This is a genomic window from Ensifer sp. (assembly GCF_035999185.1).
In the GTDB taxonomy this organism is placed as follows: Bacteria; Pseudomonadota; Alphaproteobacteria; order Rhizobiales; family Rhizobiaceae; genus Ensifer.
The window spans coordinates 1-54,968 of the sequence record NZ_DASYHB010000056.1; the positions used below are offsets into that span (position 1 = coordinate 1).

General features: G+C 63.0%; 44 protein-coding genes. 15 read left to right on the top strand and 29 right to left on the bottom strand.

Annotated features, from left to right (window positions below; genetic code table 11):
* Nucleotides 1–66: 66 nt before the first annotated feature.
* The 12 genes from VGO04_RS05730 to VGO04_RS05785 all read right to left on the bottom strand — a co-directional run bounded on the left by VGO04_RS05730 (nucleotide 67) and on the right by VGO04_RS05785 (nucleotide 14,408).
* Nucleotides 67–942: a sugar ABC transporter permease gene (locus tag VGO04_RS05730; RefSeq protein WP_327494998.1), complete on the bottom strand. Its 876-nt coding sequence runs from the start codon at nucleotides 940–942 to the stop codon at nucleotides 67–69.
* Nucleotides 939–1,871 carry a ribokinase gene (gene rbsK / locus VGO04_RS05735; RefSeq protein WP_327494999.1) on the bottom strand — a complete coding sequence of 311 codons (933 nt, stop codon included), beginning with the start codon at nucleotides 1,869–1,871 and terminating at the stop codon, nucleotides 939–941. The genes VGO04_RS05730 and rbsK overlap by 4 nt, the downstream gene beginning before the upstream one ends.
* Nucleotides 1,872–1,978: 107 nt before the next feature.
* A complete protein-coding gene (locus VGO04_RS05740; RefSeq protein WP_327495000.1) occupies nucleotides 1,979–2,431 on the bottom strand; it encodes an RbsD/FucU family protein in 453 nt (150 codons plus the stop codon).
* A gap of 135 nt (nucleotides 2,432–2,566) precedes the next feature.
* Nucleotides 2,567–4,951 (bottom strand): aldehyde dehydrogenase family protein, encoded by a 2,385-nt coding sequence (locus VGO04_RS05745; RefSeq protein WP_327495001.1) that lies wholly within the window; start codon nucleotides 4,949–4,951, stop codon nucleotides 2,567–2,569.
* A 5-nt stretch (nucleotides 4,952–4,956) separates the two neighbouring features.
* The gene (gene deoC / locus VGO04_RS05750; RefSeq protein WP_327495002.1) at nucleotides 4,957–5,970 is read right to left on the bottom strand and encodes a deoxyribose-phosphate aldolase; all 1,014 of its coding nucleotides are present in this window, start codon (nucleotides 5,968–5,970) and stop codon (nucleotides 4,957–4,959) included.
* A 178-nt stretch (nucleotides 5,971–6,148) separates the two neighbouring features.
* Nucleotides 6,149–6,880: a DeoR family transcriptional regulator gene (locus VGO04_RS05755; RefSeq protein ID WP_327495003.1), complete on the bottom strand. Its 732-nt coding sequence runs from the start codon at nucleotides 6,878–6,880 to the stop codon at nucleotides 6,149–6,151.
* Between the two features lie 223 nt (nucleotides 6,881–7,103).
* Complete coding sequence (locus VGO04_RS05760; RefSeq protein WP_327495004.1) at nucleotides 7,104–8,906, bottom strand: aminopeptidase P family protein; 1,803 nt, start codon at nucleotides 8,904–8,906, stop codon at nucleotides 7,104–7,106.
* Between the two features lie 25 nt (nucleotides 8,907–8,931).
* Entirely contained in the window at nucleotides 8,932–9,939 is a 1,008-nt protein-coding gene (locus VGO04_RS05765) for an ABC transporter ATP-binding protein (protein WP_414650515.1), read from the bottom strand.
* Between the two features lie 2 nt (nucleotides 9,940–9,941).
* Nucleotides 9,942–10,955 (bottom strand): ABC transporter ATP-binding protein, encoded by a 1,014-nt coding sequence (locus VGO04_RS05770; protein ID WP_327495006.1) that lies wholly within the window; start codon nucleotides 10,953–10,955, stop codon nucleotides 9,942–9,944.
* A gap of 1 nt (nucleotide 10,956) precedes the next feature.
* A complete protein-coding gene (locus VGO04_RS05775; RefSeq protein WP_327495007.1) occupies nucleotides 10,957–11,826 on the bottom strand; it encodes an ABC transporter permease in 870 nt (289 codons plus the stop codon).
* Nucleotides 11,823–12,764 carry an ABC transporter permease gene (locus VGO04_RS05780; protein WP_327495008.1) on the bottom strand — a complete coding sequence of 314 codons (942 nt, stop codon included), beginning with the start codon at nucleotides 12,762–12,764 and terminating at the stop codon, nucleotides 11,823–11,825. The genes VGO04_RS05775 and VGO04_RS05780 overlap by 4 nt, the downstream gene beginning before the upstream one ends.
* Nucleotides 12,765–12,827: 63 nt before the next feature.
* The gene (locus tag VGO04_RS05785; protein WP_327495009.1) at nucleotides 12,828–14,408 is read right to left on the bottom strand and encodes an ABC transporter substrate-binding protein; all 1,581 of its coding nucleotides are present in this window, start codon (nucleotides 14,406–14,408) and stop codon (nucleotides 12,828–12,830) included.
* Between the two features lie 228 nt (nucleotides 14,409–14,636).
* Here VGO04_RS05785 and VGO04_RS05790 point away from each other — a divergent pair, with 228 nt between their 5' ends.
* Complete coding sequence (locus VGO04_RS05790) at nucleotides 14,637–15,257, top strand: helix-turn-helix domain-containing protein (protein WP_327495010.1); 621 nt, start codon at nucleotides 14,637–14,639, stop codon at nucleotides 15,255–15,257.
* A gap of 57 nt (nucleotides 15,258–15,314) precedes the next feature.
* Here the strand turns inward: VGO04_RS05790 and VGO04_RS05795 are convergent, their stop codons facing one another.
* Together VGO04_RS05795 and VGO04_RS05800 are read right to left on the bottom strand one after the other, a co-directional pair.
* Nucleotides 15,315–16,346, bottom strand: coding sequence for a trans-3-hydroxy-L-proline dehydratase (locus tag VGO04_RS05795; RefSeq protein ID WP_327495011.1), 1,032 nt, complete (start codon nucleotides 16,344–16,346; stop codon nucleotides 15,315–15,317).
* Nucleotides 16,347–16,849: 503 nt separating this feature from the next.
* On the bottom strand, nucleotides 16,850–17,167 hold the full coding sequence (locus tag VGO04_RS05800; RefSeq protein WP_327495012.1) for a hypothetical protein: 318 nt from the start codon (nucleotides 17,165–17,167) through the stop codon (nucleotides 16,850–16,852).
* Between the two features lie 288 nt (nucleotides 17,168–17,455).
* On the opposite strand from VGO04_RS05800, the gene VGO04_RS05805 reads away from it, so the two are divergent.
* The 3 genes from VGO04_RS05805 (at nucleotide 17,456) to pbpC (ending at nucleotide 25,878) form a co-directional block, all read left to right on the top strand.
* Entirely contained in the window at nucleotides 17,456–18,121 is a 666-nt protein-coding gene (locus tag VGO04_RS05805) for a GntR family transcriptional regulator (protein WP_327495013.1), read from the top strand.
* A 216-nt stretch (nucleotides 18,122–18,337) separates the two neighbouring features.
* Nucleotides 18,338–23,788 (top strand): alpha-2-macroglobulin family protein, encoded by a 5,451-nt coding sequence (locus VGO04_RS05810; protein ID WP_327495039.1) that lies wholly within the window; start codon nucleotides 18,338–18,340, stop codon nucleotides 23,786–23,788.
* Nucleotides 23,789–23,796: 8 nt separating this feature from the next.
* A complete protein-coding gene (gene pbpC, locus VGO04_RS05815; RefSeq protein ID WP_327495014.1) occupies nucleotides 23,797–25,878 on the top strand; it encodes a penicillin-binding protein 1C in 2,082 nt (693 codons plus the stop codon).
* On the opposite strand, the gene VGO04_RS05820 is transcribed toward pbpC, so the two are convergent.
* Entirely contained in the window at nucleotides 25,868–27,601 is a 1,734-nt protein-coding gene (locus VGO04_RS05820) for an ATP-binding protein (RefSeq protein WP_327495015.1), read from the bottom strand. The two genes, pbpC and VGO04_RS05820, sit on opposite strands and share 11 nt — an antisense overlap.
* Nucleotides 27,602–27,732: 131 nt before the next feature.
* Between VGO04_RS05820 and VGO04_RS05825 the strand changes: the two genes are divergently transcribed.
* The 3 genes from VGO04_RS05825 (at nucleotide 27,733) to hpaH (ending at nucleotide 30,099) form a co-directional block, all read left to right on the top strand.
* Nucleotides 27,733–28,392 (top strand): response regulator transcription factor, encoded by a 660-nt coding sequence (locus tag VGO04_RS05825; RefSeq protein WP_327495016.1) that lies wholly within the window; start codon nucleotides 27,733–27,735, stop codon nucleotides 28,390–28,392.
* Between the two features lie 212 nt (nucleotides 28,393–28,604).
* Nucleotides 28,605–29,219, top strand: a complete 615-nt coding sequence (locus tag VGO04_RS05830) for a LysE family translocator (protein ID WP_327495017.1) — start codon at nucleotides 28,605–28,607, stop codon at nucleotides 29,217–29,219.
* Nucleotides 29,220–29,295: 76 nt separating this feature from the next.
* Complete coding sequence (gene hpaH, locus VGO04_RS05835; RefSeq protein ID WP_327495018.1) at nucleotides 29,296–30,099, top strand: 2-oxo-hept-4-ene-1,7-dioate hydratase; 804 nt, start codon at nucleotides 29,296–29,298, stop codon at nucleotides 30,097–30,099.
* A 9-nt stretch (nucleotides 30,100–30,108) separates the two neighbouring features.
* Here the strand turns inward: hpaH and VGO04_RS05840 are convergent, their stop codons facing one another.
* The 4 genes from VGO04_RS05840 to gcl form a co-directional block, all read right to left on the bottom strand.
* On the bottom strand, nucleotides 30,109–31,377 hold the full coding sequence (locus VGO04_RS05840) for a glycerate kinase (protein ID WP_327495019.1): 1,269 nt from the start codon (nucleotides 31,375–31,377) through the stop codon (nucleotides 30,109–30,111).
* Between the two features lie 181 nt (nucleotides 31,378–31,558).
* Nucleotides 31,559–32,443, bottom strand: coding sequence for a 2-hydroxy-3-oxopropionate reductase (gene glxR / locus VGO04_RS05845; RefSeq protein ID WP_327495020.1), 885 nt, complete (start codon nucleotides 32,441–32,443; stop codon nucleotides 31,559–31,561).
* 5 nt (nucleotides 32,444–32,448) lie between these two features.
* Nucleotides 32,449–33,264, bottom strand: coding sequence for a hydroxypyruvate isomerase (gene hyi, locus VGO04_RS05850; RefSeq protein WP_327495021.1), 816 nt, complete (start codon nucleotides 33,262–33,264; stop codon nucleotides 32,449–32,451).
* Between the two features lie 77 nt (nucleotides 33,265–33,341).
* Nucleotides 33,342–35,126: a glyoxylate carboligase gene (gcl, locus tag VGO04_RS05855; RefSeq protein WP_327495022.1), complete on the bottom strand. Its 1,785-nt coding sequence runs from the start codon at nucleotides 35,124–35,126 to the stop codon at nucleotides 33,342–33,344.
* 170 nt (nucleotides 35,127–35,296) lie between these two features.
* Here gcl and VGO04_RS05860 point away from each other — a divergent pair, with 170 nt between their 5' ends.
* Entirely contained in the window at nucleotides 35,297–36,118 is an 822-nt protein-coding gene (locus VGO04_RS05860; RefSeq protein WP_327495040.1) for an IclR family transcriptional regulator, read from the top strand.
* Between the two features lie 104 nt (nucleotides 36,119–36,222).
* On the opposite strand, the gene guaD is transcribed toward VGO04_RS05860, so the two are convergent.
* The gene (gene guaD, locus VGO04_RS05865) at nucleotides 36,223–37,575 is read right to left on the bottom strand and encodes a guanine deaminase (RefSeq protein WP_327495023.1); all 1,353 of its coding nucleotides are present in this window, start codon (nucleotides 37,573–37,575) and stop codon (nucleotides 36,223–36,225) included.
* Entirely contained in the window at nucleotides 37,572–38,813 is a 1,242-nt protein-coding gene (locus tag VGO04_RS05870; protein WP_327495024.1) for a urate hydroxylase PuuD, read from the bottom strand. Before VGO04_RS05870 ends, guaD begins: the two co-directional genes overlap by 4 nt.
* Before the next feature lie 147 nt (nucleotides 38,814–38,960).
* Here VGO04_RS05870 and VGO04_RS05875 point away from each other — a divergent pair, with 147 nt between their 5' ends.
* Nucleotides 38,961–39,875, top strand: a complete 915-nt coding sequence (locus tag VGO04_RS05875; protein WP_327495025.1) for a LysR family transcriptional regulator — start codon at nucleotides 38,961–38,963, stop codon at nucleotides 39,873–39,875.
* A gap of 162 nt (nucleotides 39,876–40,037) precedes the next feature.
* Here the strand turns inward: VGO04_RS05875 and VGO04_RS05880 are convergent, their stop codons facing one another.
* Both VGO04_RS05880 and VGO04_RS05885 read right to left on the bottom strand, forming a co-directional pair.
* Entirely contained in the window at nucleotides 40,038–40,496 is a 459-nt protein-coding gene (locus VGO04_RS05880) for a hypothetical protein (protein WP_327495026.1), read from the bottom strand.
* Nucleotides 40,497–40,806: 310 nt separating this feature from the next.
* Complete coding sequence (locus tag VGO04_RS05885) at nucleotides 40,807–41,733, bottom strand: LysR family transcriptional regulator (RefSeq protein ID WP_327495027.1); 927 nt, start codon at nucleotides 41,731–41,733, stop codon at nucleotides 40,807–40,809.
* Between the two features lie 94 nt (nucleotides 41,734–41,827).
* Between VGO04_RS05885 and VGO04_RS05890 the strand changes: the two genes are divergently transcribed.
* The gene (locus VGO04_RS05890; RefSeq protein WP_327495028.1) at nucleotides 41,828–42,616 is read left to right on the top strand and encodes an NAD(P)H-dependent oxidoreductase; all 789 of its coding nucleotides are present in this window, start codon (nucleotides 41,828–41,830) and stop codon (nucleotides 42,614–42,616) included.
* Between the two features lie 36 nt (nucleotides 42,617–42,652).
* Here VGO04_RS05890 and xdhC read toward each other — a convergent pair whose 3' ends face one another.
* The 4 genes from xdhC to uraH are packed head-to-tail and all read right to left on the bottom strand — an operon-like array spanning nucleotide 42,653 to nucleotide 47,742.
* A complete protein-coding gene (gene xdhC, locus VGO04_RS05895; RefSeq protein WP_327495041.1) occupies nucleotides 42,653–43,519 on the bottom strand; it encodes a xanthine dehydrogenase accessory protein XdhC in 867 nt (288 codons plus the stop codon).
* 18 nt (nucleotides 43,520–43,537) lie between these two features.
* Nucleotides 43,538–45,877, bottom strand: a complete 2,340-nt coding sequence (xdhB, locus tag VGO04_RS05900; RefSeq protein ID WP_327495029.1) for a xanthine dehydrogenase molybdopterin binding subunit — start codon at nucleotides 45,875–45,877, stop codon at nucleotides 43,538–43,540.
* Nucleotides 45,878–45,888: 11 nt separating this feature from the next.
* On the bottom strand, nucleotides 45,889–47,367 hold the full coding sequence (gene xdhA / locus VGO04_RS05905) for a xanthine dehydrogenase small subunit (protein WP_327495030.1): 1,479 nt from the start codon (nucleotides 47,365–47,367) through the stop codon (nucleotides 45,889–45,891).
* Nucleotides 47,368–47,370: 3 nt separating this feature from the next.
* Complete coding sequence (gene uraH, locus VGO04_RS05910) at nucleotides 47,371–47,742, bottom strand: hydroxyisourate hydrolase (RefSeq protein WP_327495031.1); 372 nt, start codon at nucleotides 47,740–47,742, stop codon at nucleotides 47,371–47,373.
* Between the two features lie 172 nt (nucleotides 47,743–47,914).
* On the opposite strand from uraH, the gene puuE reads away from it, so the two are divergent.
* The 3 genes from puuE (at nucleotide 47,915) to VGO04_RS05925 (ending at nucleotide 50,917) form a co-directional block, all read left to right on the top strand.
* Nucleotides 47,915–49,330 carry an allantoinase PuuE gene (gene puuE, locus VGO04_RS05915; RefSeq protein WP_327495032.1) on the top strand — a complete coding sequence of 472 codons (1,416 nt, stop codon included), beginning with the start codon at nucleotides 47,915–47,917 and terminating at the stop codon, nucleotides 49,328–49,330.
* A gap of 9 nt (nucleotides 49,331–49,339) precedes the next feature.
* Complete coding sequence (gene alc / locus VGO04_RS05920) at nucleotides 49,340–50,359, top strand: allantoicase (RefSeq protein ID WP_327495033.1); 1,020 nt, start codon at nucleotides 49,340–49,342, stop codon at nucleotides 50,357–50,359.
* Between the two features lie 72 nt (nucleotides 50,360–50,431).
* Nucleotides 50,432–50,917 carry an ureidoglycolate lyase gene (locus tag VGO04_RS05925; protein ID WP_327495034.1) on the top strand — a complete coding sequence of 162 codons (486 nt, stop codon included), beginning with the start codon at nucleotides 50,432–50,434 and terminating at the stop codon, nucleotides 50,915–50,917.
* Between the two features lie 87 nt (nucleotides 50,918–51,004).
* On the opposite strand, the gene VGO04_RS05930 is transcribed toward VGO04_RS05925, so the two are convergent.
* Nucleotides 51,005–51,853 carry an AraC family transcriptional regulator gene (locus VGO04_RS05930; RefSeq protein WP_327495035.1) on the bottom strand — a complete coding sequence of 283 codons (849 nt, stop codon included), beginning with the start codon at nucleotides 51,851–51,853 and terminating at the stop codon, nucleotides 51,005–51,007.
* Nucleotides 51,854–51,965: 112 nt separating this feature from the next.
* Here VGO04_RS05930 and VGO04_RS05935 point away from each other — a divergent pair, with 112 nt between their 5' ends.
* The gene (locus VGO04_RS05935; RefSeq protein WP_327495036.1) at nucleotides 51,966–53,219 is read left to right on the top strand and encodes a cytochrome P450; all 1,254 of its coding nucleotides are present in this window, start codon (nucleotides 51,966–51,968) and stop codon (nucleotides 53,217–53,219) included.
* A 43-nt stretch (nucleotides 53,220–53,262) separates the two neighbouring features.
* Nucleotides 53,263–53,583: a 2Fe-2S iron-sulfur cluster-binding protein gene (locus VGO04_RS05940; protein WP_327495037.1), complete on the top strand. Its 321-nt coding sequence runs from the start codon at nucleotides 53,263–53,265 to the stop codon at nucleotides 53,581–53,583.
* 100 nt (nucleotides 53,584–53,683) lie between these two features.
* Here the strand turns inward: VGO04_RS05940 and VGO04_RS05945 are convergent.
* Nucleotides 53,684–54,968: NCS2 family permease (locus VGO04_RS05945; protein WP_327495038.1), on the bottom strand; the 1,285-nt coding region annotated here is incomplete at its 5' end.

Genomic DNA, 54,968 nt, shown 5'->3' on the forward strand with positions numbered 1-54,968 from the left:
TGGCGAGCCAGATGAGGCAGCCGCCGAGCGCCAGCCAGCGCCCTTTTCCCTTGAGAGTGCGCACGCTCATTTGTGCTTCTCCAGATAGGGCTTGAGGATGGCGAGATAGACGAGGCCGATGACGGTGATGACGATCAGGAACAGGAAGGAAAGCGCCGAGGTGTAACCGAGGTTGAACTTCTTGAAGCCTTCCTGGTACGCAAACAGCGTCAGCGTCTCGGTCGATATCCCTGGTCCACCGCCGGTCATGACGAAGACGGTATCGATGATCTTGTAGCTCTCGATCAGCCGGATGAAGACGACGGCAACCGAGATCGGCAACAGCATGGGAAAGGTGATGTCGCGGAACTGCTGCCAGGGCGTGGCATTCTCGAGGGCCGCCGCCTCATAGACATCGTCAGGAAGGGTCTGCAGCCCGGCGAGCAGCATCAGAATGACGAAGGGCGTCCATTGCCAGACCTCGACCGCGATGATCGAGCCGAGCGCCCAGCTCGTCTGGGTGAGGAACGGCAGATTGGGAAATCCGAGCGCGGACATGACCTCGTTGAGCGGCCCCATGGTCGGGTTGAGCACCTGTCGGGCGATCAGCGCCACGGCAACCGGCGCGACCAGCATCGGCAAGAGGAAGCTCACGCGGAAGATGCCCTCGCCCGGCACCTTTGAATTCAACGCCAGCGCCACCGAGAGGCCGATGACATATTGCAGACCGACGGAGATGAAGGCGATCAGCGTCGTCGTGCCCGCCACGTGCCAGAAGCGTGGGTTCTGCAGAAGGTCGAGGTAATTGCCGAAGCCGACGAAGCGCGCCGGTGTCGGCGGCACGAGCCGCATGCTCATGAAGCTCGTCGTCAGCGAATAGACCAGCGGGAAGATCGAGATCAAAAGGACGATCAGCAGCGCTGGCCAGATGAAGAAGTGCTTGATCGGATCGTTGCGCGTCATGCGGCCGGACCTCTTGCAAGCAGCGCCTCGATTTCGGCAAGCGTCGGCATGGCGGGCGCGGTACCGCGACGCGTGACGGCGATGCCGGCCGTGGCGCAACCGAAGCGCACGGCATCGACCGGCGAAAGATCCCGAGCCAGTGCAGCGGAAAAGCCGCCGACAAAGGCGTCGCCTGCCCCTGTCGTGTCGATGACCTGCCCACTGGTGATCGCTGGCACCAGCACCGACTGCTCGTGGTTGTGGTAGAGCACGCCGCGTTCGCCGAGTGTGATCAGCGCGGTTCTGGCACCCTTCTTCAGTAGCGCGTCGCCGGCACGGCGAACGTCGTCCTCGGACGACAGCGCAAAGCCGACGATCGCCGCCGCCTCGGTCTCGTTCGGCACGAGGTAGTCGCAGAGCGGATAGATCGCATCCGGAAACGGTTCGGCCGGTGCAGGATTGAAAACGGTGGTGACGCCGGCCGCATGGGCGATCTCGAGCGCACGCTGGGCTGCCGCGACCGGCTGCTCCAGTTGGGTCACGAAGATGCGCGAACCTTCTATCGTCTCGCGCGCGGCCTCGACATCGTCGACGCCGATCGACCCGGCAGCACCCGGATAGACGATGATGGCGTTTTCGCCGTTCTGGTCGTTGACGTAAATGAAGGCGGCACCCGTCGGCAGATCATCCATCTGCACGATCTTCGGCGTCACCCCGGCTTCGGCATAAGTGCGTAAAGCCATCTCGCCGAAGGTGTCGCGACCGAGCTTGGAGATAAATGAAACCGGGCTTCCCGCCCTTGCCGCTGCAACCGCCTGGTTCGAGCCCTTGCCGCCTGGACCAACCGAAAAGCCGCTGCCGGTAATCGTTTCACCGACGGCCGGCATACGCCGCGCCAGATAGGCCGTATCGGCGACGAAAATGCCAAGGATCGAAACACCAGTCTTCATTCAAGCCTCCCCCTGCGACCGCACCGCAAGGAAACGGCGTGCCCAGGCAATCTCTCGCGATTTCAAACTGCAAGTCTCGCCCGCGCGGCGACCGCGCAGGCGGTCAATCAGGTCTTGGGCGGAATGACGCCCTTTGTGAACAGGAAGCAGCCGTAAAACCGCGTCTCGCCTGTCGTGATGACGCAATAGGCTTTCTTGGCTTCTTCGTAGAACTTGAAGCGTTCGATGCCGTACATCGGCGCCGACTTGCTCTCGGCACGATCGATTGCCGCCTGGACTTCCTGCTGCACCGGCAGAACGTCATCGGGCGCGCCCATCACCTCCATGCGACCTGCCGACGGCTGAAGCGGCGTGTCGAGCGGCAGCACGGAAAGCACCGCTTCGACGGCACGCGCGGCCGACACGTTGTCGATGCGCAACAGCGTGCCGAGCGTCGTCTTGCGGGCAATGGCATCGGAGGGGAAATTGGTGTCGGAAATGACCAGCGTGTCGCCGTGCCCCATGGATCTGAGAGCGTGCAGCACGTCGGCATTGAGTGCGGGGTCGATATTCTTCAGCATGCAGTCCTCCTCCTGGCGCCATGCCGTTGCGGCCGCACCATGGCGTTTTCCGTTTCAGGACAAACGCGTCTCCCTAACCGTTCATTCCCTCCATCGCGCGAGCCGGCTCCCCCCGCCCCGCGCGTTGCGGGTCCCCTACTCGCCGTAGGGGATCCAGATGTTCTTGACGTCGGTCGCACGGCGCAGATAGGCCGGGCCTTCCGCAGCGTCACGATCGAGCCAGTTCGTCGCCTTGCCGTAGTCGACAAAAGTGCGCTTCAGGTTGCCGGACGAAAGCATCTCGACCTGCGTCGACAGCTCCGGCGTGCCGAATGCCCAGAGAGCATCGACGTCATTGTGGCTTGCAAGCGTCTTTGCCAGCTCGATCGCCGAACCGGTGACGATGTTGACGACACCCGCCGGAACGTCAGACGTTTCCAGCACCGTGTAGAAATCGGTTGCTGCCAGCGGATGCGGCTCGCTCGGGACAACGACGACCCGGTTGCCGGTGGCAATCAGCGGCGCGACGAGGCTGATCATGCCGAGAAGCGGCGCTTCCGGCGGGCAAATGACGCCGACGACGCCGATCGCCTCGGGGATCGCCAGTGCGACGCCGCGAAGCGGCGGCTGGTGGATCGCACCTTCGTATTTGTCGGCCCAGGCGCCGTAGGTGAAAAGGCGGGCGATCGAGGCTTCGACCTCGGCCTTGGCCGCGGCCGCAGAGGCACCGGTCATCGCCGCGATGCGGTCGGCGAATTCGTCGGCGCGGCCGCTCAGGTTTTCAGCGATGTAGTAGAGGATTTGAGCGCGGTTGTGCGTCGTTGCCGACGACCAGCCCGATGCGGATTGCGCCGCCACGACCGCATTGCGGATGTCCTTACGGTTGCCCTCGCCGACTTCGCCGAGCACCTTGCCCTTGGGCGAAAGCACGTTGCGGTTATAGTTGCCGTCCGGCCGCGCCTGCTTGCCGCCGATGAAGAGTTTTGCCGTGCGATCGACGGTCGGCATGGCGAAATCGCCGGCGACAGGCTTCAGTACCGGTTCGGCAACAGCAGGACGCAGCTTGCGGCCGAGCCATGCCTTCGGCTTCAGATATTCGTAGCAGCCTTCACGGCCACCCTCGCGGCCGAAGCCGGATTCGCGCTTGCCACCAAAACCGGCGGACGCATCGAACAGATTGGTGGCATTGACCCAGACGACGCCGGCGGCAAGCTTGGCTGCGACATGCAGAGCGAGACCGATCGTTTCGCTCCACACGCTGGCCGCAAGGCCGTAGCGCGTGTGGTTGGCAAGCTGGATTGCTTCTTCCGGCGTGCGGAAGGTCATGGACACCGCGACCGGCCCGAAGATTTCTTCGGTGGCGACGATCGAGGTCGGCTGTACGCCGGTCAGGAGCGTCGGCGGATAGAAGCTGCCGCCCTTCGGCAGTTCGATTTTCGGCTGATGCAGGACCGCACCTTCGGCGACGCCCTTGGCAACGAGGCTCTCGATCCGGTGCAACTGCACCGGCGCGACGATTGCCGCCATGTCGATGGCCTTGTCGAGCGGATGGCCAACGCGCAGCGTCTGCATGCGGCGCTTCAGCCGCTCGTAAAACAGCGGTGCAGCGCCTTCCTGTACGAGGATGCGCGAACCGGCGCAGCAGACCTGACCTTGGTTGAACCAGATCGCGTCCACCACGCCCTCGACAGCGCCATCGATATCGGCGTCGTCAAAGACGATGAAGGGAGACTTGCCACCGAGCTCCAGCGTCAGCGACTTGCCGGTGCCGGCCGTGCGCTCGCGAATGAGGCGACCGACCTCGGTCGAGCCGGTAAAGGCGATCTTGTCGATATCGGCATGTTCGACGATCAGCGCCCCGGTATCGCCTTCGCCGGTCACGACGTTGAGCACACCTGCGGGCAGACCGGCAGCGGCAGCAAGCTCCGCAAAGAGCAGCGCCGTCAGCGGGGTGAATTCCGCGGGTTTGAGAATGACGGTGTTGCCGAGCGCGAGCGCCGGGGCCACCTTCCAGGCAAGCATCAGGAACGGGAAATTCCAGGGGATGACCTGGCCGACGACACCGACCGGGACCTGATCGGCAAACTCGGCTTCCTGCAGCTGAGCCCAGCCGGCATGGTGATAGAAGTGGCGGGCGGCGAGCGGCACGTCGATATCGCGGGTTTCACGGATCGGCTTGCCGTTGTCGATCGCCTCGACCACCGCGATCAGCCGCGCATGGCGCTGGATCATACGGGCGAGTGCATAGAGATGGCGGGCACGGGCATGTCCGGGCAGCTTCGCCCATGCAACCTGCGCCTTGCGAGCCGCGGCGACGGCATCGTCGACATCCTTGGCGCCGCCGAGTGCGATCTTTGCAAGCAGCTTGCCGGTGGCCGGCTCATTCGTCTCGAACGTCTTGCCGGAGGCTGACGCGACGAAAGCGCCGTTGATGAAGTGGCCGAATTCACCCTTGTGACGCGCCAGCCACTGGCGGGCTTCCGTGTCGGCTTCCGGTGCTGGACCATAGGACATTTCGTCAAAATACCTTGCGACGGTCATCGGGATCATCCAATCGGGTGTCGGTTGAGGGCCGAGTAGGCGCCGGTCACGTGATGTTCGAGCTGGCGCTCGATGTCGGCAAGCAGGCTCGATGCGCCGATTCGGAAGAGATCCGGCTCAAGCCATTCGCGGCCCAGCTCATCCTTCATCAGGAACTGATAGTTCAGGATGTCCTTCGCCGCAGAAATGCCACCGGCCGGCTTGTAACCAACCTTGAGGCCAGCCTGCTCCTGATAGGCTCGGATCATGCGCAGCATCACGAGCGTCACCAGCAGCGTGGCGTTGACGCCTTCCTTGCCGGTCGAGGTCTTGATGAAATCGGCACCGGCCATCATGCAGACGAGCGAAGCGCGGGCAACGTTGCGCAGCGTCTTCAGGTCGCCGGTCGCGAGAATGGCTTTCACATGGGCATCGCCGCAGGCGGCACGGAAGTCACGCATCTCGTCATAGAGCGCCTGCCAGTTGCCGGTGAGCACATGCTCGCGGGTAATGACGATGTCGATTTCCTTGGCGCCGTCGGCGACCGAAGCCTCGATCTCGCGCAGCTTGACATCATGCGGAATGAGACCGGCCGGAAAGCCGGTGGAAACTGCTGCAACCGGAATACCGGAGCCATCGAGGGCCTCGACGGCGGTTGAAACGAACCGGTGGTAGACACAGACGGCACCCGTCGTGATGCCGCGACTGCCCATGCCAAGCGCGTCGAGCAGGTCCTGGCGCACCGGCTGGCGCGCCTTGGCGCAAAGACGCTTGACGCGCTCGGTCGTATCATCACCGTTCAGCGTCGTCAGATCGATACAGGTCACGGCCTTCAGCAACCAGGCCGCCTGCGCGTCCTTCTTCACCGTGCGACGGCCGGGAAGGGTCGCCACGCGGCGCTCGGCGGCAGACAGGTTGACGCGCTGATCCAGCACCCAGCCAAGATCGAGATCGATGCCGTTGTTGCGCGGCCAGTTATGGCCTGCGGCCGGCGATTGCGCGACTTTCGTCACGCCTGATTTCACAGCTAGGTCTTCCAAGCGATGGCTCCTTGAACTCCCTGTCACGGCACAACTCTACACCCAAGGCGCAGCCGTGGAGATCGTCAATTTTGTTATTTTTCTACCGATTTTTTGTGACTATTCCATCAAATATTGAGGGTGTCAAGCGAAGCGCCGGGATTTTGACGAATTCGTAATATTTTTGATCGACCCGCGATTACTGCGCCGGCACGAGGGTCTCGCCCTCTTCTGTGATGATAGAGCGAAAGACGCGAAGGGGCGCAAAGAACGCTGGCTTCAGCTTGCCGATCTTGCTCAAGTCGATGACGAGGTGACTCTCGCGAGCGAGTGCGATGACCTTCTGCTTCACCGACACTTCGTGGAAATGAACGCAGGTGGCGCCCCTGCCCGGATCAACACCGGCTGCAGAGAGAAAGGCAACGTTGATGCCGAGCGAATCGAGCGTCTCCAGCCCGGAGTTACCGGAAAATGAGGCCGAGGACGGATGATAGACACCACCCAGCATGACGATCCGCACGTTCGGCTTGTGCGTCAGCTTTTCCGCCACGTTTAGCGAGTAACACACTGCAGTAATTGAATAATTCTCCGGGATAAGATCGACGAGATACTCGAGCGTCGTGCCGCAATCGATAAAGATCGTCTCGTCGGGCCGAATGTGGCGGGCCGCATGCACACAGGCGTCACGCTTGGCGGAGGCGTGGCTGTCGGCTTCACGGGCAAGCTCATAGGGCGCATCAGGCTCGATTTCGCCCGCAGGAACAATATGCCCGCCGAGAAAGGCGAACTGGCCCGGGTTGTCGGCAACATCGCGGCGAATGGTCATTTCCGAGACGCCAAGCAAGGCTGCGGCGTCGCGCAGATGCAGCACCCGGCGTCCGGAAAGCGCGTCGGCAAGCTGTATGATGCGGGCTGTCTTGCGGCTGACCATGATTTCTTCCGTGTCCGGGTCGTATTCGCCATTTTTGCAGGGCGGAACAGTATTTGTGAAAATTATCACAAATCCTCACCCGCGAGCAAGAGGTCTCACACCGGCTGAGAATCGCAGCGAGGAGCAATTGCAAAATACCGCTCCCACAAAAGCAAGACGGCGGATCGATGACCCACCGTCCGAAGATGCATTTGCGCCGCCAATGCGTCGATGAGCGCGGCAATCAGCCTGCTATCGGCACGGTTCTGTCCGCCAGCCAGCTGAGGGATTCGCTATCGAGCATGCTGTCCACTTCCTGCACGACACGCCGGTGATAGGCATCGACCCAACGGCGCTCGGCGGGTGTCAGCAATTCGACCTCAGCCAACCGCATGTCGATCGGGACCAGCGTCAGGCTGCGGAAGCTGAAGAAGCCGTCGCCGTCGTCCACCACCTCCACCTGGTTCTCGATGCGGATGCCGTAGGCGCCGGCCTTGTAGTAGCCGGGCTCGATCGTCGTCACCATGCCAGGCGTCAACTCGATCGCGTTGACACGGCGATCAAAGCGCTGCGGCTGCTCGTGGACGGACAGGAAATGTCCAACGCCATGGCCAGTGCCATGATCGTAATCGAGCCCGAGATCCCAGAGCGGACGGCGCGCGAAAGCGTCGAGCTGGTGCCCATACGTTCCCTTGGGGAACTTGAGCGTCACCATGGAAATCAGCCCCTTCAGCACCGCCGTATAGGCGCGCCGGATCTCGTCGCTGACGGGGCCGATCGCAGTCGTGCGGGTCGCGTCGGTGGTGCCCGTCAGATACTGCCCACCGCTGTCAAGCAGATAGACGCCGCCCGTTCTGATCGGCGCGCTGCTCTCGTTCGTCGCCGCGTAGTGGCACATGGCCGCGTGACCGCCTGCCGCCGAGATCGATCGGAAGCTCGGTTCGACAAAGCACTCGTCCATCTGCCGGTAGGCGAGAATGCGGTCCTCCGCTTCCAGCTCGCTCACCGGCCTGCCGCTTGCATCCCGCTCCGCGGCATTCTGTTCAAGCCAGGCGAAAAAGCGGATCCAGGCGGCACCGTCGAGGCGGTGGCAATCGCGGAAACCGGCGAGCTCGGTGGCATTCTTGTGCATCTTGGCAAGCGTGATCGGGCTGCGCGCCAGCTGCACGGTCCCTCCCGCCGCCCGAGTCGCATGAGCCGCGGCCGAAGGCGCAAAGCCCGGATCGATCAGTGCCGTGCGACCGGCAGTCATTGCCTTGACGCGGGCGAGCAACCGGCCGGGTTCGGCGATCGCGACATCGTCGAGCTCGAACCCCGAAAGATCGTTCGGCAGCTTGCGATGATCGACCAGCCATTCCGTCTTGCCATGCCGGTCGAAGATCAGGAAGGAGTGCGGCATGGGGTTGAAGGCAACGTCGCGACCGCGAACGTTGAGGAACCACGAGATGTTGTCCGGTTGTGCTTCAATGAGTACGTCTGCCCCCTGCTCCGCCAGCATGGCAGCAATCCGGCGCTTCTTGTCGGCGACGCTTTCGCCGGAGTAGGCGACGGGAAAGGCCATGATCTTGCCGAGCGGCTTTTCCGGCTGATCCGTCCAGATCGCATCGACGAGATCTTCGTCGACCGGCGTCCAGACGCCACCCGCCTCTGCCACCGACTGGCCGCAGTCCGCGTCCCAGGTCGAAGGCAAAAGCATGGCGTTGAAACCGACACGCTCGCCCTTGCGCAGATTGGTGCGCAGCCAATCTTTCAACGGCGCATCATAGAAATGTTCAATCGCAAAGGTCTCAAGATCCACCTCGTCGCGCACCTGCACTTGGTAGCGACCATCGACGAAGATGGCAGCGCGGTCACGCATGACGATCGCAACCCCGGCAGAGCCGGTAAAACCGCTGACGAAGGCCAGGCGGTTGTCGTGCGGCGCGCAGTATTCGCCCTGGTGCTCGTCGAACCGCGGCACGACGTAACCGTCGAGCCCGGCTTCCACAAGCTTGCGCCGCAGCGCGCCGATCCGGCCGGAGATGGCCGGCCTTGCTCTCGTATCCATGATGTCTTTCCTGTCGAGTGGTGTTTCAGGCGTCGCCGATTGTGTCGGCGAAATGGCAGGCGGTCATGCCGGCGCCGACCGGTCGCAGTGCCGGTTTTTCGCGGCGGCAAAGTTCGGTGGCGTGGGGGCAGCGCACGTGGAAGGGGCAACCGGGCGGAATGGCAAGCGGGCTTGGCAACTCGCCGACAAGCGCCGGCGCGCGACGCCTGGCGCCCGTATCGAGCGAAGGCGCTGCGGCGAGCAAGCCCCTGGAATAGGGATGCATCGGCCTTGAGAACAGCGCTTCCGAAGGACCGATCTCGACGATCCCGCCCAGATAAATGACGGCGACGCGGTGCGAGACGTGGCGGACGAGGCGAAGGTCGTGCGCCACGAACAGCACGGTCAGCCCCAAGTCGTCCTGGAGCTCGATCAGCAGATTGACCACCTGCGCCTGCACCGAAACGTCGAGCGCCGAAACCAGTTCGTCGGCAACCAGGCAGGTTGGCTCCAACGACAGTGCCCGGGCGATGCCGATCCGCTGGCGCTGCCCGCCCGAAAACTCGTGCGGATACTTGTCGGCCGCCCCTTCGGGTAGCCGGACGAGGTCCAGCAACTCATCGACGCGCCGGTCGATCGCGGCTCCCTCGCGCATGCGATGAACGGATATCGCTTCGCGCAACGTGTCGCGCACGGTCATGCGCGGGTTGAGCGAGGAATACGGGTCCTGAAACATCATCTGGACGCGCCGGTTATAGGCGCGCCGTCGCACACCCTTGAGGCCGACGACGCTTTCGCCTTCAAACAGGATGTCGCCTGATGTCGGGCGATGCAGCCCGGCGATCAGGCGCGCGAGCGTGGACTTGCCACAGCCGGATTCTCCGACAATCCCCAGCGTCTCGCCGGGCATGACGTCCAGGTCGACGCCATTGACCGCCGAGACGACCTGATGAGGTCGCTGCGCCAGCGCATCGGAGAGAGAACGGCGCTTTTCGAAGCGCATGGTCAGCGCGCGAAGCGAGAGCAAAGGCGACGCGATTGCTGAAGCTGGCATGGTCATTGTGCCGCCTCCCGCGGTCTGAAGTGCGCTTGAGCGTCTCCGAGATGATGGCATGCGACCTGGCGCAGCCCGCCGATGCTCTGCAGCCCCGGCCGAACCTCGGGACACTCGGCACCGGCAACCGGACAGCGCGCACTGAAGGCGCAGCCAGGCGGAAGCGCATTCAGCGCCGGAGGCGCGCCGGGGATGGAATAGAGGGGCGTTCGCGGCGCGACATCGCGCGGGATCGAGCGCAACAGCCCCAGTGAATAAGGATGGCGCGCATCGGCGATCACATCCGCCGTCTGTCCGATTTCGCAGAGCCGTCCGCCATACATGACGGCGACGCGGTCACAGGTTTCAGCCACCACACCCATGTCGTGGGTGACGAGGATCACGGCCATGCCGAGATCGCGGCTGAGCTGCTGGATCAGCCTTAGGATCTGGTCCTGGATCGTCACGTCGAGCGCGGTCGTCGGCTCGTCGGCCAAAAGCAGTTTCGGATTGGAGGCCAGCGCAATCGCAATCATCACCCGCTGCCGCATGCCGCCGGAAAACTCGTGCGGGAAATCGTCGAGACGATTGCGGGCAGCCGGGATGCCAACCAGTTCAAGAAGCTCGATTGCCCGCGCCTTCCTCGCCTTGGCGTCGAGGTCCGTATGGGCGACAAGGTTTTCCGAAATCTGCAGGCCAACAGGCAACAGCGGATTGAGCGATGACATCGGCTCCTGGAAGATCATCGCGATTTCGCGGCCGCGAATACGCCGGAGTTGCTTCTCGGAAAGCGAGACGAGATCCTGGCCATTCCAGCGGATTTCGCCGGCGACGCGACCGCGCGGCCTGACGATGCCGAGGATAGAGCGCAGCGTGATGCTCTTGCCGGAGCCAGATTCGCCGACGAGGCCTAGAATCTCGCCTTGCCCCACCTGAAACGAGACATCGTCAACGGCAACCAGTGGCCGCTCGCGCGTGCCGAACTCGGTGCGCAGATGCTTGACGTCGAGCACGATCGATTTTCTTCGTGTTGCCATCTCAGCGTCCTTTCGGTCGAAGCAGATCGGCAAGGGCATCGCCGACGAGGCTGAAGCCGAGCCCGGTCAAGACAATGGCGATGCCGGGCATCAGGCTCATCCACCAGGCCGTCATCAGGAAGTTGCGGCCCTCGGCGATCAGCACGCCCCATTCGGCCGCCGGCGGCTGGGCGCCAAGCCCGAGATAGCCGAGCGACGAGCCGAGCAGAATGGCGAGCGCCATGTCGGTCATCCAGTAGACGATGATCGGCGATATCGCGTTCGGAAGCAGATGACGGAAGATGATGCGCCGATCGGAATAGCCGAGCACCCGGCCGGCGGCGGCGTAGTCGTTGGCCTTCTGCGCCATGATTTCGGCGCGGGTCAGCCGGGCGTAGTAGACCCAGTTCACCGCGGTGATCGCCACATACATGTTGACGAGGCCGGGGCCGAGCACGGCGACGATGGCGATCACCAGCACCAGAAAGGGAAAGGTGATGATCGCATCGACGCAGCGGCCGAAGATCACGTCGGCGATGCCGCCGTAGTAACCAACGAAGGCGCCAACGGTGAGCCCGATCAGAAGCGCGAAAATCGTCGCGAAAAACGCCATCTGCATGTCGACGCGATAGGCCCAGATGACGCGTGAGAGCACATCACGACCGAAATTGTCGGTGCCGAAGGGATGGGCGAGGCTCGGCCCCTGCTGCATCGCCTGAAGATCGAAGGCGAGCGGATCGTAAGGCGCAAAGACCTGAGGAAAGAGCGCGAGCGCCAGAGACAGGCCAAGGATGGCGATTCCGACGACGAAGGATGGGCGGGCAAAGGCACGTGCGAGAAAGGCCGCGAGCCGCCCCGCCGTCTGCGAATGGGATTGCGAGATGGCGCTCATGATTGGCGAAGCCTCGGATCGAGCCAGGACTGCACGACATCCGTTAGCAGGAAGACGACGGAGACGAGCACGGCGAAGGTCAGCGTCAGGCCCTGGATCAGCGGGTAGTCGCGGGCAAATATCGCTTCCAGCATCAGCCGGCCGACGCCTGGAATGGCAAAGACGGTCTCGGTCACCAGAGTTCCGCTCATCAGGTTGCCGATCGAAAGCCCCAGAAGGGTCACGGTGGAGACGAGCGCGTTGCGCAACACGTGCCGGGTCATGATGATCCGCGGTGAAAGACCTTTGGCCCGCGCGAACTGGACATAGTCGGCGTCGAGCACCTCGATCAGCGAGGCGCGCAGATTGCGCAGGATGATGGCCGACGTATAGAGCGCGACACTCAAGGCCGGCAGGATCAGGTGGTAGAGATTGGCGAGAAAGGTCTTGCCGTAGCCGCCAACCGGGAACCAGCGCAGTTGCGCGGCAAGCACGGTTAGAAGCAGCAGCCCGATGTAGAAGACGGGCATGGAAAGCCCGACCTGGAAGATGCTGCGAATGGCGACATCCACGGGACTGTTCACTCGCGAGGCCGCAAGAAACGCGAGCGGACCGGCAAGGATAATGGCGAGCGCCACCGAATAGAGTGCCAGGAAGATCGTCGTCGGCAGCCGCGCGAGGATGATTTCGCTGACCGGCGCCTTCAGCATGATCGAGCGGCCGAGATCGCCGGTGAGCGTGTTCTTGACGAACACAAGGAACTGCACCGGCAGCGGTTGATCCAGCCCGAGATTCTGACGGATCTGCTCAAGCTGGGCATCGGTCGCTTTGGCCTCGGCCATGGCGATGGCCGGATCACCCGGCAAAAGGCGCACGAGCAGGAAGATGAAGACCATCACCAGCAGGAACGTCGGGATGATCTGCAGCAGCCGCGCCACAAGATAGGAAAGTGAGGGCATGGATCCAACCTTCAGCCGGAAGCCGCGCGGCGAAGCGCGGGGCTTCCGGGAACCGTTGCGTTATCAGTCGGCGCGCCAGGCTTCCGAGAAGTCGTTGGCGCCGAGCGGCGTCTGCACATAGCCCTCGATAGACTTCGAGACGGCGACGGCGAACGGCGTCTCGAACAGGAAGAGCAACGGCGCTTCCGCCGCATAGATTTCCTGCATGCGCTTGTATTCGTCCTTGCGCTTGGCCGGATCGGTCTCGATGTTGGAGGCTTCAAACAGCGTGTTGAACTCCTGATTGTTCCAACCGGTGCCGACAGCTTGACGCTGCTTGTAGTAGCCGAGCCAGCCGGTCACCTGCGCCGGATCGTTGACGTCATTCGCCCAACCGTACGTGTGGATGTCGAAGTCGCCGGAGCGGTTCTTCTCGCCGCGGGTCGGGTTGTCGACCTGTTCGACCTTGAGGCTGACGCCGAGCGGCGCCCACATCTGCTGGAGGGCGGTAAACAGCGTCGCGTCATCGGCGCTGCCGGCAAGCGTCGTGAGTTTCACCTCGAAGCCGGCACTCAGACCGGCTTCGGCCAGCAGCTGCTTCGCCTTTTCCGGATCATAGGGGTAGAGCGGTTCGGGCCCGTAGTGAAGCTGGGTCGCCGCCGACATCAGCGACGTCATCGGCTTGCCGGTATCGAAAGTCACAAGCTTGATCAGGACGTTCTTGTCGGTCGCATAGTTCAGCGCCTGGCGAACCTTGACGTCGGCAAGCGGGTTCTTTTCGCCATCCTTTTTCGCTTCGCGCGTATTGATCGGCGCGTAGACGATGCGGGTCGACGGGAAAAGCTCCATCTTCAGATTGGGGTCGGCACCAAGCTCGCCGACGCGGGCGAACGGAATGAACTCGGCTGCATCGACTTCGCCGGCCTGAAGCTTGAGAATGCGGGTGGCGTCATCGGGAATGACGAGGAATTCCACTCGGTCGAGATAGGGCAGCGGCTTGCCGTCTTCACCCTGGCGCCAATAGTTCGGGTTGCGCTCGAAGCTCATGCTCGAGCCCTGTACATGGCTCTTCATGACAAACGGACCAGACGTCACCGGGCCGGCTGCGAAGAAGGCACGCGCCTTTTCCTGGTCGGTGGCACCTGCCGCCTTTTCGAAGGCCGCCTTCGGCATGATGCCGGTGTTGAAGGTCGCAAGGATCGAGATGATCGTCGGGTCGGGGTTCTTCAGCGATACGGTGATCTTGTTGCCTTCGGCCGTCACCTTGTCGACTGCGCCGAGCAGGCCCGCCCAGGGACCGAGATCGGCGTTGCGCGCCCGATCGAGCGAGAAGACGACATCGGCACCGGTCAGGTCCGATCCGTCGGAAAACTTGAGCCCACTCCTCAGCGCCAGCGTGATGGTCTTGCCGTCAGACGAGACTTCATGCGCTTCGGCGAGGCCCGCGACGATCGAACCGTCCGGGCTGTTGCGTAGCAGCGTTTCGTAAAGACCATTCACCATCCAGAGATCGGGATTGCGGTCCGCATAGACGGGATCGATCACGGTTGAATCGTCATAGCGCGCAAACGTCATCGCGCCGCCGCGTTCGATCGCGAGCGCCGAGGTGGTGGCGGCCAGAAGTCCAAACGTCGCGCTGAGCACGATAGGCAATATACGTTTCATCTCACTCCTCCTTTTGACCGCAGCCGTCATCCATCGCGCGCCGAGCGCGTTAATTGGATATTGGATCCAATTTTTCTCAATGATTTTTGCCGCCGACGGATTGCCGCGAAAGCGTTCTTGTAGTTCCCCTTGTCAAGAAGGTGCCGCGTCCGATGTGATCGGGTTGCCGAACCAACTTTAGTTGGACTAAAGTACATCGATAGACGCGAGTCAAGCGGAAAGAAAATCATGCCCCTGAAGACGAAAGAGGCGCCTCAAGTTTCCGAAGGCGCTTCCCTCCCCGAAGCCTCGACGACGGCATCGCTCGGCCAGATGCTGCGCGCCCGCCGCAAGGAAATCGGCAAGACCATGAAGGACGTGGCGCGAGAGGCGGGCCTGACTGAGGGCTTCATCAGCCAGATCGAACGCGGCATTTCCACCCCGTCGTTGATCTCGCTGTACAACGTCGCCAATGCGCTCGGCACCAGTGTCGACACGTTTCTGTCGCAGCCACCGCAGCATGGGCACTCGATGGTGTCTCATGCCGGCGAGCGGCCGGGCTACAATGTCGAGACCAAGGAGCGTGTCTACGAATTGATCGAGCGCGGCTTTCCGGGCGCTGCGCTTAACGGCTGCATCACCCACATGCCCGCGGGCTATGCGTCTGAACTCACCAGCCACGACGGCGAGGACTTCCTCTATCTGATCGATGGCGAGATGCTCTACGAGATCGATGGCAAGGAATACCTGCTCAAGGCCGGCGATACCCTGCACTTCCCGGCCTCCTTGCCGCACCGCGCCCGCAATGTCGGTGCGGGTCCGGCGCGGGAGCTGTGGGTCGGCACCACCCGGATCATCAAGGAAGATTGAGGCGCTGCCGCAAAGCCCCAAATGCGGGCCGCATGGTACGGCCCGCATTGTGTCGCTTTACTGCTTGCGCGGCCAGGTGTCGGCGAGCTGGTAGCCGCCGGGCCACGGATCTGCCGGATCGAGCATCACCTGATGGGTTCCGGTGATCCAGGCGCGACCGGAGATTTCCGGCACGATCGCCGGGCGGCCACCGACCGTCGTTTCGCCGGCGATACGGCAATTGAACGTCGAATCGATAATCGAATGGCCGTCGAAACGCTGGCCAACTTTCATCACGCCGCGGGCGTGCAGCACGGCCATGCGCGCCGAGCAGCCGGTGCCCGTCGGCGAGCGATCGAGCTTAGCCGGCTGGATGACGACGGTGTTGCGGCCGTGCAGAATGCCGTCCTTCTCTTCGACGGGCATCGTCAGCTGGCAGAAGGAGATATGGTTCCATTCCGGGTTTTCCGGGTGGGTAAAGCCCAGTTGCTCGTTGGCCGCGCGGGTGATCTTGATCCCGGTTTCGGCGAGTTCGCGCGCCTCATCCGGCGTCACGGAAAAGCCGAGCGCCCGCGCGTCGGTGATGACAAAGCTGTCGCCGCCATAGGCCGTGTCCACCGTCAGCGTACCCAGGCCCTCGACTTCGAGTTTGGCATCGAGCTTGTCGGCGAAGGACGGAACGTTGGTGACGGTGATGCGCTCGGCTTTGCCGTTGCGGCATTGAGCAACGACGTTGACGAGCCCGCCCGGCGCTTCCAGCACCATGCGCGTTTCCGGCTCCTGCATCGGCACGATGCCGCTGTCGAGCAGCACGGTGGACACGCAGATCGAGTTGGAGCCGGACATCGGCGGCGTATCTTCCGGCTCCATGATGATGAAGCCCATCGTCGCGCGCGGATCCTTCGGCGGCACGAGCAGGTTGATGTGGCGGAAGACGCCACCCCGCGGCTCATTCAGCACGAAATTGCGCAGCGTCTGGTCTTCCGCGATGAAGCGGCGCTGCTCCCAGAGCGTATTGCCTGGCGGCGGCGCGACACCACCGACGATGACGTCGCCGACTTCCCCCTCCGCGTGGCAGGAAACGATATGGACGACCTTGTTGCTGCGCATGCCTTTCTCCTTCCATGGTGGTGGCCGGAGGCCACCGGGGACGCACCGTTGCGCTGCGCATCGACGTCATTCCCACACTGGCCGTTGACGACAGCGCGACCACGCCACTTCGGCCGAACAGACTCATAGAAAAATTGGATCCAATATACAATCCAGATTCTGATAACCCGCTTCATCAGGCATTATCTGCCCCTCGCCCACGACTTTGAAAGCGCGCAAGTGAGAATACTCCGGCGTCACTGGAGCCTGTCGCTCCATTCGGGTTAAGAAGTGTGGTGATCGCAGTGATCAATTCGCTCCTGGTCGAAGACCCGAGGCGGTGCCATCGAGGACGACACGAATGGAGTTTCAACGGCTGGCCCGCCTAAGGTTTCCAGGCGCGACAAGAGCGACGCCGCGGGAGCGAGCGCGACACTCACAGCAAATCCCCGCCACGCCAACTTTATATGGCGCAGCCGAGGAGACCCGGAAAAACCTGGGCCAATCCCGCCGTTGAGGACGATCTACTTCTTTGAACGCTCTGCTTTGAGCTCGACGTCGAGGCGGTTGTAAGCGGCCTGGATCATGTCGATGTCGCTGAGGTGGCTGGCGGCTGCAAGCTCGATGACCACATTGGCAACGGCCGATTCCACCCGTAGCTGCGCACGGCTGCGGGCCTGCGTCACGAGCTTGGCGGCTGCTTCCGGTGGGCCTCCGAGCGCAAAATAGAGGTCCAGCGATCTTTCGAGAAACGACTGGGCGCGATCTGACGGCGACACATCGGCAAGCGCGCCTTCAATCTGCGTCACAAGTGCCACGGATTTGTTCTGGATCTCACTCATCGACCATCCATGCGAAGTTCCATTCTTGGGATACGTGCCTAGAAGAATGGTCGTAACGCAGAAGGTCAAGTATTTCGCGCGGAATACTTGACCTTCTGCGTTGTGTTTTGTGTCCCAGGCAATCCGCATTCCACTCGAAGGAGACGCGCCAGCATCAGGACGGCGACAGCTTTCAGGCACAGGCGCTGTTGCCCGGCAACCGGATTGGACCTATGACCGTTGAAAAAGCAGCGCCAGCGCGCTTCGAATTCGCCAGCCCGCGCGGCATGGCCAGCAGGGTTGGACACGATGAAACTCGATGCCGTCGACGTCAGGCAGGCCGCCTCAGCCGCCGATATCGTATATGAGGCCCTGCGCAAGGCGATCATCGAAGGCGATCTCGCCGAAGGCGAGAACTTGCGCCAGGACCACATCGCTCAGATGTTCAACACCAGCCGCATTCCGGTGCGCGAAGCGCTTTCCCGTCTCGAACAGCACGGCCTGATCACCACGGAGCGCTACAAGGGCGCGGTCGTCGCGGGTCTGTCGATCGAGGAGATCGAAGAGATCTTCGAGTTCCGGGCGCTGATCGAGGCCGAAGTTATTCGGCTCGCCGTGCCCAATCTCGACCGCCGGACCATCGAGCTGGCACGCCGGCACTGCGAGGAATTCGAGCGGGAGGAAAACGCCGACCACTGGGGCGAGATCAACCGCAACTTCCACTACAGTCTCTACGAGGCCGCCCGCCGTCCATACTATCTGCAGATCGTGCGCGCCTCGCTCGACCGCATCGACCGCTACCTGAGGGCGCAGCTGACGTTAACTTCGGGCATTGACCGCGCACGCCGCGAACACAAGGCAATCCTCGAGGCCTGTCTCGCCCGCGACGCCGAGCGCGCCAGTGCCCTGACGCGCGACCACATCCTCGATGCCGGCCGCTCACTGATTGTCTTTCTCAGAGATCAGCGCGGCTAGACGACGCGCGCCAGGCAAGCCGGCGCTCCCGTCATAATAGTTTGATTTAAATACCGTTTTATTATCTATCACTCGCGATCGATTCTTCGCTTTTGCCAGCAGGACACCCGCTGAAATTGCGCCCGGCCTTGACTTCTCCTTGGTTGACAAGTGCTGCGGAAGCCTGAAAAGTGAAGCCCCTATCGAGACCGGCTGCGTTGGGAGGACTTGATGTCTGTGCGCGCGTTTTTCGGCCTTTCCACCCTGCTTTTGTCCCTTCTGACCATCGGAAGTCCCGCCGCCGCCCAGCAGAGCGGTCGGCAGGTCGAGATCACCAAGGATGGTGATTACTTCGGCTTCGACCTCAGGACCGAACAGAACGTCTCACTCGACGAATGCCAACAGACCTGCATCGATGACCAGTCCTGCCGTGCCTTCACCTACAATCCCAAGGTGAAATGGTGCTTCCTCAAGTCCGATTATAACCAATTGAACACCTTCCCGGGCGCGATTGCCGGCAAGGTCGTGCAGCCACAAGCAACGACAACGGATATCGGCGCGCCGCCGCGTTTGAAATTCCTGTCGGATCAACTTCTGCAGGATGCCCGCACCACCAAGGCAAACCTCGCGCTTGCAGACGACCAGCAGGGCATGGGTCTCAATACGCTGATCGACATGGCGCGTGGCCAGGCCGGCATGGGCAACATCGAGAATGCGCTGAAGGCGTTCCAGGGGGCACTCGCGATCTCGCCCGACGACGCCGAACTCTGGTTGGAGGCCGCACGCACGGCCAACCGCATCACCAACAATTCGAGTGTGTCGATCCAGGCGGCGATCGCAGCGATCAACGGCTATGAGCTCACCCGCACCGCAGAGAGCCGGGCGCATGCGCTTGCTGTCATGGCCAAGTCGCTCGAAGGCGCTGAGAACTTCCGCGCCGCGCTGGATGCCTACAAGGCAAGCCTGGAGCTGGTGAAAGCAAAGTCCGTCGAGGCGGCCTATCTCGATCTCAAGCAGCGCAAGGGCTTCCGCGTTGTCGAACACACGATCGATTCGGACGCTGCAACCCCACGTGCCTGTGTGCAGTTCTCCGAACAACTGCTGAAAAGCGGCGCCGACTACGCCTCGTTCGTCACCGTCAACGGCGCCGCGCCGAAGGCGCTGGAAGCCAAGGGCGACCAGATCTGCATAGAGGGGCTTTCGCACGGCGAGCGCTACAAGCTGACGCTTCGCACAGGCCTACCCTCGACCGTCGAGGAAGTGCTTGAAGCACCTGTCAATCTCGACATCTATGTCGCAGACCGCGCCCAGATGGTGCGCTTCACCGGCGACAGCTTCGTGCTGCCGTCAACCGCGCGCCGCGGCATCCCGATCGTTTCGGTCAACACTGATAGCGCCAAGCTCAAGCTCTATCGCATCGGCGACCGCAGCATCGCCCAGGTCTTGCAGAACTCGCAGTTCCTGACGCAGCTTGACGGCTACAGCGCCCAGCGCATCGAGGACGAAAGTGGCGAACTGGTCTGGCAGGGCACGATCGACATTACGCGTGACGTCAACAAGGAAGTCGTCACCAGCTTCCCGGTCGACGAGGCGCTGCCTCAGCGTAAGCCCGGCGTCTATGTCCTGACCGCGGCCCCGACCACCGGCATCAGCCAGGAGTGGGATGCCCGCGCGACGCAATGGTTCGTCGTCTCCGACATCGGCATCTCCACGTATGCCGGCACAGACGGTTTGAACGTCTTCGTCCGCTCGCTTGCCTCGGCCGAACCGATCGAAGGCGTCGAACTGCAGCTCGTCGCCAAGAACAACGAAATCCTCGGCACCGCGACGAGCGACGGCGACGGTCGCGTCACCTTCACCGCCGGCCTGATGCGCGGGACGTCCGGCCTGACGCCCGCGGTCATCACCGCCAAGAAGGGTGAAGACGACTACGTCTTCCTCGACATGAGCCGCGCCGGCTTCGATCTTTCCGACCGGGGGGTCACAGGCCGTGCCGCACCGGGTGCCATCGATATTCTCGCCTGGACCGAACGCGGCATCTATCGCGCCGGTGAAACCGTGCATGCGGCAGCGCTTGCCCGCGACGTCGACGGCATGGCGATCGAGAACCTGCCGCTCACCTTCGTCTTCCTGCGGCCGGACGGCGTCGAGTATCGCCGCATGACCAGCCCCGGCGGCGAGCTTGGCGGCCACACGCTCGATCTCGACACCCAGGCGAACGCCATGCGCGGCACCTGGACGATGCAGATCTTCACCGACCCGAAGTCCCCGGCAATCGGCGAGAAACAGTTCCTGGTCGACGACTTCGTTCCCGATCGCACCGAGTTCGACCTCACGAGCGACGCCAAGGAAATCACCGTCGGCGAAAATGCAAGCGTGGCTGTGGACGGGCGCTATCTCTATGGCGCGCCGGCTGCCGGCCTCGAACTCGAAGGCGAAGTGACGATCAAGCCGACACGCGAAAACGCTGCCTTCAAGGGCTATTCCTTTGGTCTCGCCGACGAGGAAGCAAGTGAAGACACGCGCCTGCCGCTCGAAGAGCTTTCGGCCCTCGACGAGGAAGGCAAATCGACCTTCGACGTTCTCATCGACGAAGTGCCCGCGACCACGCAGCTGCTCGACGCGACCGTAACCGTCCGCATGCGCGAGGCCGGCGGCCGCGCCGTCGAGCGCTCGCTGAAGCTACCGGTGCGGGCCGAAGGCCCGATGCTCGGCATCAAGCCCGAATTCGAAGGGGAACTGGCAGAAAACTCCATCGGCAAATTCCGCGTCATCGCCGTCGATCCGGCCGGCGCCAAGATCGCCATGCCCGGCGCTCTTTGGAAGCTGATCAGCGTCGAGCGGAACTATCATTGGTACCGCGACGGCAGCGCCTGGAAATACGAGCCAGTGGTCACCACCAAGCAGGTGGCAAACGGCAGCGTCGACCTGACGGAAGACGGGGCTGAGATTTCCGTTCCGGTTGGCTGGGGTCGCTATCGCCTCGAAGTCGAGACGGCGGCAGTCGATGGGCCGACCTCCAGTGTCGAATTCGATGCCGGCTGGTACGTGGCTGCCACCTCGACGGAAACGCCTGACGGCCTGGAAATCGCGCTCGACAAGGAGAAATACGCCGCCGGCGACACGGCCAAGCTGAAGGTTTCGCCGCGCTTTGCCGGCGAACTGCTGGTCACCGTTGGCACTGAGAACCTGATCACGACGACGACCGCGTCGATCGCCGCCGAAGGCGGCGAAGTCGAACTGCCGGTCACCGATGCCTGGGGTGCGGGCGCCTATGTCACCGCCACGCTCTACAGGCCCGGCGATGCACAGGAAAGCCGCATGCCGATGCGCTCGATCGGCATCAAATGGCTCTCCGTCGATCCGGCCGAGCGCAAGCTTGCGGTGACGCTGAACGCGCCTGAAAAGATGGAACCGCGCCAACCACTCGAGATCGGCCTCCAGGTCGCTGGCGCCGGTGCCAACGAGGAAGCCTATGTGACGCTTGCGGCTGTCGATGTCGGCATTCTCAACCTCACCCGCTACGAGGCGCCCGATCCGGAGGCCTGGTACTTCGGTCAGCGACAGCTCGGGCTTGAGATCCGCGACCTCTACGGCCGGCTGATCGACGGCTCGCTCGGTGCAACCGGGCGTCTGCGCACCGGTGGCGACGGCGGACAGGCGGCCCTTCAGGGCAGCCCGCCCACGGAGAAGCTTGTCGCCTTCTTCGAAGGCCCCGTGAAGCTTGATACTGAGGGCAAGGCGACCGTCAGCTTCGATATTCCGCAATTCAACGGCACAGCGCGCCTGATGGCCGTCGCCTGGACGAAATCCGGCGTCGGTCACGCCACGCGCGACGTGGTGATCCGAGATCCTGTCGTCGTCACCGCCAGCCTGCCGCGATTCCTGGCACCGGGAGACCGCTCGGAATTGAGGCTCGAGATCGCCAACACCGACGCGCCGGCCGGCGACTATCAGATCCACGTGACGACCAGCGGCCCGGCCACTGTCGAACAACCGGGCACGGGCAACACGGTAACCCTGGAACAGGGCGGCCGGTCCTCCATCACTCTGCCCGTCGTCGGTCAGTACCCCGGAAACGGGGTCGTCACGGTGGCCCTCACCGGCGCCAACGGCCTTTCGCTGGAACAGTCGCTCGACATGCTCGTGCGTCCGGCGACCCTGCCGGTCACGCAGCGGCAAGTCGTTTCGATCGCGCCCGGAAGCAGCCTGACTGTCGATGGCCAGTTGCTGGCAGACAGCATCCTTCAGGGCGCTTCGCTCAACCTCAGCGTGACGCGGTCGGCGGCTTTCGACATGCCGGCGCTCTTGATGACGCTTGACCGCTACCCCTATGGCTGCGCCGAGCAGACGACGAGCCGCGCATTGCCGCTGCTCTACTTGAGCGAACTCGCCAAGCAATCGGGTCTCGCCGATGACGATGGCGTGACCAAGCGAGTGCAGGAGGCGATTTATCGCGTGCTCTCCTACCAGTCTTCGTCCGGCAGCTTCGGCCTCTGGGGTCCAGGCTACGGCGACCTCTGGCTCGACGCCTATGTCACCGACTTCCTGACCCGCGCCCGCGAGCAAAAATACGACGTGCCGGAGGCTGCCATGGTCCAGGCGCTCGAAAACCTGCAGAACGGCGTCGGCTACGACACCAATGTTAGGGATCGCGGCAACGAGATCGCCTACGGGCTCTATGTGCTCGCGCGCAACCGCAAGGCCGCGATCAACGATCTTCGCTATTACGCCAACACGGTCATCGACGATTTCCCGACGCCGCTCGCCAAGGCCCACATCGCCGCAGCACTGGCGCTTTACGGCGATGCGCAGGGGTCGCAGGACACCTTTGCCAAGGCGGCGAACATGTCGACCGGTCTTGTCAATGTCAGCCTGTCGCGCTCCGACTACGGCTCGTCCCTGCGTGACAATGCGGCCGTGCTGGCACTTGCCGCCGAAAGCCGCCCAGTCCCACCGATTGTTCCGGAACTGTCAAAGATCGTCGCGCGCGAATGGGAGCAGAAGACCTACACCAGCACCCAGGAACAGGCGTGGATGCTGCTTGCCGCCCGCGCCATCCAGAACGGCGACGAGGACATGGCGCTCGACGTCAACGGCGCATCGAAGACCGGCAGCTACGCCGCCCAGATGACCGGTGATGCGCTGATGACCCATCCGGTCGTGATCCGCAACCAGGGCGCCGACCCGGTCTCGGCCGTCGTCACGACGGTTGCGGCACCCGCCCAGCCACTTTCGGCCGGCGGCGACGGCTTCACCATCGAGCGCACCTACTACACGCTCGATGGCGCCGAGGCGAACGTCATGGAGGCACGACAGAACGAGCGCTATGTCGTCGTCCTGAAGATGACGGAAGCCAACGACTGGCCGTCGCGCGTGCTCGTCACCGACCTCTTGCCGGCCGGTTTCCAGATCGACAATCCGAGCCTCGTCGACAGCGCCCAGCTCAGCAACTTCGAATGGCTCGGCGAGATTACCGCGACCCACACGGAGTTCCGCAACGACCGCTTCGTCGCAGCACTCGACCGCAGCACGGGCGCCGGCCGCGAGGTCACGCTGGCCTATGTCGTGCGCGCGGTAACGCCGGGCACCTATGATCATCCGGCCGCCACGGTCGAGGATATGTACCGGCCGCAGCTTTCGGCCCGCACGGCCACCGGGCGCATGGAGGTGCTCGCCGCACAATAGGCAAGATCATGTCGATTGGGCGCAAACTGCTGATCGCCTTGCCCGTCTGCCTGCTGCTGACGGGGCTGACGGGCTTTGCGATCGAGAAGGCCGACGAGGCCTTCCCGCCGCCACTCGCGGAGGCTGATGTCGTCTCGCGCGAAGTGGACGATGCCAATGGGCAACTGTTGCGCGCCTTCGCCACGCCGGACGGTTTGTGGCGGCTGAAGACGACGGTCGACGATGTCGATCCGCAGTTCCTGAAGATGCTGATCGCCTATGAGGATCAACGCTTCGAGGAGCATTCCGGCGTCGATCTTCTGGCGCTCGGTCGTGCCGCGCTGCAGTTCGTCAGCAACGGCCGCATCGTCTCCGGCGCCTCGACCCTCTCCATGCAGGTCGCCCGGCTGATCGAACCCCGCCAGCAGCGCTCTGTGACCGCGAAGCTGCTGCAAATCGCCCGCGCGATCCAGATCGAGCGGCGGCTTTCGAAGGACCAGATCCTCAACCTCTATCTCACCCACGCGCCCTATGGCGGCAACATCGAGGGCGTGCGCGCTGCAAGCCTTGCCTGGCTCGGCAAGGAGCCGAAGCGGCTGACCGCCGGCGAAGCGGCACTGCTGGTGGCATTGCCGCAACTGCCGGAAAAGCGTCGGCCGGATCGCAACCATGCGGCCGCCGTTGCCGCCCGAGAGCGGGTCCTTTCGCGCCTTGCGGTCGCTAACGTCATCGGAGACGGCGAGGCCGAACGCGCCATTGCGACGCCGGTGCCGTCACGTCGCCTGCAGCTTCCGTCCCATGCCGCCCATCTCGCCGAGCGGGCGCTCCGCAAGGACCCGAAATCCGTTCGGCATCAGACCACCCTGCGCCTCGCCGTGCAGCGCAATCTCGAGGCCGTCGCGCGCGACGGCGCGATCAAGCTCGGGCCGAAGGTTTCGGTCGCCATGGTGATGGCCGATGCCCGGACCGGCGAGATCGTCGCGTCGGTCGGATCGGCCGACTATTTCGACGCGAGCCGCTCCGGCTGGATCGACATGACGCGCATCACGCGCTCCCCTGGTTCAACCCTAAAACCGTTCATCTATGGCCTTGCCTTCGAGGAAGGGCTCGTCAGCCAGGAAACGATCATCGAGGATCGGCCGGCGGACTTTTTCGGCTATCGTCCACGCAACTTCGACATGAGCTACCAGGGCGACGTCAGCGTGCGCGAGGCGCTGCAATTGTCCCTGAACGTGCCGGCGATCCGTCTGCTCGACGCGGTCGGCCCGTCAGAGCTGATGATGCGGTTTCGCCGCGGCGAAGTGAAGCCGGCGCTGCCCGTTGGCGAAGCGCCAGGGCTTGCGATCGGCCTTGGCGGTGTCGGGCTTTCGCTGCGCGATCTCGTCCAACTCTACGCAGCGCTTGCCAATCGCGGCTTTCCTTTAAGCTTGGGTGACGGCATCGATGGTAAGGCCGGGCTGATCGAGGCTGAACCGCTGTTGTCTCCGGTCGCCGTCTGGAACGTATCCGATGCTCTCTCCGGCGTTCTGCCGCCGACGGGAAGCCGCCAGCGCGGCATCGCCTATAAAACCGGCACCAGCTACGGCTATCGCGATGCGTGGTCGGTCGGCTATGACGGCCGCCATGTGCTCGGCGTCTGGGTCGGGCGGCCCGACAATGGTGCCGTACCGGGCCTCACCGGTTACGGCAGCGCCGCGCCCATTCTCTTCGAAGGCTTTGCCAAGTCCGGTTTCGGCATCACGCCTCTGCCCGACGCACCGGCTGGCGCCATCCGCATCTCGCAGGCCGAACTGCCTGTCAGCCAGCGCCGTTTCTCGCTGACCGCGAGCGGTCTCGTCAACGCCTCGGCGCGCGAACCGGCACCGCAGATCGTTTTTCCGCCAGAGGGTGCGCGCGTCGAACTTCGTGCGGACCATCAGGCGCTCTCGCCGCTAACCCTCAAGCTGCAGGGCGGCCGCGCACCCTTCCGTTGGCTCGCCAATGGCAAGCCGCTGCCAGAACTCACGCGCAGGCGCGTGACGCAATGGCAACCGGATGGTGTCGGCTATTCGACGCTGACCGTCATCGACGCGGTCGGGCGCGCTGCAAGCGTCGGCGTCTTCATAGAGTAGCGATACTCTCATCGGGCAAGGGACTGCCATTCTTTCCCTTGAGCGCCGCCGCGATCTCCTCTTCCAGGCGCGCAGCGTCAAGCGGCTTGTGCAACAGGCGAAGGCCACTTGCGTTCACCTGCTTCAGCCGGGCGGAGGAGGTATCGCCAGACAGGATCAGGACCGGCACCTCACGACCGAGATATGTGGTGATTTCCCGGACGGCATCGATACCGGTCTGTCCGTCGCGCAGATGGTAGTCCGTGACGACCATGTCGACCGGTGCTTCGCCCCGGCGCGCCGCTTTCGTGTGCGCGTGGCGAGCGGCGGCGGCCGAACCGCCCGCATAGACGCGATATCCGAGCGTGCGCAGCAGCAGCGCCGTCGCGTCCATCGCGTCGGGCTCGTCGTCAATGACGACAATTCCGCCCTGCTGCTTCGTTGGCGTCGGATGCGCCCGCCCTTTCCGCGGCGATGCGACCGGCGCCGTCACCGGCAGCGTGATCGAGAACATCGAGCCGCGTCCTTCCGTCGAGACAACCTGGATGGGGTGACCGAGCAGCTGCGCAGTCCGCTGGACGATCGCGAGACCAAGGCCAAGCCCCTGGGCTCGGTCGCGCGTCGGGTTGCGAAGCTGCACGAACTCCTCGAAGATCGCCTCCTGTTCGGCGACGGGGATGCCGACGCCCGTGTCCCAGACCTGCACCTCCACGGTCAGACCGCGACGCCGGCATCCGATCATCACGGTACCGGTCGGCGTGTAGCGGAACGCATTTGAAACGAGGTTGTCGAGGATGCGCTTCAACATCATCGGGTCCGTGTCGACCCAGATGTCCGTCATGACGACACGCCACTCCAGCCCCTGCCCTTTGGCGATGCCGGAGAACGCCACCCTGAGATCGGAGAACACGCGCCTGAGCGCCAGCGGCTCGCGTGTGACGGTCACGACACCGGCGTCGAGTTTGGAAATGTCGAGCAACGCGTCCAGGAGACCGCCGAGGCTGCCAATGACCGAGCGTGCGCGCTCGGCAAGATCACGCGCGCTCTTGGCCGGCACGTCTCCGTTTCGGCCAAGCACTCCAAGCGTCGAGATGAAAAGGCCGAGCGCGTGGATCGGCTGGCGCAAGTCGTGGCTGGCGGCGGCCAGAAAGCGAGATTTGGCACGATCGGCGCTTTGCGCCTTGTCGCGCTCTTCCTTGAGATCACCGATCAAGGACAGGTTCTCGAAACGCAGCCGCACGGTCTCGGCAAGCGTGCGATGCGTCACCCGGCTGTAATAGAGATCGACGCCGAAGAGGCAGATGGTGAAGACCAGGTAGGTATCGTAGATCGGTCCATCGCCAATGAAGCAACGTACCGCAAAAGGCAGCAGCATCGCCAAAAGCGATCCGGCATAGGCGAGCGGAAAGGCCGACAGCGAAGGCACTGCTCCGCTCGCAATACCGGTGATGACGATGCAGATGAAGGCGAGTGTTTGCGGCTCGTCCGGTTGGAAGGCAAACCAACCAAGCGCTCCCCACAGGCCGCTCGAGGCCCAGGAAAGCAGGGTGAAGCGCCACGCCCAACGTCTCCAATCCCGGTTTCGCCGCGCCACGGGTTCAAGGCGGTATCGCCAATCGATAAAGATGCGCGCGGCCGTCAGGACATAGAGGGCGGCGATCCACGCCAGCAGCAGGTTTTCGGGCACCCATTCCCGCAGCACGTAGGCAACCGGCAGTGGAATAGCGAAATTCGCGAACAGCACCGCGTATGATTGGCGAAATAAAAGGTCTATCAAGAGAGGCTGCAAATTCTCGCGAGTCTCCACTGTTCTTCCTCTCCTGGTTTGGCGCTCTAACTCTGCAGAATTGCAGAATGACATAAAGGGTTTCTCACATGCGTAAACCGCTGACGATCATCGTGGCGGACGACCACGCCATCGTTCGGGAAGGCCTGAAGCTGCTGCTTTCGACGATGGCGCATGTATCGGTGGTTGCGGAGGCTGCTGACGGCGAGGCACTTGCAGGCCTGGCCCGCGCCGGTGGCGCTGACCTCATCCTTCTCGATCTCGGCATGCCGGGGGTCGCGGGCGTGCAGTTCATCACGGAGCTCAGAGCGATCGCGCCGCGAACGAAAATCCTGGTGCTGACCGCCAATGTCGAGCCACGAACCGTGCGCGCGACGATCGAAGCCGGTGCCTGCGGTTACCTGACCAAGAGCGGCGATCCCTCCGAACTCGATGCGGCGTTCGACGCGGTGGCGAGAGGCGAGGTTTATCTCAGCCACGCCGTCCGCTTCGCCGTCAGCGAACCCGATCGGCAGCGGGATCCTCCTGCAGCCGATGCCGCCCTTTCTCCCATTCCTCTCACCCGGCGCGAAATGCAGATCCTTTCTCTCGCGGCGCAAGGCCTGACGGCACGCGAAACCGCTGACCGTCTCGGCATCAGCCCGCTGACGGCGCGCAAGCATCGCGAAAATCTGATGCGCAAGCTGAGCCTGCACAGCGCAGCTGAAATCGCCGCCTACGCGGTGCGTATCGGCCTGCCGGTCTCCTGACACGGCCATGCGCTCTCCACGTCTCGACGGTCACACTCCCTTAACCACCTGAGCATAGGCGAGCGCACTGTCGCTTCGAAATACGGCACCTGCCGTATATCGCACGCCTACAACCAAGCGTAGTTCTCCTGCCGAAACCGGGCCTGATCTCGATGCGTCGAGGTGCAACGCCGTCCGCCGGACGGTGCCCGTGAAACTCTGGAGGATCCGCCATGCCCTCGATCGAGCACTGGATATCGTTTGCGCTTGCCACGGCGATCTTTGCCTGCATACCGGGACCTGCCATTCTCTACATGACGGCCCAAACGCTTGCTCACGGTCGCAAGGCGGGCTTCCTCGCCGCACTTGGGATCCACATCGGCTGCTACGTGCATATCGCCGCGGCGGCCCTGGGGCTTGCGGCGCTGCTGCAGCACGCGCCGCTTCTTTATGCCGCAATCAAGCTCTGCGGCGCGGTCTACCTTGTCTGGCTTGGAGCGACCATGTTGCTGGGGACCGGAAAACATGCCGCCCATTCGGACGCGGTGAACCCCGGCGTCCTTCGCGACAGTATCGTCGTCGAAATTCTCAACCCCAAGACGGCCCTGTTCTTCGTGACCTTCCTGCCGCAGTTCGTCGATCCCGCCGCATCGATGCCGGTATCCCTGCAGTTCCTGATGTTCGGTCTTCTGGTGAACCTTGCCTTGTCGATCGCCGACGTTGCGGCGGTGCTGCTTGCAAGCCTCACGCTCGGACGTTTCGCGGGCAACGCAAACCGTCTGGTTCCGCGCGCCTGCGGCTCCATCCTCATCGGCCTCGGCCTGATGCTGGCAAGCCAGCCGATCTGAGACGCCCGAAGACGACCCGTGCCGACGGAACGGCCATGGTGTATCGTATGACACGCTGGAGTGGAGGGGTCGGACCATGCTCAATGCAACGGAGATTGCCAAAGCCGCCGAAAGCCTGCATCAGGCAGAGCACGACCGCAAACAGATCGGGCTGCTGTCGCTTAAGCACCCGGACATGACGGTCGACGATGCCTATGCGGTGCAGGCGGCCTGGGTCAGGCGCAAACGTGACGAAGGCCACCGGATCATCGGCTGGAAGATCGGCCTGACCTCCAACGCGATGCAGCAGGCGCTTGGCATCGACACCCCCGATTCCGGCGTCCTCTTCGACAATATGCTGTTCGACGATGGCGCAACGGTTCCGGCCGATCGCTTCATCCAGCCGCGCGTCGAAGCGGAAATCGCCTTCGTCATGAAGTCTGGCCTCAAGGGGCCGAGGGTCAACATCGTGCAGGTGCTGAATGCGACAGACTATGTGATGCCGGCACTCGAGATCCTCGACACCCGCATCTTGCGCTCCGACCCAAAAACCAAGAAGGCGCGCACCATCGTCGATGCAATCTCCGACAATGCCGCCAATGGCGGCCTCATTCTCGGCGGCCGTGCCGTGCGTCCGGATACCGTCGACATGCGCTGGATGGGTGCGATCGTCTCGCGCAACGCGGTGATCGAGGAGACAGGGCTTGCAGCCGGTGTCCTCAATCATCCGGCGCGCGGCATCGCCTGGCTTGCCAACCGTCTGGCGCAGTGCGGCGACGCGATCGAGCCGGGCCAGATCGTGCTTTCGGGTTCGTTCATCCGCACGGTCGAGGCCAAAAACGGCGACACGATCGTCGCCGATTTCGGCGCCTATGGCTCAGTGAGTTGCCACTTCGCGTGAGGCGCGCGCCTACTGCACCAGGATAGCGCGGAAATCGTTGACGTTGGTGCCGGTCGGGCCGGGCTTGAAGAGATCGCCGAGCGCGTCGAAGGCCGTCCAGCTGTCGTTCTTCTGCAGCAGACCCGCCGCGTCCAGACGCTGTGCCGCAAGCCGGGCGATCGTCGTATCGTCGGCAAATGCGCCGGCATTGTCCTCCGACCCGTCGATGCCGTCGGTATCAGCAGCAAGCGCCGAGACGCCCTTCGCACCATCGATGCCGAGCGCCAGTGCCAGCAGGAATTCGCTGTTGCGGCCGCCCTTGCCTTTGCCGCGGATCGTCACGGTTGTCTCTCCGCCGGAGAGCACGACGACGGGCTTCGTGAATGGGCGTCCGCGGCCGGCGACTTCGCGGGCGATCGCCGCGTGGACACCGCCGACGTCGCGCGCCTCGCCTTCGATCGCGTCGGAGAGAATGATCGCCTCGATGCCAGCTGCGCGTGCCTGCTCAGCTGCCGCTTCCAGCGAGACGGAAGCAGATGCGATCAGACGAACTTCATTTCGCGAATAGCGCGGATCGTCAGGCGACGGGGCAGCACTATCAGCGCTACGGATCCAGGCCATGACGTTCGTCGGCAAATCCAAACCGTAGCGTTCAATCAGCGTCAGCGCGTCTTCGCGCGTGCTGGCGTCGGCAAGCGTCGGGCCGGATGCGACCAGCGCCGGATCATCGCCCGGGATATCGGAAACGATCAGCGAGACAACCTTCGCCGGATAGGCGGCGGCGGCGAGCCTGCCGCCCTTGATCATAGAAACGTGCTTGCGCACGGCGTTCATGGCGCTGATGGGTGCGCCGGAGGCAAGCAGCGCCCTGTTGACGGCGATCTCGTCTTCCAGGGACAGGCCGGGCGGAGGCGAAGGCAGGAGCGCCGAGCCACCACCGCAGACCAGCGCCACGACAAGATCGTCCTTCGTCAAGCCGCTAACCTCGGCGAGCAGCCGCTTCGACGCCTGCATGCCGTTTTCATCCGGCAGCGGATGCGAAGCTTCCAGAACTTCGATGCGCTCGCAAGGAGCAGCATAGCCGTAGCGGGTGACGACCACGCCAGAAAGCGGACCGTCCCAATGACGCTCGAAGGCGGCCGCCATCTGCGCGGCACCTTTGCCAGCACCCACGACGACGGTTCGCCCCTTCGGCCGTTCCGGCAAATTGGCGGCAATCACCTTTTCAGGATCAGCTGCGGCAACGGCAGACGTGAACAGGGTTTCAAGGAACCGGCGTGGGTCGTTGATGGCTGGCATTGATCTCCCCTTGGCATGTCGCATCCATCGGATACGCCACCCTCATCCATAGTTCCATCACGTCGCTGGAACCACATGAAAGTCTCGGGCGGCGGTTCCTCCAACCGCCGCCCGGACACATGACCAGCCAAAACAATGGGATGCCGGACGGGTCATGTGCATTGCTGCGCTCGCTGGAGGCTCAGGCGACCTGGTGGTTCGCCATACGCTCCAGCGCGCGGACGAGACCGGAGTGGTCAAGACCGCTGTCGCCATTAGCGGCGCAGTTGTTGAAGAGCTCCTGGGTCGCAGCCGTGTTCGGCAGCGAGATGCCGAGCGACTTTGCGCCCTGGAGCGCCAGGTTCAGGTCCTTCTGGTGCAGCGAGATGCGGAAGCCCGGGTCGAAGGTTCGCTTGATCATGCGCTCGCCGTGAACCTCGAGAATGCGCGAGGAGGCAAAGCCGCCCATCAGCGCTTCGCGGACGCGGGCCGGATCGGCACCCGCCTTGGATGCAAAGACGAGCGCTTCGGAAACCGCTTCGATCGTCAGCGCGACGATGATCTGGTTGGCAACCTTGGTGACCTGGCCATCGCCGCAATCACCGACCAGCGTGATGTTCTTGCCCATCAGCTTCAGCAGCGGCAGGGCGCGGTCGAAGCTTTCCTGTGCGCCGCCAGCCATGATCGACAGCGAAGCGTTCTTCGCGCCGACTTCGCCGCCCGAGACCGGGGCGTCGATGTATTCGGCGCCGGTCTCACGAACCTTCTTTGCGAATTCCTTGGTTTCGATCGGCGAGATCGAGCTCATGTCGATGACCAGCTTGCCCTTGGAAAGGCCGTAGGCAACGCCGTTTTCGCCGAAAAGAACGTCCTTAACTTCGGGTGTGTCGGGCAGCATCAGGATGATGGTGTCGACGGCCTCGGCGAGCGCCTTCGGCGTCTCGACGAACTTCAGACCGTTGTCCAGCAGTTCCTGGCGCGGCGGGATGACGAATTTCGAGGTGACGATGGTGTGGCCGGCGTCCTGCAGGTGGCGCGCCATCGGCGTACCCATGATACCCAGTCCAATGAAACCGATTGTTGCCATGGTGCTTAGCTCCTGATCTTGATGATGTCTGCGGATTGGGTGCGCTGGCGCTCGGCGCCGAGCCAGCCGAGGCCGTCGGCCGTCGTGGTGCGCGGCTTGTATTCGCAACCGATCCAGCCGTCGTAGCCGGCCGCTTCCAGCGCGTCGAAGACGAAGGGATAGTTGATCTCGCCGGTGCCCGGTTCGTTACGACCCGGATTGTCGGCGAGCTGCACGTGAACGATGCGATCGGCGAAGCGCTTGTAGGTGCCGATCAGTTCGCCCTGGGTGCGCTGCTGATGATAGAGGTCGTACTGGATGAACAGGTTGTCGCTGCCCACTTCCTCGATAATCGAGGCCGCCTGCTCCACCGTGTTCAGATAGAAGCCGGGGATATCGAAGTCGTTGATTGGCTCGATCAAGAGGCGGATGCCCTGCTTGCCGAGCTCGCTCGCGGCAAGCTTGAGGTTGGTGACGAGCGTATCGCGCAGCACCTTTTCCGAGAGGCCATGGGGCGCAATGCCGACGAGGCAGTTCACCTGCTTGCAATCGAGCGCTGTCGCATAGTCGATGGCGCTGGCAACACCCTTGCGGAATTCGTCGACGCGATCCGGCAGGATGGCGATTCCGCGCTCGCCGCTGGCCCAGTTGCCGGCCGGCAGGTTGTGCAGAACCTGGGTCAGGCCGAAACGCTGAAGTTCGGCGCGCAGGCTCACCTTTTCGAACTCATAGGGAAACAGATATTCCACGCCTTCGAAACCGGCCTTGGCAGCAAGGGCGAAACGGTCGAGGAACGGCACCTCGTTGAACAGCATTGTCAGGTTCGCAGCGAACTTCGCCATGCGATGTTTCCTCCTTGTATTTATCCTTGGACGGGATGCGGGCAACGGATCGCCCGCACCGCCTAGTCAGTTGGGCCTTAGTCGAGCAGGGCCGTGATCGCGGTCGGTACGTCCTCGCCACGCAGCGCCAGTTCCTCGAACTCGACGACGGCGTTGATGTCGGCGCCCATCGAGATGTTGGTGACGCGCTCGAGAATGAACTCGATGACGACGGGAACCTGGTGCTCGTCCATGAGCGCCCGTGCCCGGTCGAAGGCTTCCTGGAACTCGTTCGGGCTGCGCACCCGGATCGCCTTGCAGCCGAGACCTTCGGCAACCGCGACGTGGTCGACGCCGTAGCCCTTCTCCGCATCGCCCGACGCATTGATGTTGTCGAAGGCGAGACTGACCTCGAAGTCCATGTTGAGGCCGCGCTGTGCCTGGCGGATGAGGCCGAGGTAGGAATTGTTCACGACCACGTGCAGGTAAGGCAGCTTGTGCTGGGCACCGACCGCCAGTTCCTCGATCAGGAACTGGAAGTCGTAGTCGCCCGAGAGTGCCACGATCGTCCGGTCAGGATCGGCGGCGCGAACACCGAGGGCTGCCGGCAGGGTCCAGCCGAGCGGGCCGGCCTGGCCGCAATTGATCCAGTTGCGCGGCTTGTAGACGTGCAGGAACTGGGCGCCGGCGATCTGGCTGAGACCGATGGTCGAGACGTAGCAGGTGTCGCGGCCGAAAGCCTTGTTCATCTCCTCATAAACGCGCTGCGGCTTGAGCGGCGTCTGGTCGAAATGCGTCTTGCGCAGCATGGTGCGCTTGCGCTCGCGGCACTCTTCGGCCCAGCCGGACCAGTCGCGCAGCTTGCCCGCCGTCTTCCATTCGGTCGCAACATCGAGGAACAGTTTCAGCGCAGCGCCGGCATCCGAGACGATACCGAAGTCAGGCGCAAAGACGCGGCCGATCTGGGTCGGCTCGATGTCGACGTGAACGAACTTGCGGCCTTCCGTATAGGTCGGGACGTTGCCGGTATGGCGATTGGCCCAGCGGTTGCCGACGCCGAGAACGAAGTCGGAGGCGAGCATGTTTGCGTTGCCGTAGCGGTGCGAGGTCTGCAACCCGCACATGCCGGCCATCAGCGGATGGTCGTCCGGGATCGTGCCCCAGCCCATCAGCGTCGGGATGACCGGGATGCCGGTGATCTCGGCAAATTCGGTGAGCAGATCGGAGGCATCGGCGTTGATGATGCCGCCACCGGCGACGATCAGCGGCCGCTCCGCTTCGTTGAGCATCGCGATCGCCTTCTCGGCCTGGGCGCGGGTCGCCTTCGGCTTGTAGGCCTCAAGCGGCTGGTAGGTGTCCGGATCGAACTCGATCTCGGCGAGCTGAACGTCGACCGGCAGGTCGATCAGAACCGGGCCGGGACGGCCCGAGCGCATGATGTGGAACGCCTTCTGGAAGACGAAGGGAACGAGTGCCGGCTCCATGACCGTGACCGCCCACTTGGTAACGGGTGCTGCGATCTTGGCGATATCGACCGCCTGGAAGTCTTCCTTGTCGAGGCGGGCGCGCGGCGCCTGGCCGGTGATGCAGAGGATCGGGATCGAATCTGCCGAGGCCGAATAGAGGCCGGTGATCATGTCGGTGCCGGCAGGACCGGACGTGCCGATGCAGACGCCGATATTGCCGTGCTTGGCGCGGGTGTAGCCTTCCGCCATGTGCGAGGCACCCTCGACGTGGCGCGCCAGGATGTGGCGGACGGAACCGCGCGCCTTCAGCGCCGAATAGAACGGGTTGATGGCAGCGCCAGGCACGCCGAAGGCACAGTCGATGCCTTCCTTCTCCAGAACAATAACAGCCGCATCAACGGCACGCATTTTAGCCATGGGAACTCCTCCAATTTCCTGAAAACATAATCCATCCATCTCGATTGGCAACACGCAAATGGAAATCATTTCCATCATGTGGAAATAAAGATTTTCAATAATTCGGAGAAAATCACTGCGTGGGCTGATAGAGGATGATGGGCGAGAGATGTGATTTGCAGCGAGGCTTTATGGACGGCAACGGCAGGGGAAAACGTGGACGCAAGGCGGGCGAGAACGCCGCCCCTTCATCCGTCCAGGTGCTTGATCGAAGCCTTGCGCTGTTGACGGTCGTGGCTGAGGGCGACGGCTCGACCCTGACCCAGCTTGCCGATGAGACCGGCATGGCACCATCGACCGTACACCGGTTGCTGACGACGCTTGCCGGACACGGCATGGTGATGAACGATCCGGATACCGGCGCCTGGACCGTCGGCCTCAAGGCCTTCGAGATCGGCAACGCCTATCTGCGCTTCCGCAAGCTCGGCACCATCAGCCGCCCCTTCCTCAAGGGGCTGATGGAGGAAAGCGGCGAGACCGCCAATATCGGCATCGAGGAAGGCGGCGACGTCGTCTTCATCTCGCAGGTCGAGAGCCACGCGCCGATGCGCGCCTTCTTCCGCCCCGGCCGCCGTGGTCCGGTGCATGCATCGGGCATTGGCAAGGCGATCCTTTCCACTTGGTCGGACAAGGAGATCGCCCAGCTCCTCGGCGGTCGTGAGCTCGCCCACTTCACCGACAAGACCCGCGACACGCTGCCGGCGCTCTTGAAGGACATCCAGGAAATCCGTCATCGCGGCTGGTCGGTCGACGATGAGGAACACACGCTCGGCATGCGCTGCGTCGCGGCCCCGATCTTCAACGAATACGGCGAGACGATCGCCGGCATTTCGATTTCAGGCCCGTCGGTGCGCGTCAACGACGACAAGCTATCGACCTTCGGCCCGATCGTGCGGGAACGCGCCGATGCGCTCACCAAGGCGATGGGCGGCAAACGACCCGAAGACCTGTAGACCCGTCGAAAGCAAACGCCGCGCAGCCAGGGGACACGCGGCGTCTTGAGAATTTGGGCTCGCATGCCGTTTCCGGTTTTGCGAGCCCGGATCGGAAACGTCGATCAGGCCGTTTCGAGGCTCCTGGTCTCTGTCACTGCCGCATCTCTCGTACCGTCCGCTCCGCGCTTCATCGGCTTACCGGCAACGTAGGTTTCCGCCACTGAGCGGTCGTCGCCCATCGTCTGCAGGATGAAGAGTTCCTCAGCCAGCGAACCGGCGACCCGCATGCGCAACTCCATCGATGGCTTGGCGCGGCTGTCGAGCACGACGATGTCGGCATCGGCGCCGACATGCAGCGAGCCGATGCGGTCTTCGAGATCGAGCGCCCGGGCGTTGCCGAGCGTCAGGCGGTAGAACGAGTTGAACGGCGTCAGCCGCTGGCCCTGCAGGTGCAGCACCTTGTAGGCCTCGTCCATGGTCTCCAGCATCGAGAAGCTGGTGCCGGCGCCGACATCGGTTGCGACCGACCAGCGCGCGCCGAGCTTGTCGAAACGATCGCGATCAAAGAGACCGGAGCCGAGGAAGAGGTTCGAGGTCGGGCAGAAGGTGCCGACGGCTCCTGTTTCGGCTAGAACCGAGATTTCGCGGTCGCTCAAATAGATACAGTGACCAAGCAGTGTCTTGCGCGTCAGCAGATCGTAGCGCGCGTAGATGTCGGTATAGTCCATGGCCTCAGGATAGAGCGAGGTCGCGAAAGCGATCTCATCCTTGTTCTCCGAAAGATGCGTCTGCACGTAGCATTCCGGATGCTCGGCGACGAGCACGCGGCTCATCTCCATCTGCTCCGGCGTCGAGGTGATGGCGAAACGCGGGCTGATGGCATAGTGCGCGCGGCCACGGCCATGCCACTTTGATATCAGCGCCTTGGTTTCGTCATAGCCCAGTTGCGGCGTGTCGCGCAGCGCGTCCGGCGCGTTGCGGTCCATCATCACCTTGCCGCCGATCATCAGCATGCCACGCGCTTCCGCAGCGCTGAAGTAGGCGTCCACGCTTTCAGGGTGCACCGAGCAATAGGCGACCGCCGTCGTCGTGCCGTTGGACAGCAGCTCATCCATGAAGCGGCCGGCGATGTAATTGGCATGTTCCGGTTTGCGGAACTTCTGCTCCTCGACGAAGATGTAGGTGTTCAGCCATTCGAGCAGCTGCGCGCCATAGGACGCGATCGCCTGCGTCTGCGGGAAGTGCAGGTGCGTGTCGATCAGGCCCGGCAGCACGAGATTGGGACGATGGTCGGCGACCTTGACGCCCGGGCCGGCACGGCGGGCGACCTCGGCATGTTCGCCGATATCGGCAACCTTGCCATTGCGAACCAGCACGGCGCCGTCTTCGAAGTAGCGATAGGATGCGGCGTCGTCGATGCCCTTGGGCTCATCGACGAAGGTCAGCACGCGGCCGCGGATCAGAAGATCGGTCATTGGGTCTTTCCTCCATTGACGACAGATTCGTACCAGGCGACGAGCAGCTGGCGCTCTTCGTCCGACACGGCCGTCACGTTTGCCGGCGGCATCGCGTGGGTGCGGCCGGCCTGCAGGTAGATTTCGCGCGCGTGGTTGGCAATCTCGGCATCCGTCTCGAGCGTCACGCCCTTCGGCGGAACGATCATGCCCTCCCAGCCCGGCTCCTTGGCGTGGCACATGGAACAGCGGCCAAGGACGGTGTCACGCACCTTCGGAAAGGCTTCCGCCGTCACGAATGGCTGCTGTGCTGCGGAGATCTTCTCCTCCTCGCCGCCGCCTGAGAGAATCTTCGGCACGGTCGACAGCCACATGATCGCAACGAAAAGAAGCGCGGTCACGAGCCAAGTCCAGGTCGGGTTGCCCTTGTTGGCGTGGCGGGTGTTGAAATAGTGGCGGATGGTGACGCCCATCAGGAACACCAGCGAGGCGATGATCCAGTTGTACTGGGTGCCGAACGCCAGCGGATAGTGATTGGACAGCATCAGGAACAGAACCGGCAGCGTCAGATAGTTGTTGTGGGTCGAGCGCTGCTTGGCGATCACGCCGTACTTGGCGTCAGGCGTGCGGCCGGCGATCAGGTCGCCGACGACCACCTTCTGGTTCGGAATGATGATGAAGAAGACGTTCGCCGACATGATCGTCGCGGTGAAGGCACCGAGATGCAGGAAGGCGGCGCGGCCGGTGAAGAGCTGCGTGTAGCCCCAGGCCATGGCGACCAGGATGAAGTAGAGAAGCACCATCAATCGGGTATTGTCACGCCCGAGGGGCGACTTGCAGATCGTGTCATAGGCGAGCCAACCGAAGGCGATCGAAGCAAGCGAAATGGCAATCGCCACCGGCTTCGAGACGTCGAGCACATTGGGATCGATCAAATAGAGATCCGCGCCGGCATAGTAGACCAGGCAGAGCATGCCGAAGCCCGAAAGCCAGGCGACATAGGATTCCCATTTGAACCAGATCAGGTGCTCGGGCATGTTGGCCGGCGCGACCAGGTATTTCTGGATGTGGTAGAAGCCACCACCATGCACCTGCCACTCTTCGCCATAGGCGCCGACAGGCAGGTGGGGATGCTTCTTCAAACCGAGGTCAAGGGCGACGAAGTAGAAGGATGAGCCGATCCATGCAATGGCAGTGATGACGTGCAGCCATCTCACGGCAAAGGTCAGCCAATCCCAGGCGATGGCATAGTCGTACATGAAATTCTCCCATTTCTCCTCTCGCCATTATGTGTCATTGCTGGAGGTCGCGGGAACGTCGCTGCTTCACCAACACTTTCAAAAAAATCTATAAAATAGCGACGTAATGGATAGGCTAGAGAGAGCCTGGAGGAATGGGACGAAGGCATGTCTTATCTGGACAATGTGCGCGTCTTCGTACGCGTCGTAGAGCTTGGAACCCTGTCGGCGGCGGGTCGCGACCAGCGCGTGACGCCAGCGGTTGCAAGCAATAGAATCAAAGAGTTGGAACGCCACATGGGCGTTCGCCTGTTCAATCGGACGACGCGCAAGCTGACCCCGACGGAGCACGGTCGCGTCTTTTACGACGGTGCCGTAAAGATCCTCGAAGCGGTCAACGAAGCAGAAAATGCGATCGCCGATCTCTCGCGCAATCCGAAGGGCGCTTTGAAGATTACTGCGCCTTTGGGGATAGGTCGGCGGCTGATTGCATCGGGCATTCCGGAGTTTCACGACAAGTATCCAGACATCGAAGTGCGCCTTCGCCTGTCGGACCACAACGTCGATATTCTCTCGGAAGGCGTCGACGTCGCCTTCAAGCTCGGCATCCTCGAAGATTCGAACCTGCGCATGCGCGGCATCATGAACTGCGAGCGCGTCATCTGTGCTGCGCCCGCCTATTTCGAGAAGCGCGGCGTGCCCGAGACCCCGCAAGCGCTGATTGCCGACAAGCACGACTGTCTGCTGTTGCGCTATCCCGGTTCGAAGGAGTTCTTCTGGACGCTCCAGACCATGGAAGGCGTGCGGAAACTCGAAGTCACAGGCCCGTACGATTCCGACGACGGCGACGTGCTGACGCAATGGGCGCTCGACGGGCGCGGCATCATCAACAAGCCGCTGTTCGAAGTGAAGGCACACATCAATTCCGGCGCGCTTGTGCCGATCCTCACCGAAACGCCACCGCTCAGCGTGCAGCTCGCGGCGATCTATCCGCACAAGCGCTTCCAGGATCCGAAGGTCAGGCTGATGATCGACTACATGGCCGAGCGCTGTCAGCGCTTGATCGGCAAGGCGCTGGAATAGGCGCCTAGCCCTTCGGCCTCCGGCATAAAGGCGCTCTGCGTCGGGCCGACGCTTACACCGCCCGGATTGTGCTTTGCCGGCTGCACGCCCTGTCGCCCGAGCCGGCGATCAGCGCAAAAAAGAGGGCGCACCGCAGCTGCGGCCGCCCTCACTAGGCTCACGTCAGCGTTTCACATCGCTGTGTTTCGATTTGCCGGGTACGCCGTCGCCGCCGCCGTTACCGAAGCCGTTGTTGGCGTGCTTAGCTTTGCCGGAGCCACCGCCGTCGCCGCCAGTACCGCCGCCAGTACCGCCGCCATCACCTCCCGTACCACCGCCGTCGCCTCCGGTGCCGCCGCCGTCACCGCCAGTGCCACCCCCATCGCCGCCCGTGCCGCCGCCATCACCGCCAGTACCGCCGCCGTCACCACCCGTGCCGCCGCCGTCACCGCCAGTGCCGCCGCCATCGCCGCCCGTACCGCCACCATCACCACTAGTACTACCGCCGTCACCACCAGTGCCACCATCACCGGTGGTGGTTCCTCCATCGGCGTGCGCAGTGCCGATTACGAACGGCGCGCTATAGTGCGTCAGCACAGCGAATGCCGTGGACAAAAGCAGCACACGAGACAGTTTCTTCATGGTCGTATCCCCTTGTTAAGGCGCCCCTTCTCCGTACGAGTGCGTAAAACGCGAACTGCCCTGAAAGCACTCAAAGAAACCCTGGACGCGTTACTCCGTTAAAGGTCGGTATTGTCGCCAACATTATTTTAGCAAACGCTTTATAATAAGCAGGAGTTGCACGGTCGGTAAGCGACACATTGGTGGTATGTCTTGCTGCGCCCGGGCGATCGCACCGATCCATTCGGGTTAGGGAACACTTACACATCGGCAGGCCACGCGGCTCGGCGGTGCCTCTATCGGGGACAGGAAACTGCGAGACGGGCCGACGCTAGGCTTTAGCTTTCTCAATTCCGGGAATTGCACCGATTTGCCCCACAAGGAAATCAGCCAGCAAGCGAACGCGGGCGATGCCGGCGCGTTCAGGCACGATCAACATGTTCAACGGGACCGGAGGCAGTGAGTAATCCTGCAACAACGGAATCAACCGGCCAGCTTCGATCAGGTCGTCGACAAGCCATTGGTGTGCGGGGGCGATGCCACGGCCGGCAGCAAGTGCCTCACGGGCGGCAAGCCCGTGGTCAACGCGAAGGCGTCCACCAAACGGAATAGAGACATGCCGCCCGTCCATCGTTCTCAAGGCGAGCCTGTCGCTGCCTGCGATGTTCGACATCCGGATACCTTCGTGCGCCGCAAGGTCGCTCGGGGAAAGGGGTAGCCCTCGCACCGAAAGATAATGGGGTGCAGCGACGAGCACGCGCCGGCTTTCGCCGAGTGCCCGCAGCTTCATCGAACTGTCTGAGAGCGGCCCGAGGCGCAGGGCAATATCGATCCCTTCGCGCACCAGATCGATACGTTCGTCGGTCAGGCTGAGGTCAATGCCGATATCGGGATAACGATCCTGGAAGGCAAAGATCAGCCGGCTGATATGCAGCACACCGAGCGCGGCCGTGCAGGACACGCGTATGGTGCCGGCGGGAGCTCCACGTGTGCCGCGCGCCTCGTCGCCAGCCTGTTCGACCAACCGCAGGACCTGAATGCAATTGGCATAGTAGCGGCTACCTTCGTCGGTCAGCGTCACACGTCGCGTCGTGCGGCTGAGAAGCGGTACACCAACCGCTTCCTCAAGCTCCCGCAGATGCCGGGTGACGGTGGATTGGCCGATACCGAGTTCTCGGGCGACGGCCGAAAGGCTGCCGCGCTCTGCAACGCGCACGAAGCTGCGCATGCGCTCCAGCGTCACATCCGATTTATCCATTTTTCGGCACAATCATATCCATTGCAGATATCTACCGCATGAACCGATGTCGGTCTACCTAAGTCTCAGTCGATGACACCAGGGAAGACCAACCATGAAAGTTCTGATTGTCTATGCCCACCCCGAACCGCGGTCGCTCAACGGCGCGCTACGCGATGTCGCCGTCAGGGCGCTGGAAGCCGAAGGCCATGAGGTGCGCGTCACCGATCTTTACGCCGAAGGCTGGAAGTCCGAGATCGATCGTGCCGATTTCCCAGCGCTTAGCCCGGATGCACGGCTCAAACCCGGCCGCGCCTCCAAGGAAGCCTTCGCGAGCAACGCTCTGACCGCCGATGTGAGGGCCGAACAGGAAAAGCTGCTCTGGGCCGATGCCCTGATCCTGCAGTTTCCGCTGTGGTGGTATTCGATGCCGGCGATCCTGAAAGGTTGGGTCGATCGCGTCTATGCCTATGGCTTCGCCTACGGCGTCGGCGAACACAGCGACAAGTACTGGGGCAAGCGCTTTGGCGAGGGCACACTTGCCGGCAAGCGCGCCATGCTGATCGTGACGACCGGCGGCTGGGAGGAACACTATTCGTCGCGCGGGGTCAACGGGCCGATCGACGACCTGTTGTTCCCGATAAATCACGGCGTGCTCTATTATCCCGGCTACGACGTGCTGCCGCCTTTCGTCGCCTATCGGGTCGACGGCCTCGACGAGGCGGGTTTCGAGGTAACGGCCGAGCGGCTGCGGCAGAGAATGCGCACGCTTGAGACGACTGCGCCCATCCCCTATCGGCGGCAGAATGGTGGCGACTACCTGATCCCGACCCTTCAATTGCGACCGGATATCGGCGCCCCGGACGCCCGCGGCTTTGCGCTTCACCTCGATGCAGCGCAATAGTGCGACATGTCGCAGCGGCGCGATCGCCAGGGCTTGCTAGCGCGCAAGCCTTGCGGCGGCTGATCGGCGAGGGACGTCAACTTGTGCCGGCTGGCGAAAATTGAGCGCCGCGGTCATGACTTCGGCGGCGGCAAGTGCTGCAATGACCGCCGGGCGCTTGTCCTTTACGGTCGTGCCGCCGATCGGGCAGATCAGCCGTTCGAAGAGGTCCGGCCGGCCGCTCTCGCGCGACAGCCAGTTCTTGAAGGTGGCGCGCTTCGTCTTGGAACCGATCATGCCGACATAGGATGCGTCGTCGCGGCGAAGCGCTTCGGCGGCAATCAGGAAGTCGAGCGCATGGTCGTGGGTGAGTATCACGAAGGCGCTGCCGGGAGGCGCGTCGCGCACGACCGCTTCCGGCATCGCCGTCAGGCAGGTTTCGATGCCCGGAATGTCCGCGACCGCGGAGAGCTCGTCTTCGCGGGTGTCGACCAGCACGGTGCGCACTGGCACAAGCGACAGCGCCATGGCTAACGCATCGCCAACATGGCCCGCGCCAAAGACATAGACATGCGGGCGGCTGGCAATTTCGAGGTCGCTGCGTTCGATCAGCATGGCGGCTTTCTCCCGGTCGATGCGTGTGAAGGCGAGCGCCACGCGCCCGCCGCAACACTGGCCGATCTCCGGTCCGAGCGGGATTGTCATCGCCTCCAGCGCATCACCACGCTTCAGCGCCCGCCGGCCGTGATCGATCGCCATGTATTCGAGCTGGCCCCCACCGATGGTGCCGAAGAGGCTTTCCGGAGCGACAAGCATCCAGGCGTCGGTGTCGCGCGGCGTCGAGCCGGCGGCACCGCTGACATCCACGAGCACGCAATCCGGCTCGCGTCGGAGAAAGTCCCTGATATCCTCGCGACTTGCCACCATGCCAATCAGCCCTTGTTACCCTTTCTGCCGTGCAGCGGCTCTCAGCCGCTCGATTGCCATCAGCACCCGTTCCGGCGTCGCCGGCGCATCGAGTTGCGGCGCAATACGATACTCCGCAACGCTGGCTGCCGCCATGGACAAGGCCTCAAGAACCGAGATGCCGAGCATGAACGGCGGTTCGCCTACCGCCTTGGAACGGCGGATGGTTTCCTCGCGGTTGACCGACCACTCGGCAAGCCGGGTGTTGAAGACGCGCGGGCGATCGGACGCCAGCGGGATCTTGTAGGTCGACGGCGCATGCGTGCGCAGCCGGCCCTTGGCATCCCACCAGAGTTCTTCGGTCGTCAGCCAGCCCATCCCCTGGACGAAGGCGCCTTCCACCTGGCCGTGGTCGAGCGCCGGGTTCAGCGAGCGGCCAACGTCGTGCAGGATGTCGGTGCGGTCCACCTGGTATTCACCGGTCAGCGTGTCGACGCTGACCTCGGAGCAAGAGGCACCGTAAGCATAATAGAAGAACGGACGGCCTCGGCCTTCCGAACGGTTCCAGTGGATCTTCGGCGTCTTGTAGAAGCCGGCCGCCGAAAGCTGGATGCGGGCGCCATAGGCGATCTTGATGAACTCGTTGAAGCTCAAGCGCTCGGCGCCGATGCGCACCGTGTTCGGCTCGAAGACGACATCGGTTTCGGCGACGTTCCAGCGTTCCGCGGCAAACTTGGTGAGCCGAGCCTTGATCTGCTGGGCGGCGTTGGCCGCTGCCATGCCGTTGAGGTCGGAACCGGACGAGGCTGCCGTTGCCGAGGTGTTCGGAACCTTGCCGGTGGTCGTTGCCGTCACCTTGACCCGGTCGAGGTCGACCTGGAACTCGTCGGCAACCACCTGGGCCACCTTGGTGTAGAGCCCCTGCCCCATTTCGGTGCCGCCGTGGTTCAGATGGATGGAGCCATCCGTATAGACGTGCACCAGGGCGCCGGCCTGGTTGTATTCGGTCTTGGTGAAGGAGATGCCGAACTTCACCGGCGTCAGCGCGATGCCGCGCTTGACCACATGGTTCTCGCGATTGAAGGCGATCACGGCTTCGCGCCGCTTGGCGTAGTCGGCCGAGGTTTCCAGTTCCTCGATGATCCGGCCGATGATGTTGTCTTCCACGGTCTGATGATAGGGCGTCAGGTTCCGCCCCTCGCCGCCGTAGAAGTTCAGCTTGCGGATTTCGAGCGGATCCTTGCCGACCGCATAGGCGATCTCCTCGATCATGCGCTCGCCGCCAACCATGCCTTGCGGACCGCCAAACCCACGGAACGCGGTATTGGAAACGGTGTTGGTCTTCAGCGGACGCGAGCGCAGCCGCACGTTCGGATAGAAGTAGCAATTGTCGGCATGGAACAGCGCACGGTCAGTGACCGGACCGGACAGATCGGCCGAATAGCCGCAGCGCGCCGAAAACACTGCGTCCACAGCCTCGATCCGCCCCTCGTCGTCGAAGCCGAGCTTGTAGTCGACGTGGAAGTCGTGGCGCTTGCCGGTGGCGCACATGTCGTCGTCACGGTCGGGCCGGACTTTCACGGGGCAACGGTACTTCTTGGCGGCGACAGCGGCAACGGCTGCGAAGATGTTGGCCTGGGTTTCCTTGCCGCCAAAGCCGCCGCCCATGCGGCGCACGTTGACGGTCACCGCATTCGACGGCACGCCGAGAACGGTCGCAACCATGTGCTGCGTTTCTGCCGGATGCTGGGTCGAGGAATAGACGAGCACTTCATCGTCTTCGCCAGGGATGGCGAACGAGATCTGCCCTTCCAAATAGAAGTGATCCTGCCCGCCGATGCGCATCTCGCCCTGGAGAATGTTCTTCGACTTGGCAAAGCCCGCTTCGATGTCGCCGCGCTCGAGCTTCAGCGGATCGATGACCAGCGGATAGTTCGCCGCCGCTGCTTCGAGCACGTCGGTCACATGCGGCAGGTCGCGGTACTCGATCTTGACCTTGGCCGCGGCGCGACGCGCCGCCTCGCGCGATGTCGCGACGACCGCAAAGATCGGCTGGCCGTGGAACTCCACCTTGTCGGTGACGAAGATCGGCTCGTCGTGCTTGTGGGCAGGGCTGATGTCGTTTTCGCCGGGGATATCGGCCGCCGTCAGCACGCCGATGACGCCTTCGCTGCTCGAGACCGCCTCAAAATCGATCGAGAGAATATCGGCATGTGCGCGCTGCGACAGGCCGAGATAGCCGTGAAGGGTGCCTTGGGGCTCAGGAATGTCGTCGATGTATTCGGCCGTACCCGACACATGCTTGTGGCCGGACTCGTGCCGCTCGTTTTCATGTACCGCGCCGCGGATTCGGCCGATGGGTTGCATCACGTTCATGGCTTCCTCCCTTAAACCGCGACAGCAATGGTGCGATCGAGGCGGATCTGACCGCTCGACTGCGTTTCGAGATAGAAGCGACGAAGCAGGTTTTTCGCCACCAGCTGGCGGTACTCCGCCGAGGCCCGCCAATCGGTGAGCGGCGTGAAGTCCTGGTCGAACGCGGCGACTGCGCGCTCGATCGTGTCCTCGTTCCATTCGGCGCCCTTGAGCGCCGCCTCGACATTGGCAGCGCGCTTCGGCGTTGCGGCCATGCCGCCAAATGCGATGACCGCATCGGTCACCCGGCCGGCATCGAAGGTGATGGTGAAGCCGCCGCAGACGGCGGTAATGTCCTCATCCAGCCGCTTCGTCACCTTGTAGACGGCGACGCGGGCATTGTCGGAAACGAAGGGGATACGAACGCTTTCGACGAACTCGCCGGGCTCGCGGTCCTGCTTGCCGTAGGCGATGAAGAAATCTTCAAGCACGACCGTGCGGCGGCGATCGCCCTTGCGCAGCGTGATCGAGGCGCCGAGCGCGATCAGTGCCGGCGGCGTGTCGCCGATCGGCGAACCGTTGGCGATGTTGCCGCCGACGGTGCCCATGTTGCGGACCTGCTGGCCGCCAATGCGGTCCCAGAGTTCGGTCAACTCAGGAAAATGCTCGACAATGATGGGATAGGCTTCGGCATAGCTGACGCCGGCGCCAAGCGTGACGCCATCCGCATCGACCGTGATCCGGCGCAGTTCCTCGAGGTGGGTCAGGTGAATGACCGGAGAGATGTCGCGCATGAACTTTGTCACCCAGAGACCGACGTCGGTCGAACCGGCAACGATCGTCGCCTTGGGGTTGGCCTCAAACACGGCTGCGAAATCGTCGACCGAGCCTGGAAGGATGAAGCGCTCCGTTTCAGAGCCGATTTCGACCCGGCGGCCATCCTGAAGCGACGCCAGTTCGCCGGCGATGCGCTCGCGCTCGACCACGAGCGGATCCTTGCCGACATCGCCGATCGTCGAGATCGCTTCGGCCGCACGGATGATCGCCGCATAGCCGGTGCAGCGACACAGATTGCCCTGCAGCGCCTTCTCGATTTCGGAAATCGACGGCTTCGGGTTCTCCATCCAGAGACCGTAAAGCGACATCACGAAGCCCGGCGTGCAGAAGCCGCACTGCGAAGCATGCGTGTTGACCATCGCCTGCTGCACCGGATGCAGCGGACCCGAAGGCTGCGCCAGCGAATCCACCGTCACGATATGACAGCCGTCAAGCGAGCCGACGAAGCGGATACAGGCATTGACGGACTCGTATTTGAGCTTGTCGTCGAGCAGACGGCCGACGAGCACCGTGCAGGCGCCACAGTCGCCTTCAGCACAGCCTTCCTTGGTGCCCTTGAGGTTGCGGTCGATGCGCAGGAAGTCGAGCAGCGTCTCAACCGGCGAAACGTCGGCAAGCTCGACCAAACGGTGGTTCAACAGGAAACGGATGGTGTTGCGGATCTGGATCGTCATTGCTCAGCTCCCGCGGTAGGTGGAGTAGCCAAAGGGCGAAAGCAGCAAAGGCACATGGTAGTGGGCGCCCTCGTTGTCGATGCCGAAGCGGATCGGGATCACGTTAAGGAACGGATTTTCACCCCGCTTGCCTTCGCCGCCGAGATAGTCGCCGGCATGAAAATGCAGCTCGTAGGTGCCAGCTCTCATCGCTTCGCCGGAGAGAAGAGGTTCGTCGCAACGACCGTCGTCATTGGTCTTCACGGACTTGATGTGCGTCTGGCGCTCGCCATCGACCCGGTAGAGCTCGATGCGCAGGCTCTCAGCCGGCTTGCCGCTTGCCGTATCCAGCACGTGCGTCGTCAGACGGCCGGCGTTTCCACCATGAGATTGCATTCTGTTCGCTCCTCCCGAAGTCAGCTTTCCACCTCGCAGTATTCCGGCATTTGGGCTTCCCCGGTAGCGAGGCGATCATTCGAGACTTTCAAATTTTTTGGGGGGAATGGCACGAAACAAATGTCGGTAGAAATTGGCTGCAGAGACGAAAATGTCTGGAGGAGCTGCTTTGATGAGATACCCCCGCGATCTTCACGGCCACGGCCCGAACTTCAAGATCACCTGGCCCGACGGCGCACGGATCGCCGTGCAATTCGTCATCAATTACGAGGAAGGCGGAGAGAACTGCGTGCTGCATGGCGACGCGGCCTCCGAAGCATTTCTCTCCGAAATCGTCGGTGCTCAGGCCTGGCAGGGCCAGCGCCACTGGAACATGGAATCGATCTACGAATATGGCGCGCGCGCCGGTTTCTGGCGGCTGCACCGCATGTTCACCGAACGCGGCGTGCCGGCCACCGTCTATGGTGTCGCCACTGCGCTGAAGCGCTCGCCCGAGCAAGTCGCAGCCATGCAGGACGCCGGCTGGGAAATCGCCTCGCATGGTCTCAAGTGGATCGAGCACAAGGACTTCTCGCCAGAGCGCGAGCGCCAGGAGATCGCCGAGGCGATCCGGCTGCACACGGTTGTTACCGGCGAGCGCCCGCGCGGCTGGTACACGGGCCGCTGCTCCGACAACACGCTCGATCTCGTGACGGAAGCCGGCGGCTTCGACTATGTGTCGGACGCCTATGCCGACGACCTGCCCTACTGGCATGAACATGCCGGCCGCCACCAGCTGGTCATCCCCTATACGCTCGACAGCAACGACATGCGCTTTGCGACGCCGCAAGGCTTCAACAGCGGCGACCAGTTCTTCAGCTACCTGAAGGACAGCTTCGACGTGCTCTATGCCGAAGGCACCGCCGGCGCACCGAAGATGCTGAGCATCGGGCTCCACTGCCGTCTCGTCGGACGCCCGGGCCGCGCCGCAGCACTTGCCCGCTTCCTCGACTATGTGCAGAGCCACGAAAAAGTCTGGCTGGCGAAACGCGTCGACATCGCGCGCTACTGGGCCGAAGCCTATCCGTACAAGGCCTGGGACGATCGTCCGTCGCAGCTTTCGGAAGAAGAGTTCGTCTCCCGCTTCGGCGGTGTCTTCGAACATTCCAAGTGGATCGCCAAGCGCGCCTTCCAGGGCGAACTCTCGCGTGCCAACGACACGGCGATCGGCCTTGCTGCCGCCCTTTCCGCCGTCTTCCGCGAAGCGTCTGCCGAAGAGCGGCTGGCCGTCCTCATCGCCCACCCGGACCTCGCCGGCAAGCTCGCGCAGGCAAAGCGTCTCACGGAAAGCTCGACCAACGAGCAGGCCGGTGCCGGCCTCGATGCGCTGACCGACGCCGAGCGCGAGCGCTTCACCGCGCTCAACGCGTCTTACGTCGAGCGGTTCAAGTTCCCGTTCATCATGGCGGTGAAGGGACGCACCAAGGACGAGATCCTCGCCGCGTTCGAAAGCCGGATCGGCAACGATCGCGAGACGGAGTTCGAAACCGCGTGCCGGCAGGTGGAGCGTATCGCCTATCTGCGCCTCAAGGACATGCTGCCGAGCTGAGGACCCGCGATGACGACCGACGGCGTGAGCCTGCCCGAATTCGCCCGCAATGCGATCAATCTTGCCTCCGCCGGTCTCGGCGCAAGGCCGGTGTTCGCAACCGACGAATTCTTCGCACCGCTCGAGCGCATGCTCCAGGACTCAGCCCCGGTCTATCATCCCGGCGTCTATGACGAAAACGGCAAGTGGATGGACGGCTGGGAAACGCGGCGCCGCCGCGGCCCCGGCAACGACCACGCCATTATCGCCCTTGCCGCAAAAGGGTGCATCCATGGTGTCGAGGTCGATACCGCGCACTTCACCGGCAACTATCCGACCGCCTGCGCCATCGATGCGTGCCTTTCGCCCGATGGACCGGACGAGCGGACGGTCTGGACGGAACTCGTCTGTTCGCGGCCGCTTGGGCCGAGCGCCCAGCACTATTTCGAAGCCCGGTCGGAAGAGATCTGGAGCCATGTCCGCCTGCGTATCTATCCCGATGGCGGCATCGCCCGTCTCAAGGTTTACGGCACGCCCGCCCTCGACAGGGCGGCGATCGGCGACAACTCGGTCGATCTCGCCTCGTCGCTCTTCGGCGGCCGTATCGTCGCCTACTCGAACGGCCATTACGGCCATCAGCGGCTGCTTGCGCCTGGGCGCGGGATCAACATGGGCGACGGCTGGGAAACACGCCGGCGCCGGGAACCCGGAAACGACTGGATCGTCATCAAGCTTGCGGCGCGCGGCGAGATCGAGCGGCTTGTCGTCGATACCGCCCACTTCAAGGGAAACTTTCCCGACACCTGTTCGCTGCAGGCGGCAGACCTCAGCGGAGCCTCTTGCGAGCTGGCGGCCTCGATCACCGCATCGTCGATGTTCTGGCGAGAGGTTCTGCCGCAGCGCAAGCTCGCGGCCGACAATCTGCACACCTATGATGCGCCCGAACTCGCGGCCTCAGGCCCGGTCACCCATGTGCGCTTCAACATCTTCCCCGACGGCGGCGTCAGCCGGCTGCGTGTCTTCGGGCGTATTGCGAAAGCCGGCAACTAGATCGTTTTGTCGAGGAAACGATCGAATTTTTGAAGCCATGTCATCGATCAACATTGCACGGAGGAGCGTCGCATGAAGGAGATCGTCATACAGCCACTGACCCGGGAGGCCTTTGCGCCTTTCGGCGACGTAATCGAAACGGAGAATGCCCACAACTTCACCATCAACGGCGGCAATGCCACCCGCTATCATGATCTCGCCAAGATCGAAACGACCGGCGAAAAGGCCCGGCCGATGATCAGCCTGGTGCGCGGCGTGCCCTATCCGCTGCCATTGAAACTCACCATGGTCGAGCGCCATCCACTCGGCAGCCAGGCCTTCATTCCGTTGAGCGACAATCCGTTCCTGATCGTCGTTTCCCGGGAGACGGACGCGGGCCCGAGTGAACCCATCGCCTTCAAGACGACACCGGGCCAGGGCGTCAACATCGCCCGCAACGTCTGGCACGGCATCCTGACGCCGCTCGATGACGTCTCGGACTTCGCAGTCGTCGACCGCGGCGGAGAAGGCGTCAATCTGGAGGAACACTTCTTCAAGGAGCCGTTCCTGATCGTGTAAATCAACGCACGCCCCGGCCGTCCGTCCGGGTTCATCGGTGCGCCAGGGCCTCGCTGGCCGCCGAAATCGGAAGATGCGACTGCGGCGTCAATAGCCGCCATCGCGCCTGAATTTCGTCGGCGTGTATCCCGTCAACCGCCGGAAATCGCGCGAGAAATGATAGGGATCCGGATAGCCACATTCGGCCGCCACCGCGGAAACCTTGGCATCAGGCCCGACCAACAGGCGTTTGGCCTGGTTGATGCGCTCGTGGCGCAGCCAATCCATCGGCGTCGTCCCCACCAGATCACGAAAGCGGCGAAAGAACTGCGACGGGCTGAGCCGAGCACGCGCCGCGAGGTCATCGATCGTCCAGGCGCGAGCGAGATCGTCGCGCATCGCCTTCAGAACCGTAAGCAGGCGGTCCTCCCCGGGAGAGCCGTCCTCCGGCTCGCGGCCCGTCAGCCGCGGCCCGAGCAGGTCGGCGATAAGCCCGGCGATAGCAGCACTGGCGAGCGCATCGGTCGCTGGCGACCGGTCCGCCAGAAATCCGCAGACGGCTTCGAACGCGGTCCGCACGGCCACTGGATCCTTCGGAACAAAGAGCGGCTGCTGCTGAACGCCGAGAAACTGGTAAAGGGCGTTGAGGCCATGACCCTCGATCCCCATCCAGAGATAGCGCCAGTTCTCACTCTCCAAAGCGCAGCTGTGCGCATAGGCCTGAGCCGTATCCAGCCACACGACACTGCCCGCCTCCGCCAGGAACCGCTGGTCGCGCAACTCGATCAGACCACGGCCACCCGTCGTGTAAACGAAGACGTGCTGATGGAAGCGCTTGCGGATCGGCGCCTCCTGAGGCCAGGCCGTCCGGGTTCCTGCAACCAGCGCCAGATAGGGAAAGGCATCGGCGAATTTCGCCGGTGTGTGAAAGTGAAGCTCTTCTTTTGGGCCCTGCATCCGTATTTCCTGACAGCCCGTGCGAGTTTTGTCCATCACATTGCGACAAGCCGCTATTCCCGGCGATGCGCTCGTGACGTTATCATGCAGCTTTACGCATGGAGAATAGTCTATGATCGAAGCCTCGCCGTCGGGTGACGCAGCGAATTTCACCTTTGCGCCGCTGTCCCCGGAGTTCGCCCGCGATCCTCATCCGACTTACCGCGCGCTGCGCGAGAAGGAAGGGCTGCACTATTTCGCCGACTTCGACATCTGGCTGGCTTCGCGCTTCGAGGACGTGTCGGCGATCGTCATGGACAAGCGCATGGTGCGCTCGCTCGAGGACATCGCAACCGTCGAGGAACTTGCGAAACTGCAGCGAGACGCCAACTGGCATGACATGCCGCATCACGAGCGTTTCGTGCAGTTCAGCCTGCTCGACAGCGACGGCGCCGTCCACGACCGGCTGCGCAAGCAGGTGTTCAAGCTGTTCACGCCGGCGATGATCGCGAAGCTCCGTGACCAGATCCAGGCCTATGTCGACCGGCTGATCGACAGCCTTGCCGATCGCGGCGAGATCGACTTCGTCGATGATCTCGCAGCCCACGTGCCCGGCCACATCATCGGCAGGCTGCTCGGCGTTCCCGACGAAGACTGTCCCCAGCTGCGCATCTGGTCGGAAAACATCGTGCAGTTCTTCGACGTCGACCGCTCCGACGCGCGCAAGGAAATCGCCGAGCGCAATACGACCGAATTCTACGAATATCTGACGGCACTGAAGGCCGAACGCGAGCGGGCGCCGAAGGACGATCTCATTTCCGTGCTGATCGAAGCTGAACTTTCCGGCGCGATGAACTTCGACGAGTTCATCTCCACCTGCATGCTGATCCTGATGGCTGGCCACGGCTCGACGATTGACGTGCTTGGCAGCGGCATGCATGCGCTTCTGCGCTTCCCCGAACAGATGGCGCGGCTGCGCAACGAACCCGGCTTGATCCAGACCGGGGTGCAGGAAATGTTCCGCTACGAGTCTCCGCTCCCCTTCTTCCATCGCCATTGTGTCGAGGACGTTGAAATCTGTGGTCGCCGCTTCGAGCGCGGCACCAAGTTCGGCCTGCTCTATGGCGCTGCCAACCGCGACCCGAAGCAATTCGATAACGCCGATACTTTCGACATCGGCCGCACACCCAACCGGCATCTGGCCTTCGGTGGCGGCGTGCACTTCTGTCTCGGCAATCATCTGGCGCGGCTCGACATGGATATCATCTTCAGCACGCTGCTGCGCCGTTTCCCGACGATCGAGCTCGTCGACCGGGAGCCTGAGTACAAGCGCGGCTTGTCCGTCCGCGGACCTAAAAAACTCAAGATCGCGCTCCGGCACGCCTGATCCAAGATCCCAGACACCAACATTACGCAATTGGAGAATACCCATGCCCAAGATCGTCTTCATCGATGCGGACGGCACGACAAGAGAAGTCCAGGCGGAAATCGGCCAGTCCCTGATGTCGGCGGCCGTGCAGAACGGCATCGACGCGATCGCCGCCGAATGCGGCGGCTCGTGCGCCTGCGGCACCTGCCACTGTTATATCGACGGCGAATGGGTCGAGCGCCTGCCGTCGCCCGAGTTTCAGGAGCAGGACATGATCGAGTGCGTGGTCAATCCGAACGAGCGCAGCCGCTTGAGCTGTCAGATCACCGTCTCTGCGGAACTGGATGGCCTGGTGGTGCATCTGCCGGCTGGCCAGTACTGAAGACGAGACAGAAAAAGGCCGAAGCAACATTTCGTTGCTCCGGCCAGCACTTACGGGGAAGTTCTGATCGGCCGAGGCGAAATGCCTCGGCCGAATTGCGTTATTCAGCGAAGAACGCGAAGCGCACGATGAACAGCGCTGCGACGATCTGCGTTGCCGGATGGATGACGCTCCACTTGCCGGTGCAGACCTTGAGCACGACGTAGCTCACGAAGCCGAAGGCGAGGCCGTTGGCGATCGAGTAGGTGAAGGGCATGGCAAGTGCTGTGAGTGCTGCCGGTGCCGCTTCCGTCAGGTCGTCCCAGTCGACTTCAGTCAGTTCGCGCATCATCAGGCCGGCGACGTAGAGCAGGGCCGGTGCCGTCGCGTAGGACGGAACGGCTGCAGCCAGCGGCGAGAAGAACAATGCTGCAAGGAACAGCACGCAGACGGTGAGCGCGGTCAGACCCGTGCGGCCGCCAGCCTGGACGCCCGAAGCGCTTTCGACATAGGCGGTGGTGCTGCTGGTGCCGATCAGCGAGCCGGCGACGATCGCGGTGCTGTCTGCCAGAAGCGCGCGGCCGAGACGGTTCGGCTTGCCTTCTTCGACCAGCTTGGCGCGCTTGGCGACACCGATCAGCGTACCGGTCGCGTCGAAGACTTCGACGAGCACGAAGACGAGGATGACGTGCAGCAGGCCGCCATGCAGAGCGCCCATGATGTCGAGCTGCAGGAAGGTCGGCGCGATGCTCGGCGGTGCCGAGACGATGCCCTTGAACTCGCTGACGCCGAGGATCATCGACAGCACGGTGACGACGAGAATGCCGATCAGGATCGAGCCGCGAACCTTTAGGGCGTCGAGAACCGCGATCACGAAGAAGCCGAGGATCGCAAGCAGCGGGCCCGTCTGCTTCAGGTCGCCGAGGCCGACGAGCGTTGCCGGATTGTCGACGACGATGCCGGCATTCTTCAAGGCGATGATGCCGAGGAAGAGGCCGATACCGGTGGCGATCGCGCTTCGAAGCGAATGCGGAATGCCGGCAATCAGCCAGCTTCGGACCCCCGTCACGGTGAGGATCAGGAAGATCACGCCCGAGATGAAGACCGCGCCCAGTGCCTGCTGCCAGGTGAAACCGAGAGCTGCGACAACGGTGAAGGCGAAGAAGGCGTTGAGGCCCATGCCGGGCGCCATGCCGATCGGCCAGTTGGCGACGAGCGCCATCACCGCGGAGCCGAGTGCGGCGGCGATACAGGTTGCGACGAAAACGGCATCCCTATCCATGCCCGTGCTCGACAGGATGTCGGGGTTGACGAAGATGATGTAGGACATCGTCAGGAATGTCGTGATACCGGCGATCACCTCGGTGCGCGCCGTCGTCTGATGCTCTTTCAGCTTGAATAGTCGT

Coding starts and splice junctions, on each gene's coding strand:
- VGO04_RS05730 (WP_327494998.1), bottom strand. CDS start 942: ATGACGCGCAACGATCCGATCAAGCACTTCTTCATCTGGCCAGCGCTG.
- rbsK (WP_327494999.1), bottom strand. CDS start 1,871: ATGAAGACTGGTGTTTCGATCCTTGGCATTTTCGTCGCCGATACGGCC.
- VGO04_RS05740 (WP_327495000.1), bottom strand. CDS start 2,431: ATGCTGAAGAATATCGACCCCGCACTCAATGCCGACGTGCTGCACGCT.
- VGO04_RS05745 (WP_327495001.1), bottom strand. CDS start 4,951: ATGACCGTCGCAAGGTATTTTGACGAAATGTCCTATGGTCCAGCACCG.
- VGO04_RS05755 (WP_327495003.1), bottom strand. CDS start 6,880: ATGGTCAGCCGCAAGACAGCCCGCATCATACAGCTTGCCGACGCGCTT.
- VGO04_RS05760 (WP_327495004.1), bottom strand. CDS start 8,906: ATGGATACGAGAGCAAGGCCGGCCATCTCCGGCCGGATCGGCGCGCTG.
- VGO04_RS05765 (WP_414650515.1), bottom strand. CDS start 9,939: ATGCCAGCTTCAGCAATCGCGTCGCCTTTGCTCTCGCTTCGCGCGCTG.
- VGO04_RS05770 (WP_327495006.1), bottom strand. CDS start 10,955: ATGGCAACACGAAGAAAATCGATCGTGCTCGACGTCAAGCATCTGCGC.
- VGO04_RS05775 (WP_327495007.1), bottom strand. CDS start 11,826: ATGAGCGCCATCTCGCAATCCCATTCGCAGACGGCGGGGCGGCTCGCG.
- VGO04_RS05780 (WP_327495008.1), bottom strand. CDS start 12,764: ATGCCCTCACTTTCCTATCTTGTGGCGCGGCTGCTGCAGATCATCCCG.
- VGO04_RS05785 (WP_327495009.1), bottom strand. CDS start 14,408: ATGAAACGTATATTGCCTATCGTGCTCAGCGCGACGTTTGGACTTCTG.
- VGO04_RS05790 (WP_327495010.1), top strand. CDS start 14,637: ATGCCCCTGAAGACGAAAGAGGCGCCTCAAGTTTCCGAAGGCGCTTCC.
- VGO04_RS05795 (WP_327495011.1), bottom strand. CDS start 16,346: ATGCGCAGCAACAAGGTCGTCCATATCGTTTCCTGCCACGCGGAGGGG.
- VGO04_RS05800 (WP_327495012.1), bottom strand. CDS start 17,167: ATGAGTGAGATCCAGAACAAATCCGTGGCACTTGTGACGCAGATTGAA.
- VGO04_RS05805 (WP_327495013.1), top strand. CDS start 17,456: ATGAAACTCGATGCCGTCGACGTCAGGCAGGCCGCCTCAGCCGCCGAT.
- pbpC (WP_327495014.1), top strand. CDS start 23,797: ATGTCGATTGGGCGCAAACTGCTGATCGCCTTGCCCGTCTGCCTGCTG.
- VGO04_RS05825 (WP_327495016.1), top strand. CDS start 27,733: ATGCGTAAACCGCTGACGATCATCGTGGCGGACGACCACGCCATCGTT.
- VGO04_RS05830 (WP_327495017.1), top strand. CDS start 28,605: ATGCCCTCGATCGAGCACTGGATATCGTTTGCGCTTGCCACGGCGATC.
- hpaH (WP_327495018.1), top strand. CDS start 29,296: ATGCTCAATGCAACGGAGATTGCCAAAGCCGCCGAAAGCCTGCATCAG.
- VGO04_RS05840 (WP_327495019.1), bottom strand. CDS start 31,377: ATGCCAGCCATCAACGACCCACGCCGGTTCCTTGAAACCCTGTTCACG.
- glxR (WP_327495020.1), bottom strand. CDS start 32,443: ATGGCAACAATCGGTTTCATTGGACTGGGTATCATGGGTACGCCGATG.
- hyi (WP_327495021.1), bottom strand. CDS start 33,264: ATGGCGAAGTTCGCTGCGAACCTGACAATGCTGTTCAACGAGGTGCCG.
- gcl (WP_327495022.1), bottom strand. CDS start 35,126: ATGGCTAAAATGCGTGCCGTTGATGCGGCTGTTATTGTTCTGGAGAAG.
- VGO04_RS05860 (WP_327495040.1), top strand. CDS start 35,297: ATGGACGGCAACGGCAGGGGAAAACGTGGACGCAAGGCGGGCGAGAAC.
- guaD (WP_327495023.1), bottom strand. CDS start 37,575: ATGACCGATCTTCTGATCCGCGGCCGCGTGCTGACCTTCGTCGATGAG.
- VGO04_RS05870 (WP_327495024.1), bottom strand. CDS start 38,813: ATGTACGACTATGCCATCGCCTGGGATTGGCTGACCTTTGCCGTGAGA.
- VGO04_RS05875 (WP_327495025.1), top strand. CDS start 38,961: ATGTCTTATCTGGACAATGTGCGCGTCTTCGTACGCGTCGTAGAGCTT.
- VGO04_RS05880 (WP_327495026.1), bottom strand. CDS start 40,496: ATGAAGAAACTGTCTCGTGTGCTGCTTTTGTCCACGGCATTCGCTGTG.
- VGO04_RS05885 (WP_327495027.1), bottom strand. CDS start 41,733: ATGGATAAATCGGATGTGACGCTGGAGCGCATGCGCAGCTTCGTGCGC.
- VGO04_RS05890 (WP_327495028.1), top strand. CDS start 41,828: ATGAAAGTTCTGATTGTCTATGCCCACCCCGAACCGCGGTCGCTCAAC.
- xdhB (WP_327495029.1), bottom strand. CDS start 45,877: ATGAACGTGATGCAACCCATCGGCCGAATCCGCGGCGCGGTACATGAA.
- xdhA (WP_327495030.1), bottom strand. CDS start 47,367: ATGACGATCCAGATCCGCAACACCATCCGTTTCCTGTTGAACCACCGT.
- uraH (WP_327495031.1), bottom strand. CDS start 47,742: ATGCAATCTCATGGTGGAAACGCCGGCCGTCTGACGACGCACGTGCTG.
- puuE (WP_327495032.1), top strand. CDS start 47,915: ATGAGATACCCCCGCGATCTTCACGGCCACGGCCCGAACTTCAAGATC.
- alc (WP_327495033.1), top strand. CDS start 49,340: ATGACGACCGACGGCGTGAGCCTGCCCGAATTCGCCCGCAATGCGATC.
- VGO04_RS05925 (WP_327495034.1), top strand. CDS start 50,432: ATGAAGGAGATCGTCATACAGCCACTGACCCGGGAGGCCTTTGCGCCT.
- VGO04_RS05930 (WP_327495035.1), bottom strand. CDS start 51,853: ATGCAGGGCCCAAAAGAAGAGCTTCACTTTCACACACCGGCGAAATTC.
- VGO04_RS05935 (WP_327495036.1), top strand. CDS start 51,966: ATGATCGAAGCCTCGCCGTCGGGTGACGCAGCGAATTTCACCTTTGCG.
- VGO04_RS05940 (WP_327495037.1), top strand. CDS start 53,263: ATGCCCAAGATCGTCTTCATCGATGCGGACGGCACGACAAGAGAAGTC.